This is a genomic window from Salinivibrio sp. AR640 (genome assembly GCF_001995405.1).
GTDB classification, from domain to species: Bacteria; Pseudomonadota; Gammaproteobacteria; order Enterobacterales; family Vibrionaceae; genus Salinivibrio; species Salinivibrio costicola.
The window spans coordinates 1-57,671 of sequence record NZ_MUFD01000023.1; the positions used below are offsets into that span (position 1 = coordinate 1).

The 57,671-nt window shown below is 49.8% G+C and carries 47 protein-coding genes, 4 tRNA genes and 1 other annotated feature (1 of these 52 running past the window's edge); of the genes, 40 read left to right on the forward strand and 11 right to left on the reverse strand.

The features are described 5' to 3' along the window. Window positions 1-34 precede the first annotated feature (34 nt). The 4 genes from BZG75_RS11560 to BZG75_RS11585 all read left to right on the forward strand — a co-directional run bounded on the left by BZG75_RS11560 (window position 35) and on the right by BZG75_RS11585 (window position 4,176). Window positions 35-110: transfer RNA gene (locus BZG75_RS11560), tRNA-Ala, on the forward strand. Between the two features lie 12 nt (window positions 111-122). Then, window positions 123-198: transfer RNA gene (locus tag BZG75_RS11565), tRNA-Val, on the forward strand. 28 nt (window positions 199-226) lie between these two features. After that, window positions 227-302, forward strand: a tRNA-Ala gene (locus BZG75_RS11570). 437 nt (window positions 303-739) lie between these two features. Further along, window positions 740-3,897: a sequence feature (most likely nonfunctional fraction of RNA operon), on the forward strand. Window positions 3,898-4,099: 202 nt separating this feature from the next. Then, a tRNA-Asp gene (locus tag BZG75_RS11585) sits at window positions 4,100-4,176 on the forward strand. Window positions 4,177-4,404: 228 nt separating this feature from the next. Here BZG75_RS11585 and BZG75_RS11590 read toward each other — a convergent pair. From BZG75_RS11590 to rdgC, 3 genes are all read right to left on the reverse strand, one after another. Beyond that, window positions 4,405-4,659, reverse strand: coding sequence for a YfhL family 4Fe-4S dicluster ferredoxin (locus BZG75_RS11590; RefSeq protein WP_021022889.1), 255 nt, complete (start codon window positions 4,657-4,659; stop codon window positions 4,405-4,407). Between the two features lies 1 nt (window position 4,660). Beyond that, a complete protein-coding gene (trhP, locus tag BZG75_RS11595) occupies window positions 4,661-6,007 on the reverse strand; it encodes a prephenate-dependent tRNA uridine(34) hydroxylase TrhP (protein WP_021022890.1) in 1,347 nt (448 codons plus the stop codon). Between the two features lie 135 nt (window positions 6,008-6,142). Next, window positions 6,143-7,051, reverse strand: coding sequence for a recombination-associated protein RdgC (gene rdgC / locus BZG75_RS11600; RefSeq protein ID WP_025744607.1), 909 nt, complete (start codon window positions 7,049-7,051; stop codon window positions 6,143-6,145). A 40-nt stretch (window positions 7,052-7,091) separates the two neighbouring features. On the opposite strand from rdgC, the gene BZG75_RS11605 reads away from it, so the two are divergent. The 5 genes from BZG75_RS11605 (at window position 7,092) to BZG75_RS11625 (ending at window position 15,296) form a co-directional block, all read left to right on the forward strand. Further along, window positions 7,092-8,447: an exonuclease SbcCD subunit D C-terminal domain-containing protein gene (locus tag BZG75_RS11605; protein WP_241824045.1), complete on the forward strand. Its 1,356-nt coding sequence runs from the start codon at window positions 7,092-7,094 to the stop codon at window positions 8,445-8,447. A gap of 3 nt (window positions 8,448-8,450) precedes the next feature. Further along, window positions 8,451-12,218, forward strand: coding sequence for an AAA family ATPase (locus BZG75_RS11610; RefSeq protein ID WP_077460250.1), 3,768 nt, complete (start codon window positions 8,451-8,453; stop codon window positions 12,216-12,218). A 107-nt stretch (window positions 12,219-12,325) separates the two neighbouring features. Further along, window positions 12,326-13,015: a phosphate regulon transcriptional regulator PhoB gene (gene phoB / locus BZG75_RS11615; protein ID WP_021022894.1), complete on the forward strand. Its 690-nt coding sequence runs from the start codon at window positions 12,326-12,328 to the stop codon at window positions 13,013-13,015. Window positions 13,016-13,053: 38 nt separating this feature from the next. Continuing rightward, window positions 13,054-14,349, forward strand: coding sequence for a phosphate regulon sensor histidine kinase PhoR (phoR, locus tag BZG75_RS11620; RefSeq protein WP_021022895.1), 1,296 nt, complete (start codon window positions 13,054-13,056; stop codon window positions 14,347-14,349). Continuing rightward, complete coding sequence (locus tag BZG75_RS11625; protein WP_021022896.1) at window positions 14,343-15,296, forward strand: PstS family phosphate ABC transporter substrate-binding protein; 954 nt, start codon at window positions 14,343-14,345, stop codon at window positions 15,294-15,296. The genes phoR and BZG75_RS11625 overlap by 7 nt, the downstream gene beginning before the upstream one ends. On the opposite strand, the gene ppx is transcribed toward BZG75_RS11625, so the two are convergent. Together ppx and ppk1 are read right to left on the reverse strand one after the other, a co-directional pair. Continuing rightward, window positions 15,293-16,804, reverse strand: a complete 1,512-nt coding sequence (gene ppx / locus BZG75_RS11630; RefSeq protein WP_077460252.1) for an exopolyphosphatase — start codon at window positions 16,802-16,804, stop codon at window positions 15,293-15,295. The genes BZG75_RS11625 and ppx overlap by 4 nt on opposite strands. Continuing rightward, window positions 16,779-18,893, reverse strand: coding sequence for a polyphosphate kinase 1 (ppk1, locus tag BZG75_RS11635; RefSeq protein WP_077460253.1), 2,115 nt, complete (start codon window positions 18,891-18,893; stop codon window positions 16,779-16,781). Before ppk1 ends, ppx begins: the two co-directional genes overlap by 26 nt. 469 nt (window positions 18,894-19,362) lie before the next feature. Between ppk1 and BZG75_RS11640 the strand changes: the two genes are divergently transcribed. Genes BZG75_RS11640 through phoU form a run of 4 tightly spaced genes read left to right on the forward strand, consistent with a single transcriptional unit; the run spans window position 19,363 to window position 24,849 of the window. Beyond that, window positions 19,363-21,630, forward strand: a complete 2,268-nt coding sequence (locus BZG75_RS11640) for an ABC transporter permease subunit (RefSeq protein WP_077577085.1) — start codon at window positions 19,363-19,365, stop codon at window positions 21,628-21,630. 17 nt (window positions 21,631-21,647) lie between these two features. Next, on the forward strand, window positions 21,648-23,294 hold the full coding sequence (pstA, locus tag BZG75_RS11645) for a phosphate ABC transporter permease PstA (RefSeq protein WP_077460255.1): 1,647 nt from the start codon (window positions 21,648-21,650) through the stop codon (window positions 23,292-23,294). A gap of 18 nt (window positions 23,295-23,312) precedes the next feature. Continuing rightward, window positions 23,313-24,131, forward strand: coding sequence for a phosphate ABC transporter ATP-binding protein PstB (gene pstB / locus BZG75_RS11650; protein WP_021022901.1), 819 nt, complete (start codon window positions 23,313-23,315; stop codon window positions 24,129-24,131). Window positions 24,132-24,141: 10 nt separating this feature from the next. Beyond that, window positions 24,142-24,849 carry a phosphate signaling complex protein PhoU gene (gene phoU / locus BZG75_RS11655; RefSeq protein ID WP_021022902.1) on the forward strand — a complete coding sequence of 236 codons (708 nt, stop codon included), beginning with the start codon at window positions 24,142-24,144 and terminating at the stop codon, window positions 24,847-24,849. A 4-nt stretch (window positions 24,850-24,853) separates the two neighbouring features. Here phoU and ppk2 read toward each other — a convergent pair whose 3' ends face one another. The 3 genes from ppk2 to BZG75_RS11670 form a co-directional block, all read right to left on the reverse strand. Beyond that, window positions 24,854-25,666, reverse strand: a complete 813-nt coding sequence (ppk2, locus tag BZG75_RS11660) for a polyphosphate kinase 2 (RefSeq protein WP_077460256.1) — start codon at window positions 25,664-25,666, stop codon at window positions 24,854-24,856. Between the two features lie 143 nt (window positions 25,667-25,809). Further along, window positions 25,810-26,553 carry a copper homeostasis protein CutC gene (locus tag BZG75_RS11665; protein ID WP_077460257.1) on the reverse strand — a complete coding sequence of 248 codons (744 nt, stop codon included), beginning with the start codon at window positions 26,551-26,553 and terminating at the stop codon, window positions 25,810-25,812. 187 nt (window positions 26,554-26,740) lie between these two features. After that, the gene (locus BZG75_RS11670) at window positions 26,741-27,343 is read right to left on the reverse strand and encodes a peroxiredoxin C (RefSeq protein WP_077577087.1); all 603 of its coding nucleotides are present in this window, start codon (window positions 27,341-27,343) and stop codon (window positions 26,741-26,743) included. Window positions 27,344-27,485: 142 nt separating this feature from the next. On the opposite strand from BZG75_RS11670, the gene BZG75_RS11675 reads away from it, so the two are divergent. The 3 genes from BZG75_RS11675 (at window position 27,486) to aceA (ending at window position 31,904) form a co-directional block, all read left to right on the forward strand. Beyond that, a complete protein-coding gene (locus BZG75_RS11675; RefSeq protein ID WP_077460258.1) occupies window positions 27,486-28,418 on the forward strand; it encodes a hydrogen peroxide-inducible genes activator in 933 nt (310 codons plus the stop codon). A 496-nt stretch (window positions 28,419-28,914) separates the two neighbouring features. Next, on the forward strand, window positions 28,915-30,522 hold the full coding sequence (gene aceB, locus BZG75_RS11680; RefSeq protein ID WP_077460259.1) for a malate synthase A: 1,608 nt from the start codon (window positions 28,915-28,917) through the stop codon (window positions 30,520-30,522). A 77-nt stretch (window positions 30,523-30,599) separates the two neighbouring features. Further along, window positions 30,600-31,904, forward strand: coding sequence for an isocitrate lyase (aceA, locus tag BZG75_RS11685; protein ID WP_021022908.1), 1,305 nt, complete (start codon window positions 30,600-30,602; stop codon window positions 31,902-31,904). A 57-nt stretch (window positions 31,905-31,961) separates the two neighbouring features. Here aceA and BZG75_RS11690 read toward each other — a convergent pair whose 3' ends face one another. Further along, window positions 31,962-32,402, reverse strand: coding sequence for a CBS domain-containing protein (locus BZG75_RS11690; protein ID WP_077460260.1), 441 nt, complete (start codon window positions 32,400-32,402; stop codon window positions 31,962-31,964). A gap of 314 nt (window positions 32,403-32,716) precedes the next feature. On the opposite strand from BZG75_RS11690, the gene queA reads away from it, so the two are divergent. The 5 genes from queA (at window position 32,717) to secF (ending at window position 38,211) form a co-directional block, all read left to right on the forward strand. Then, on the forward strand, window positions 32,717-33,775 hold the full coding sequence (gene queA, locus BZG75_RS11695; RefSeq protein ID WP_021022910.1) for a tRNA preQ1(34) S-adenosylmethionine ribosyltransferase-isomerase QueA: 1,059 nt from the start codon (window positions 32,717-32,719) through the stop codon (window positions 33,773-33,775). A gap of 107 nt (window positions 33,776-33,882) precedes the next feature. Then, window positions 33,883-35,004: a tRNA guanosine(34) transglycosylase Tgt gene (gene tgt / locus BZG75_RS11700; protein ID WP_077460261.1), complete on the forward strand. Its 1,122-nt coding sequence runs from the start codon at window positions 33,883-33,885 to the stop codon at window positions 35,002-35,004. 36 nt (window positions 35,005-35,040) lie between these two features. Beyond that, entirely contained in the window at window positions 35,041-35,370 is a 330-nt protein-coding gene (yajC, locus tag BZG75_RS11705) for a preprotein translocase subunit YajC (RefSeq protein WP_021022912.1), read from the forward strand. A gap of 27 nt (window positions 35,371-35,397) precedes the next feature. Then, entirely contained in the window at window positions 35,398-37,251 is a 1,854-nt protein-coding gene (gene secD / locus BZG75_RS11710) for a protein translocase subunit SecD (RefSeq protein ID WP_077460262.1), read from the forward strand. 12 nt (window positions 37,252-37,263) lie between these two features. Further along, entirely contained in the window at window positions 37,264-38,211 is a 948-nt protein-coding gene (secF, locus tag BZG75_RS11715) for a protein translocase subunit SecF (protein WP_021022914.1), read from the forward strand. 135 nt (window positions 38,212-38,346) lie between these two features. Here secF and suhB read toward each other — a convergent pair whose 3' ends face one another. Continuing rightward, window positions 38,347-39,150, reverse strand: a complete 804-nt coding sequence (gene suhB, locus BZG75_RS11720) for an inositol-1-monophosphatase (RefSeq protein WP_077460263.1) — start codon at window positions 39,148-39,150, stop codon at window positions 38,347-38,349. Window positions 39,151-39,387: 237 nt separating this feature from the next. Between suhB and trmJ the strand changes: the two genes are divergently transcribed. The 19 genes from trmJ (at window position 39,388) to der (ending at window position 56,872) form a co-directional block, all read left to right on the forward strand. Then, entirely contained in the window at window positions 39,388-40,152 is a 765-nt protein-coding gene (trmJ, locus tag BZG75_RS11725; RefSeq protein ID WP_021022916.1) for a tRNA (cytosine(32)/uridine(32)-2'-O)-methyltransferase TrmJ, read from the forward strand. A gap of 122 nt (window positions 40,153-40,274) precedes the next feature. Beyond that, on the forward strand, window positions 40,275-40,796 hold the full coding sequence (iscR, locus tag BZG75_RS11730) for a Fe-S cluster assembly transcriptional regulator IscR (RefSeq protein ID WP_021022917.1): 522 nt from the start codon (window positions 40,275-40,277) through the stop codon (window positions 40,794-40,796). Window positions 40,797-40,826: 30 nt separating this feature from the next. Continuing rightward, complete coding sequence (locus BZG75_RS11735) at window positions 40,827-42,041, forward strand: IscS subfamily cysteine desulfurase (protein ID WP_077460264.1); 1,215 nt, start codon at window positions 40,827-40,829, stop codon at window positions 42,039-42,041. A 53-nt stretch (window positions 42,042-42,094) separates the two neighbouring features. Further along, the gene (iscU, locus tag BZG75_RS11740; RefSeq protein WP_025744586.1) at window positions 42,095-42,478 is read left to right on the forward strand and encodes a Fe-S cluster assembly scaffold IscU; all 384 of its coding nucleotides are present in this window, start codon (window positions 42,095-42,097) and stop codon (window positions 42,476-42,478) included. A gap of 21 nt (window positions 42,479-42,499) precedes the next feature. Next, window positions 42,500-42,823 (forward strand): iron-sulfur cluster assembly protein IscA, encoded by a 324-nt coding sequence (gene iscA, locus BZG75_RS11745; RefSeq protein ID WP_021022920.1) that lies wholly within the window; start codon window positions 42,500-42,502, stop codon window positions 42,821-42,823. Between the two features lie 13 nt (window positions 42,824-42,836). After that, a complete protein-coding gene (hscB, locus tag BZG75_RS11750) occupies window positions 42,837-43,349 on the forward strand; it encodes a co-chaperone HscB (RefSeq protein WP_077460265.1) in 513 nt (170 codons plus the stop codon). 45 nt (window positions 43,350-43,394) lie between these two features. Next, window positions 43,395-45,245 (forward strand): Fe-S protein assembly chaperone HscA, encoded by a 1,851-nt coding sequence (gene hscA, locus BZG75_RS11755; RefSeq protein WP_077577089.1) that lies wholly within the window; start codon window positions 43,395-43,397, stop codon window positions 45,243-45,245. Between the two features lie 2 nt (window positions 45,246-45,247). Further along, entirely contained in the window at window positions 45,248-45,586 is a 339-nt protein-coding gene (fdx, locus tag BZG75_RS11760) for an ISC system 2Fe-2S type ferredoxin (RefSeq protein ID WP_077460267.1), read from the forward strand. A gap of 29 nt (window positions 45,587-45,615) precedes the next feature. Continuing rightward, complete coding sequence (iscX, locus tag BZG75_RS11765) at window positions 45,616-45,816, forward strand: Fe-S cluster assembly protein IscX (RefSeq protein WP_077460268.1); 201 nt, start codon at window positions 45,616-45,618, stop codon at window positions 45,814-45,816. Window positions 45,817-46,020: 204 nt separating this feature from the next. Further along, window positions 46,021-47,322, forward strand: coding sequence for an aminopeptidase PepB (gene pepB / locus BZG75_RS11770; RefSeq protein ID WP_077460269.1), 1,302 nt, complete (start codon window positions 46,021-46,023; stop codon window positions 47,320-47,322). Window positions 47,323-47,472: 150 nt separating this feature from the next. Further along, on the forward strand, window positions 47,473-47,901 hold the full coding sequence (gene ndk / locus BZG75_RS11775; RefSeq protein ID WP_021022926.1) for a nucleoside-diphosphate kinase: 429 nt from the start codon (window positions 47,473-47,475) through the stop codon (window positions 47,899-47,901). 246 nt (window positions 47,902-48,147) lie between these two features. Further along, window positions 48,148-49,269, forward strand: coding sequence for a bifunctional tRNA (adenosine(37)-C2)-methyltransferase TrmG/ribosomal RNA large subunit methyltransferase RlmN (locus BZG75_RS11780; RefSeq protein WP_021022927.1), 1,122 nt, complete (start codon window positions 48,148-48,150; stop codon window positions 49,267-49,269). 27 nt (window positions 49,270-49,296) lie between these two features. Continuing rightward, complete coding sequence (pilW, locus tag BZG75_RS11785) at window positions 49,297-50,052, forward strand: type IV pilus biogenesis/stability protein PilW (RefSeq protein WP_021022928.1); 756 nt, start codon at window positions 49,297-49,299, stop codon at window positions 50,050-50,052. Beyond that, window positions 50,042-51,034: a cytoskeleton protein RodZ gene (rodZ, locus tag BZG75_RS11790; protein WP_077460270.1), complete on the forward strand. Its 993-nt coding sequence runs from the start codon at window positions 50,042-50,044 to the stop codon at window positions 51,032-51,034. The genes pilW and rodZ overlap by 11 nt, the downstream gene beginning before the upstream one ends. 15 nt (window positions 51,035-51,049) lie before the next feature. Next, window positions 51,050-52,177 (forward strand): flavodoxin-dependent (E)-4-hydroxy-3-methylbut-2-enyl-diphosphate synthase, encoded by a 1,128-nt coding sequence (ispG, locus tag BZG75_RS11795; RefSeq protein ID WP_077460271.1) that lies wholly within the window; start codon window positions 51,050-51,052, stop codon window positions 52,175-52,177. Window positions 52,178-52,231: 54 nt separating this feature from the next. Further along, a complete protein-coding gene (gene hisS, locus BZG75_RS11800) occupies window positions 52,232-53,500 on the forward strand; it encodes a histidine--tRNA ligase (RefSeq protein ID WP_077460272.1) in 1,269 nt (422 codons plus the stop codon). A gap of 12 nt (window positions 53,501-53,512) precedes the next feature. After that, window positions 53,513-54,106, forward strand: coding sequence for a YfgM family protein (locus BZG75_RS11805; protein WP_077460273.1), 594 nt, complete (start codon window positions 53,513-53,515; stop codon window positions 54,104-54,106). A gap of 9 nt (window positions 54,107-54,115) precedes the next feature. After that, a complete protein-coding gene (gene bamB, locus BZG75_RS11810; RefSeq protein ID WP_077460274.1) occupies window positions 54,116-55,273 on the forward strand; it encodes an outer membrane protein assembly factor BamB in 1,158 nt (385 codons plus the stop codon). A 93-nt stretch (window positions 55,274-55,366) separates the two neighbouring features. Next, complete coding sequence (der, locus tag BZG75_RS11815) at window positions 55,367-56,872, forward strand: ribosome biogenesis GTPase Der (protein WP_077460275.1); 1,506 nt, start codon at window positions 55,367-55,369, stop codon at window positions 56,870-56,872. A 400-nt stretch (window positions 56,873-57,272) separates the two neighbouring features. Here der and xseA read toward each other — a convergent pair whose 3' ends face one another. Beyond that, window positions 57,273-57,671, reverse strand: partial view of an exodeoxyribonuclease VII large subunit gene (gene xseA / locus BZG75_RS11820; protein WP_108742917.1) — the end only. Its footprint extends 990 nt past the window's final position; the window shows 399 of its 1,389 coding nt (coding positions 991-1,389); its start codon lies off the right edge, out of view; it ends in the stop codon at window positions 57,273-57,275.

The following is a 57,671-nucleotide window of genomic DNA, read 5'->3' on the forward strand; positions in this document are numbered from 1 at the left end:
TCGAATCCTGTACAACCCACCATTTCTCAGACGCGGGGCTATAGCTCAGCTGGGAGAGCGCTTGCATGGCATGCAAGAGGTCGGCGGTTCGATCCCGCCTAGCTCCACCAAGTCTGAAAGATGGGCGATTAGCTCAGTTGGGAGAGCACCTCCCTTACAAGGAGGGGGTCACTGGTTCGAGCCCGGTATCGCCCACCATTTTCTCAATAGAGAAAAAGCCATTATTGGGGCTATAGCTCAGCTGGGAGAGCGCCTGCCTTGCACGCAGGAGGTCAGCAGTTCGATCCTGCTTAGCTCCACCATTTCATTATACGTTTTTAGACAGCAGTTATCCCCTGTTGCGACGACGAGTGTCTGAAAGCGAATAATAAAGTGGTTTATCGCTATGATAAATACACATGCTCTTTAACAATCTGGAAAGCTGACAAGTCATTCTTTAAGAATGACAGTAAAGTTCTCAATCAGTGACATGTCATGTCACTCACACAATCAAGTGTGCTTGGACTTTGTCTTATTGAATCAATAACGACAAAGCTTCTATTTGAGTCCGGCAAAAACAAAACCTTAATTGGTTGATGATTCAACACTCAGTGGTTTTGCGACGTAGATTTCTTTTTTAGGCAACGCGCGCGAGACTTTTGTCGCCGGGAGCGTAACGTGTTACGTGACCAAGCAAAAGTTAAGCAAGAGGCAGCATAAAAGAGAAAGATCGAGCAAAAAAGACCTCTTGGGGTTGTATGGTTAAGTAATTAAGCGTAGACGGTGGATGCCTTGGCAGTCAGAGGCGATGAAGGACGTATTAACTTGCGAAAAGCCCAGATAAGGCAGTAAAAGCCATTTGAATCTGGGATATCCGAATGGGGAAACCCACCTGCATAAGYAGGTATCTTAGCGTGAATACATAGCGCTAAGAGGCGAACTCGGGGAACTGAAACATCTAAGTACCCGAAGGAAAAGAAATCAATTGAGATTCCGGCAGTAGCGGCGAGCGACCCCGGATTAGCCCTTAAGCAGACTTGGCGTTAGGTGAACAGGTTGGAAAACCTGGCAATAAAGGGTGATAGCCCCGTAACCGACGGCGCCATATTTGTGAAAACGAGTAGGACGGGACACGTGATATCTTGTCTGAACATGGGGGGACCATCCTCCAAGGCTAAATACTCCTGACTGACCGATAGTGAACCAGTACCGTGAGGGAAAGGCGAAAAGAACCCCTGTGAGGGGAGTGAAATAGAACCTGAAACCGTCTACGTACAAGCAGTGGGAGCCTCCTTTGTGGGGTGACCGGACGGGACACGTGATATCTTGTCTGAACATGGGGGGACCATCCTCCAAGGCTAAATACTCCTGACTGACCGATAGTGAACCAGTACCGTGAGGGAAAGGCGAAAAGAACCCCTGTGAGGGGAGTGAAATAGAACCTGAAACCGTCTACGTACAAGCAGTGGGAGCCTCCTTTGTGGGGTGACCGCGTACCTTTTGTATAATGGGTCAGCGACTTAATGTTAGTAGCAAGGTTAACCGCATAGGGGAGCCGTAGGGAAACCGAGTCTTAACTGGGCGTRTAGTTGCTAGCATTAGACCCGAAACCGAGTGATCTAGCCATGGGCAGGTTGAAGGTTGAGTAACATCAACTGGAGGACCGAACTCACTAACGTTGAAAAGTTAGGAGATGACCTGTGGCTAGGGGTGAAAGGCCAATCAAACTCGGAGATAGCTGGTTCTCCCCGAAAGCTATTTAGGTAGCGCCTCGGACGAACACTACTGGGGGTAGAGCACTGTTAAGGCTAGGGGGTCATCCCGACTTACCAACCCTTTGCAAACTCCGAATACCAGTAAGTGCTATCCGGGAGACACACGGCGGGTGCTAACGTCCGTCGTGGAGAGGGAAACAACCCAGACCGCCAGCTAAGGTCCCAAAGTTATCGCTAAGTGGGAAACGATGTGGGAAGGCTCAGACAGCCAGGATGTTGGCTTAGAAGCAGCCATCATTTAAAGAAAGCGTAATAGCTCACTGGTCGAGTCGGCCTGCGCGGAAGATGTAACGGGGCTAAGCGATACACCGAAGCTGCGGCAATGCGATTTATCGTATTGGGTAGGGGAGCGTTGTGTAAGCYGTTGAAGGTGTGCTGAGAGGCATGCTGGAGGTATCACAAGTGCGAATGCTGACATGAGTAACGATAAWGGGGGTGAAAAACCTCCWCGCCGGAAGACCAAGGGTTCCTGTCCAACGTTAATCGGGGCAGGGTAAGTCGGCCCCTAAGGCGAGGCCGAAAGGCGTAGTCGATGGGAAACGGGTTAATATTCCCGTACTGCTACTTACTGCGATGGGGGGACGGAGAAGGCTAGGTGGGCCTGGCGATGGTTGTCCAGGTTCAAGGGTGTAGGCTGTAATCTTAGGCAAATCCGGGATTACRYACGGTCGAGACCCGATGTCGAGCCACCAAGGTGGTGAAGTCATTGATGCCATGCTTCCGGGAAAAGCCTCTAAGCTTCAGGTAAGTAGGAACCGTACTCCAAACCGACACAGGTGGTCGGGTAGAGAATACCAAGGCGCTTGAGAGAACTCGGGTGAAGGAACTAGGCAAAATGGTACCGTAACTTCGGGAGAAGGTACGCTGCCCACGGTGAAGTCCCTTGCGGATGGAGCTATGGGCAGTCGCAGATACCAGGTGGCTGCAACTGTTTATTAAAAACACAGCACTGTGCAAAATCGAAAGATGACGTATACGGTGTGACGCCTGCCCGGTGCCGGAAGGTTAATTGATGTGGTTATCGCAAGAGAAGCCATTGATCGAAGCCCCGGTAAACGGCGGCCGTAACTATAACGGTCCTAAGGTAGCGAAATTCCTTGTCGGGTAAGTTCCGACCTGCACGAATGGCGTAATGATGGCCACGCTGTCTCCACCCGAGACTCAGTGAAATTGAAATCGCAGTGAAGATGCTGTGTACCCGCGGCTAGACGGAAAGACCCCGTGAACCTTTACTACAGCTTGGCACTGAACATTGAGCCTACATGTGTAGGATAGGTGGGAGGCTTTGAAACGGCGACGCCAGTTGTCGTGGAGCCATCCTTGAAATACCACCCTTGTATGTTTGATGTTCTAACTTAGCCCCSTTATCSGGGGTGAGGACAGTGCCTGGTGGGTAGTTTGACTGGGGCGGTCTCCTCCCAAAGYGTAACGGAGGAGCACGAAGGTGGGCTAATCACGGTCGGACATCGTGAGGTTAGTGCAATGGCATAAGCCCGCTTAACTGCGAGAGTGACGGCTCGAGCAGGTACGAAAGTAGGTCATAGTGATCCGGTGGTTCTGAATGGAAGGGCCATCGCTCAACGGATAAAAGGTACTCCGGGGATAACAGGCTGATACCGCCCAAGAGTTCATATCGACGGCGGTGTTTGGCACCTCGATGTCGGCTCATCACATCCTGGGGCTGAAGTCGGTCCCAAGGGTATGGCTGTTCGCCATTTAAAGTGGTACGCGAGCTGGGTTTAGAACGTCGTGAGACAGTTCGGTCCCTATCTGCCGTGGGCGTTGGATGATTGAGGGGAGCTGCTCCTAGTACGAGAGGACCGGAGTGGACGAACCGCTGGTGTTCGGGTTGTGTCGCCAGACGCATTGCCCGGTAGCTAAGTTCGGCACAGATAAGCGCTGAAAGCATCTAAGCGCGAAGCTGGCCCCGAGATGAGTCATCCCTAGAGCTTCGAGCTCTCTAAAGGGTTGTGAACAGCTTTCTAGATACGTGTTTTGACTGAAAAGTGAAGACACACCAAATTTTGCTTGGCGACCATAGCGCTTTGGACCCACCTGACTCCATGCCGAACTCAGTAGTGAAACGAAGCAGCGCCGATGGTAGTGTGGGGTCTCCCCATGTGAGAGTAGGACATCGCTAGGCTCTCATTGCTTATCTTGTTGATAGCTCGATGCTTTTGATATCTGAGATGCTCATGTATTGGCATACACTGCGCGTCTCGATTCAAAATCCTCATCGCATCAAACAAGATAATCTAATTAGAGCTTAATATTGGGCTTTAGTTAGCAAATATTTAAGCATCAAAGCAATTAAGTGTAAGACTTTGATGAAAAAGAATTGGTGCGGAGTGGTAGTTCAGTTGGTTAGAATACCGGCCTGTCACGCCGGGGGTCGCGGGTTCGAGTCCCGTCCACTCCGCCACTACTTAGAAGCCCTAGCTGAAAAGCTGGGGTTTTTTGCGTTTAAGCCCTGAGTAAATAGCTGCTTATGTTAACCCCTAGGGTACCAATTGCGACATGTGCGAGCCTGAGTGCCTGAACGCAACCCCTTCATATTAGACTGTCATCTATTACTGTTAAGCACTTAGCGTTAGCTAATCGTTGTAGATGATGCAGACATAAAAAAGCGCCTTGCGGCGCTTTTAATGGTTTATGCCATGCCTTGGATGACCACAAACTTTTCTAGGAGCTGATCCTCGGTCTCGACATTATCGGGATCGGTGATAATGCACTTGGAGATCGGGCAAACCGACTGGCACGTCGGTTTGTCGTAATGGCCTTTACACTCGGTGCATAAATCGGGCTCGATCTCAAAGATCTCGGAACCCATCGAGATGGCCCCGTTGGGACACTCGGGCTCACACATATCGCAGTTTATGCATTTATCGGTGATGAGTAGTGCCATATTACTTACCCGATGGGTTACGCGTATCTTGGCCTGATTGTAGGTTACGCATCAGTAGCGCGTACTCTAGATCCATATCAGCGGGCACGGGAATAAACACGAAATGGCCGCTGCCTTTGGCATCGTCGATCGCTTCTGATTTGCGGTTTTCCATCGCCTCTAAGGTGAAATGCACATTGCCGCGTGGCGTCATTAGCTCCATGCTGTCACCGAGCATAAATTTATTCTTCACTTCCACTTCGGCCAGATCGCCTCGACGCTTGCCAGTGAATTCGCCGACAAATTGCTGCTGCTCAGAAATCGAGTAACCATAGTCGTAGTTTTGATAGCTATCGTGGGTATGACGGCGCAAAAAGCCTTCGGTGTAGCCTCGGTGTGCAAGGTTCTCGAGGGTATTCATCAGGCTCTCATCGAATGGTTTACCGGCCACGGCATCATCAATGGCTTGGCGATACACCTGTGCTGTGCGTGCGCAGTAATAGAACGACTTAGTACGGCCTTCGATTTTGAGCGAATGAACGCCCATTTGCGTAAGCCGTTCAACGTGCTGAATGGCGCGCAAGTCTTTTGAGTTCATGATGTAGGTGCCGTGCTCATCTTCGTATGCCGCCATTAACTCACCGGGACGTCCACCTTCTTCGAGCAATACTACGTCATCAACCGGCTCGCCTTTACCAAGTGTGGGAGTCACTTCTTGAACTTGTACCACCTGGCCAGCATCGTCTTCTTTGCCTTGATGGACTTTGTAATCCCAGCGGCAAGCATTGGTGCAGGTACCTTGGTTTGGATCGCGCTTATTAATATAGCCTGATAGCAAACAACGACCAGAATACGCCATACAGAGCGCACCGTGAACAAACACCTCAAGCTCCATTTCAGGGCAGTGTTGGCGGATGTCTTCGATCTCTTCCAGTGATAATTCACGCGATAAGATCACACGCTCAATGCCTTGTTGTTGCCAAAACTTAACCGTGGCCCAGTTAATCGCATTAGCTTGCACGGAAAGATGAATCGGCATATCAGGAAAATGTTCGCGGACCATCATGATAAGGCCAGGATCCGACATGATCAGCGCATCAGGACCCATATCAATGATAGGTTTAAGATCACGAATAAAGGTTTTAAGCTTTGCGTTGTGCGGCTGAATGTTGCAAACCACGTAGAATCTTTTTCCCTGCGCATGGGCTTCGTCGATCCCAATTTTTAGGTTGTCGTGGTTAAATTCATTGTTGCGCACACGCAGGCTATAGCGTGGTTGACCGGCGTAAACAGCGTCAGCCCCGTAGGCAAACGCGTAGCGCATGTTCTTTAGGCTACCGGCGGGAGAGAGTAATTCTGGCGTCAACATAATTCCAAGCTTGAGTCTGAGTGTAAGTCAGGCACCTTCACGTTGAAGGTGAGTGTGGGCGCCATTTTACTGTGACATTGCCCACACTACCAGCCGAATTTACCTAATCTTTGTAAGGGTTAATGCGGTAAAGGATTAGTCGGTTTTCAGTCCGCCTAGCGCGGTAAATATGCCATCGAGCAAGGTGTCGAGCTCACCACACATGAGTGATAAATCTGCATCAAGGCGAGCAGCGACATCTTCGCGGTCAATATCGGCGTTTTGATCGCGGATTTCCTCTGAGAATTTGAGCCGCTTTAGGCTAAGATCGTCGCCAAGAACGAAGTGAACTTGCTCTTGCCAATCCATCGATAACTTAGTGACTTGTTTGTCTGCCTCAAGGTGCGCTTGGATCTCATCACTGGTGAGATCTTGCTGCTTACATTTGATCACCCCACCTTCTTCGAGTAGCGCTTTAAGCTCGGCCTCATCACCGAGGTGGAAGCCTTGTGGGGCTTGGCCTTGCTTGACCCATTCTGTCATCGCTTGCTCGGTTGGTGTTTCCGTTTCAACCGGCACCACGGGCAAACTGCCAATCGATTTACGTAATAGGGCGAGCAGCTCTTCCCCTTTTTTAATGCTTGCCGCATCAACGAGGATCAAGCCTTTATCGGCCATAATCAGCGCACACATCTGGCTTTGGCGAGTAAACGCGCGTGGTAATAGCTCCATGACCACATCGTCTTTTAAGCTGTCTTTCTCGCGCTTTTTCAAGCGTTGACCCTGCGCTTGCTCCATGGCGTCCACTTTTTCTTCCAAGGCATCTTTAATGACCGAGGCAGGTAAGAGCTTTTCTTCTTTGCGAGCGCGGATCAGAATATTGTTACCGCTGATATGGGTGAGCATATCGCCGTGTTTACCCAACGCATGATCCCAGCCAAATTTTTGCATGTCTTGGCTGCCACACGGGGTAAAATCGAATTCTTTCAGCTGGCTTTCCAACTGAGCGGGATCGAGAGGAATATCACGGGTGAGACGATAGACGAGTAAATTCTTAAACCAAATCATGGCGAGGCTTTATCCATCCTGTTGTGAGAAAGGCAACATGGTATTGCATTCACTCTCGAATGTCGCTGCAATTAGCGTAGAATTTAACCCTACTCGCGTGTTGTGCGAGATGCACTTGCCGAACGCTCAAATAAAATGGATTACCCCAGCTGTGTTAAAAATCATTCATACCTCCGACTGGCACCTTGGTCATCAGCTTCACGGTTACGATCGTCAATATGAACATCAAGTCTTTCTCGATTGGCTCAAGCAATGTCTCATTGATGAGCAAGCCGATGCATTGTTAGTGGCCGGTGATGTGTTTGATACGGCGAATCCACCGGCAAGCGCATGGCGGATGCTGTATCGCTTTTTAGCCGACATAGCAAAAGCATTGCCCCATTTAAATGTGGTGATCACCGGGGGAAATCATGATTCACCTAGCAAACTCGACGCCCCACATGAGCTTCTAAAAGCCTTTGATTTACACTTAATTGGTGCCATTGCCCGCGATAATGATGGGCGTTTAGACACCGAACGCATGATGGTACCGATCATTGATAACAGTGGCGAGACGGCAGCATGGATACTCGCGGTGCCTTTTTTACGCAGTGGTGATTTGCGTACTGAAGGGTTGGGAGAAGAGGATGATCGTCTCATCGAAGGGGTTCGACAGGTTTATCAGCAAACCGAACAAGCGGCGCGCGCTAAGTGCAAAGGGATGCAAGCATTGATCGCGATGGGGCATGTGTATATGGCCAGTGGTGAATTATCAGAGATGTCAGAGCGGCGTATTCTAGGTGGTAACCAGCATGCGCTGCCCGCTGATATTTTCAGTGACGATGTGGCCTATGTCGCGCTTGGGCATTTGCATTTAGCTCAGCAAGTCGCCAAACAAACACGGATTCGTTATTGCGGCTCACCGCTTCCCCTATCACTGTCAGAGCGCCATTATCGGCATCAAGTGTTGGCCGTTACATTAGAAGGTAACCAACTGCAGAGTGTGACGCCTCACATTGTCCCGCGTGCCGTGGATCTCTGGCGGGTGCCAGAAAAAGCTTCGCCACTTGACACTGTGTTAGCGAGCTTGGCAGCGTTGGCGCCGCAAGATTTGCCGCTCGCTCAGCAACCCTTACTCGATGTGCCTGTGCTGTTAGATAAACCACAGCCGATGTTACGCGAGAAGATTTTAGCCGTGCTTGAGGACAAACCTGTGCGTCTGGCAAAGATTACGCCGCATTATCGCGAGACATCCCAAGATACGGGCTTTCGCCAGCAACACCTTTCCGACGTAGAACCGTTTCAGGTATTACGTCATGGCTGGCAACAAAAATATCAAGGTGAGCCGGATGAGGCGTTATCGGCGACGTTTTCTCACTTATTGGAGCAATTGGAACAGGACGAGGACCAATAAATCATGAAAATTCTGGCATTGCGTGGCGAGAATTTAGCCAGTATCCAATACCCGTTTGCGTTGGACTTCTCCCAAGGCCCACTCGGTGATAGCGGTTTGTTTGCCATCACGGGGAAAACGGGCGCAGGAAAATCGACGCTTTTGGATGCGATTTGTTTGGCGCTATACGATAAGATCCCGCGTTTTCAATCCAATAAAAAACACGATGCCGATATTGGTTTGGGCGACCCGGCAACCCGAGTTAAAGCCAATGACGTTCGGAGTATTTTGTCTCGAGGCAAAGGCGAAGGTTATGCCGAAGTCGACTTTCTTGCTCATGATGGCAGCCGCTGGCGTGCACATTGGTCGGTGCGTCGTGCGCGAGGAAAAGCAGACGGTCGGATCCAAGCCAGTGAGCACTGGTTACAAAACCTGACCACAGACCAGCGTATTGCGGGCAAAAAACAAGAAGTGCTGAGCGAGATAGAGCGTCTAGTGGGGCTCAGTTATGAGCAATTCCGCCGTGCGGTAATGTTACCGCAGGGGGATTTTGCTGCGTTTCTAAAAGCCTCGGCAGATGACAGAGCGGCGTTGCTTGAACGTATGACAGGCACGGAAATCTACAGCCGTTTGTCGCAAATGGCGCATGAGCGTGCGCGTGAAGAAAAAAACGCGCTGGATCAGCTCACCCAACAGCTTGGGGATATTAACATACTCAGTGATGACGAAGAGCAACAACTGCACCAAGCGCAACAAACGTGTCAGCAGCAGATTCAAACGCAGCAACGGCAATTAAAAAAACTGAATGATTATCGCCAGCAGCACACGCATTTGGCGCAGGCGGAACAAGGGCTCGCCGCTGCCCAAAAAGCCTTGGATGAAGCCAGTGACGCGCGAAAAGGGGTGGCGGCGCGGCGGCAAAAACTGGATGACATTGCGCGCGTGCAAGTGGCCAGAGACGATTGGCAGGCTGTGCAAACGCGTCAATGGCAGCAGCAGGCATTAACGCAGGATCTTATTCACTTGGCGCGCGAAGAGCGAGCGATAGCCGACGATTATGAGGTGCAAGCCGCGCACTGGCAAGACGCTAACCGAGGGGTCACGGAAGCGGAGCAAGCTTGGGCTGATATCGAACCTAAAATACGTGAGGCGCAGCAGCTAGATACGCAGTTGGCAGGATTAGACAGCCAAATGCATGAGCAAAATATGGCGCTGAATGCACAACAGCAAAAGTACCGGCATGCCCAGCAAACACTCACGCAAACGCGTGAAAAATCTCAACAACAGGCGCAGCGAGCGCACGCATTAGAGCAGGAGATTGCGCGTTACGGGGACTTTTCACATATTGCTGAGCATTATCAGCCAGTATTCGACAATCTTCGCCAATACTTAGACTGCCAAGACACCCTGACCGCGTTACAAGAAGAATATCAAACGCGTTACCGCCAACGTCAGCAGTGGGCACCACAACGAGAGAAAATCGACCAAGATATTGCGCAGGTCGATGACAGCAGCGTGCAATTGAAAACCAAGCGTCAGGCGGCAAACCCTGAATCCTTGTTCGCGGCACAAGAAGCCGACCAAGCACGTTATGCCAAGCTTCAGCAGCAAAAACGGCAACAAGAGTCACTGCTCCATGAGGCGCAAAATTGGCAATATTGGCAAGAACGCTGCCAGCATAACCATGTAGAGTTTGAAAAGCATGAAGCGATTTATCGCGACAGCCAAACGCATTTAGACCGACTTAAAGAGACGCTGACCCGTGAACAGGCCCAGGTTGATGAAGCGCAACATAGCTTGCAACAAGCAATGGCTGTTGTCGAGTTAGACGATCTTCGTCAAGCGCTGAAAGAGGGCGATCCGTGTCCGTTATGTGGGGCAACTGAGCATCCTTACTTGCATCACGCACCGGCAATTGAAGGCATGATCGCGCAGCAACAGTCGCGTGTCGATGCGTTGCAAGCCTCTTATAATCAACACAACGCCGAATACTATTACTGGCAAAAACAGCATCAACACAGCCAGCATGTCTGTGCCGAACTACGGGAGCAGGGCTTAGAGTGGCAGGCTGAGCGTCAGCAGTATGAGAACGGGCTACGCGACGCAATGGTAGAGCTTGGGTGGCAGTTGGCGCCTGAACAACCCCTCGATGAGACGTTGAGCGAGATAGAAGCGCACGCAAAACAAACCGACAGCGACTATCACGCTTGTTATCAGGCGATCACTGCACGTCAACACCAGTTAGCGCAAATTCAGCAAATGGATGCCGCGTTGAGTGATTTACAACACGCACGAGAACAGCTTGTTGCGCGCCGACATCAACTGGATCAGTCATTGACCGAGTGTGAGACGCGGCTGAGCGCCATTGATGAGCAGTGGCAGCAACAACACGAACAGCTGACGCGCGTGAGCCAAGCGCTTGATCAGCAACTCGGTGCAGGACAGTGGCTCACAAGCCTGCAACAGGTGGGCGCCGCACGTTATATTCGCCAGATGGAGCAAAAAATTCAGGGCTATCGTGCGCTGCAGGACGAAAAAACATCGCTTGCCACGCAAAAACAACAGATAGAGACCGAGCTAGCGTCATTAACCCAGCAGTGTCAGAGCCTGTCAGAGGACACGCAGGCACGGCAAGCGCAATTAGTGAATCTGGCGCAAGCGCATCAACAGCGCAGCGCGGCGCGTCAGGCGTTGATCCCCGATTCAGACTTGGCGGCGCTTGAACAGGCGTATAAATCAGCAATCGAGGCGCAAAAGACTAAGCGTGCGCAGGCTGAGCAAGCCTATAGCCAAGCCAGTGAAAAGCGGGCAGGGGTACAGGCACGTCAGCAAACCTTGCGCCAACAACAGCAAGAGGCTGCGCAACAGTATCGCGCCAGTGTTCGACGTTGGGTCCAATGGCAGCCGACACTAGCCATGCATCAATACGACATCCTCCAAGCTTTATCTTACTCTGAAACCTGGCGAGCCAGTGAGCGGGAAGCGATCAGTGAAGTAGAAGCGGCTTACCAAGAAGCTAACACGCGCTTAGACGAACGTCAGCAACAATTAAGCCATTGCCAGCAGGCGATGGCCGCGGCGCAAGTGTGGTTTGATGAGCAGCAGCTACCGGATGATGATGCCGCGTTGACCGCCCAGCACGATGCCTGGCAACACGCGTTAGAAGACGCCGAGCAGCAGCTGTTTACCTTGCGTCACCAATTAACCGAATCAGAGAAGGCCAAACAGCAGGCCGGATCGCTGACCGAGAAAATTGACGCGCAGCGTAGCCAAACGGAACAGTGGTTAAAACTGGCCGATTTAATTGGCTCGGCCAGCGGAGCTAAATTCCGTAATCTCGCACAATCGCTGACGCTGGCGCAGCTGGTCGAGATTGCCAATGAGCATTTGGCCTCATTATCACCTCGTTATGCGTTACAAACCGTGCCCGATAGCTTACTGGCGTTGCAAGTCGTTGATCATGATATGGGCGATGAAGTACGCAGTGTTGAGTCCTTATCTGGCGGTGAAAGCTTTCTGGTCTCTTTGTCACTGGCGCTTGCGCTGGCATCATTAGCGGCGGATACACGGCAACTTGGCTCCTTATTCATAGACGAGGGCTTTGGCACACTGGATCCGGAAAGCCTGGAAATGGCGTTGGCCTGTTTAGACACCTTGCAAGCCGACGGGCGGCAAATTGGGGTCATTTCCCATGTAGGCACACTGGTTGAGCGCATTGGTGCGCAAGTGCGCGTCGATAGTCAAGGTGGGGGCGCTAGCCGCGTCCTGGTCACACAGCAAGGTGTTGGCTAGGTCACAGCCTGTTCACACAACGCGAAATTTGCTCGCGCCGGGTCACAAAAATGTCATAATAAATGCACATAATGGCGCCAGTTAAATGATAACACTAGGTAATTATCATGGTTAGACGGATTCTCGTTGTTGAAGACGAAGCCCCCATTCGCGAGATGCTTTGTTTTGTCTTAGAGCAAAAAGGCTATCAAACGGTTGAGGCAGAAGACTACGACTCAGCGCTGGCGCAAATATGCGAGCCTTACCCAGAAATGATCCTCATGGATTGGATGTTACCTGGTGGATCTGGACTCAACTTGATTAAACATTTGAAGCGTGAAGAGCTTACGCGTCAAATCCCAGTGGTGATGCTGACCGCTCGGGGCGAAGAAGAAGATAAAGTTCGAGGCCTTGAAGTGGGTGCCGATGATTACATCACCAAGCCTTTCTCACCGAAAGAGTTAATCGCACGACTGAAAGCGGTCATGCGGCGTGTCTCACCGACCACGTTGGAAGATGTGATTGAAGTGCAAGGTTTAAAACTCGACCCGGTTTCACACCGTGTTACAGCGAATGATGATCCCCTTGATATGGGGCCAACCGAGTTCAAACTTCTACATTTTTTTATGACTCACCAAGAGCGTGTCTATAGCCGTGAACAGCTGCTTAACAATGTTTGGGGCACCAATGTTTACGTTGAAGATAGAACGGTTGATGTGCATATTCGTCGCCTGAGAAAGGTGTTAGAGGCGGGTGGACATGCTAAGTTAGTACAAACCGTACGTGGGGCGGGGTATCGCTTCTCAACACGTAGCTAGAACATCCCTTTAAAGGGGTGAGGCGATATGGAGATATAATGGTCGAACGACTGTCTTGGAAGAAGCTAGCCTGGGAGCTGGCTTTTTTTTATTTACCTTGGCTCGTAGTAGGTGGATTGTTTGGCGGCCTACCTTGGTTATTACTCGGCGCCACCGTAGCGATGCTATTGTGGCACTTGCACCAGCAAATAAAGCTGTCTGACTGGTTATGGAAAGACAAAAGCTTAACGCCCCCATCCGGTACGGGATCGTGGGAGCCTTTATTTAATGGTATTTATCGCTTACAAAAGCGTAACCGTCGGCGTCGTAAAGAGCTTGCTAACTTAATTCGCCGTTTTCGTAACGGCGCGGAGTCTTTGCCCGATGCGGTGGTGGTATTTGAGCGCGATGGCGCCATTGTTTGGTGTAACAAACTCGCTCAGGAGCTACTTGGCTTGCGCATGCCGGATGATAACGGCCAGCATATTAGTAACTTGATCCGCGCACCGGAATTTGTCAGTTATATCGCCAATGCCAATTACGATACGGCGCTGGAAATGCGTTCTCATCTGAATAGCGCTCGCACACTCGAATTTCGGACCATGCCCTACGCGGAAGGCGAATATTTGATGGTGGTGCGTGACATCACACAGTTAAAGCAACTGGAAGGTATGCGACGTAATTTTTTCGCCAACGTTTCGCACGAGCTGCGCACACCAATGACGGTATTGCGTGGGTACTTAGAAATGACTGAAGATCCGGATATGGTTGTTGGACCCATGTGGCCAAAAGCACATGGTGTGATGACAGAGCAATTATCTCGGATGGAATCCTTGGTTGAGCAACTGCTTACGCTGTCTAAAATTGAAGCTGCAGCCAAGCCCGATCTCGATCATCATGTTGATGTTCCCGCGATGCTCGATGTGCTGCAAAAAGAGGCTCAGGCATTAAGTGGTAACAGTGAGCATGTACTTACCTTTGACGTCGACACGGCGTTGAAAGTCCGCGGCAATGATGATCAGCTGCGCAGTGCGATCTCAAACCTTGTTTATAATGCGGTGAAACACACCCCCGCCCAGGCAGAGATCCAGGTGCGTTGGTATCGTTCTAAAAAAGGCCCGCGCTTAGAGGTTATCGACAGTGGTGAGGGCATTCCGCCACAACATTTAGACCGATTGACTGAGCGATTTTATCGTGTCGACAAAGCGCGATCGCGAGAAACCGGTGGCAGTGGGCTAGGGCTTGCGATAGTTAAACACGCGCTAAGCCACCATGATGCTGAACTGGATATTAAAAGCGAAGTCGGGATAGGTAGCACGTTTGCATTCACGTTGCCGGAGCGGCTCGCATGTTAAAACGCGTTATCTTGTTTGTTTGTCTCGTATGGAGTCTGGATGCGTTAAGCCAAACCCATCCTTTACCGGATTACCAACGTACCAGCGGCATATCCGGCAACTTAAGCTCTGTGGGCTCTGATACACTCGGTAATCTTATGGCGGCGTGGACAGGCGGATTTAAGCGCTTGCATCCGGGCGTCAATGTGCAGTTGCAGACCCCTGGCTCGGCATCGGCGGCGCCCGCGCTGGTGGAGGGCACTGCGCAACTTGGGCCAATGAGCCGCGCGATGCGTGTCAGTGAGGAAAACGCCTTTCAAGCGCGGTTCGGTTACCCCCCAACCGCAGTCCCAGTTGCGATTGACGCGATGGCCGTCTATGTCCATCAAGACAATCCACTTCGTACTATCAGTTTTCAACAGCTTGACGCGCTCTTTTCCAGAACGCTGTGGTGCGGTGCGAGTGACCCTATTACAACCTGGGGGCAGCTGGGCTTAACCGGCCGCTGGCAGCATCGTGATTTACAGTTGTTTGGCCGAAATTCGGTCTCTGGCACCTATGGTTATTTTAAGCAATCAGCCCTGTGTCGCGGCGATTTTCGAGCCGATGTGAATGAGCAGCCCGGTTCGGCGTCGGTGGTACAGTCGGTGGCTTCCTCACTCCATGCTATCGGTTATGCAGGGATCGGTCATCAAGCCTCGGGCGCCCGTATGCTTGCGATTTCTCGTCATGGCGACAAAGCCGTTATCCCTAGTGACAGGGCGATTCGAGAAGGTAAGTACCCACTTACTCGACATCTCTATTTATATATCAACAAAGCGCCGCATCAACCGCTTGCGCCTTTAGATGCCGCATTTATGCGATATATTCTCTCTAAGCAAGGACAAAAAGCCGTCAGCCAGCAAGGATATATTCCATTGCCGGCAGAAACGGTACACGCACAGCGACAGGCGCTGGGATTGGATTAGTCGTTACAGGTCAACGCCCAGTTTACGGATTGCCAGTATTGTTTTTCGGCTTCAAGATCGGCTGCTAATAAGCGGTTATCTTGGAGCCACCTTGCAGGGAAACCGAGCTGCCATGTTCCTTTTTTATCCACATTCAGTGCGATATCAGGTAGTGGCTGGTCGTTACGTTGGGAGTGCAACACACAGGCTAACCGTAATGCGCAAATGAGGGTTTCAATCAGTTTCGGCTTAAACAAAGTAAACTTGGGCATCTCATTGAGCTTTAGCGCCTTTCGATGAAAGCGTGCCAATGTCGCGAGCACCGTCTGCTGCTCTTGATTAAAACCCGGCAAATTGGTGTGGTGTAAAATATAGGCTGAATGTTTGTGATACCCCGGATAGCCAATGCTCAGGCCAACTTCATGGAGCAGTGCTGCCCAGTTGAGCAATCCGGCGAGCTCGGACTTTTTACTGCCTTTATCCGGTTCTGCTTGCGCATAAAAGTGTGCCGCCGTTTGCTGTACACGTCGAGCATGACTCAGATCGATATTGTAGCGAGCCGCCATGTCATCTGTGGTGCGGCCGCGGATATCCGTACGCTGAAAACGATCTTCCATCTCATAGAGTAAACCTTCACGCAGTGCCCCGTCGGAAAAGCGCAGTGACTCGATGGCTAACGCATCAAATATCCCCGACAAGATAGCCACACCCGCAGCAAACACAGGTTGCCTATCGGCTGATAAGCCTGGCAAATTGATGCTCTCACTGGTTTTAAATGTCAGTAGCGTTTCAATCAAACTATCCAGGCGTTTGCGGGTGATTATGCCATCGTCGTCACCCAAGCCGATGATGACCTCACGAATCGCTTTCACCGTTCCTGAAGCCCCTAAAGCCACTTGCCAGCCTGCTTGGCGGTATTGGCTTGCGAGACTCTCTAGTTTTTGCCGAGTGGCGAGCTGAGCGGCCGCAAATTGCTTTGAGCTAATGGCCCCTTTGGGGAAAAACCGTTCATTATAGCTCACACAGCCCATGCGTTTGCTATTAACCAGCAGGGGGTCAAAGTTATCACCAATGACTAATTCTGTGCTGCCGCCACCAATATCGATGACGAGTTTGCGGCCGATATTTTGTTGGGTGTGTGACACGCCCATGTAAATCAAACGCGCTTCTTCCTCACCCGAAATAACTTCTATTGGGTAAGGGAAAACTTGATTCGCTCGCTGGATAAACGTCTCGATATTACGAGATTGGCGTAACGTGTGGGTCGCGGCAATGCGGATGTTATCCACGTCAATACCGTTGAGGCGCTCAGCGAACATGGCTAAACATTCCACGCCTCGATCAATCGCTTCATCGCTAAGACAATGGTGGCTGTCTAGCCCCGCAGCGAGACGAACGCGCTGTTTATGGCGGCTGACGATTTGAAGCCCTTCACCGACGACGCGTGCGACGACCATGTGGAAACTGTTGGAGCCGAGATCAACCGCAGCAATCTCGCGCGGTTTATCCTTTGACTGGGGGTGTGTCATGTTGCAACTTTTCCGCGTGTTTGAGTGCTTGGCGTTCTATGTGTTTGAGGTAATCATAGATCTCGACTTGTGAGCGGATCTTTTTCTTGTTACCGCGTTTAACATAGGCGTTAGACATGGCTTTGTCGATGACTCGTGCTTTGGCGCGATCGGCAAATTGAATTTCCAAGATTGCCATGATGCGATCTTTGAGTCTTGGATCGCGAATGGGTGCCCCCACTTCAATACGATTATCAATATTTCGGGTCATCCAATCGGCAGATGAAATATAGATATCACGTTCACCGCCATTTTCAAAGGCAAACACACGTGGATGCTCGAGAAAGCGGTCCACAATACTGATCGCCTTGATGTTTTGACTCACTCCTTTTACACCCGGCACGAGCGAGCACATGCCGCGGACGATAATTCGAATTTTGACCCCTTCATTGCTGGCTTTGTATAAGAGATTAACTAAGCCTCTATCAACGAGGTTATTGACTTTAAGCGTAATGCCAGCTTTGCGTTTGGCGCGCGCATGTTCAATCTCGCGCTCGATCAATTTACACATTCGGCGGCGTGAGTTACGCGGCGACACAATCAGGTGGTTAAACTTTACTGGGCGATAAGGGTTCTCGATAAAGTCGAAAACTTTTCGGATCTCTGAGGTGAGTTGTTGATCGGCAGTAAAAAGCGCAAAGTCAGTATAGATTCGTGCCGTTTTTTCATGAAAATTGCCGGTACCAATATGGCCATAATCGCGAAGTTCGCCATCTTCGCGGCGAGATATCAAGCACAGCTTGGAGTGAATTTTTAGCCCTGGCGTGCCGAATACCACTTTGACTCCTGCGTCGGTCAGTACCCGTGACCACTCGATATTGGCCTCTTCATCAAATCGTGCCTGAAGTTCAACCACCACAGTGACGCGCTTACCGTTATTGGCAGCATCAATCATTGAATTGATAATCCGCGAGTTCTTTGCCACGCGATACACGTTGATCCGAATGCTACGCACTTTAGGGTCAAACGATGCTTGTCGCACCAGCTCGGTCATATGCCGAAAGGTATGATAGGGGTAGTACAACAGTATGTCGCGTTCACGTATGGCCCGAAACGCATTGTTTTGCAATTGAAAATCGGCACTCTCGAAAGGCGGCAGCGGTGCGTTTTCTAGATACTGGCGTCCCACATTGGGAAAGCCGATAAAATCACGAAAGTTATGATAGCGCGCCCCGGGTAGCACACTGTCATAATCAGAAATCTTTAAAACTTGGATGAGTTTGTTCACCATTTCAGGTGGCATATCACGCTGATACACAAACCGAACAGGCAGGGCGGTTAAGCGTTGGTCCAAGCTTTCTGACATATTTTCGAGCAGGCTATGTTCGACTTCGTTGGTCAAATCGTATTCGGCGTCACGCGTCATTTTCATCGCATAAGCGTCGACGGTATCGTAATCGAACAAACCACTGAAAATCTGATCAACACAGAGTCGAATAATATTGTCCAATAAGATAATGGTTTTGCGCTGCCGCTTTCCTTTAGGCTCAGGCACTTTGACGAACCGGTCCAGATCGTCGGTTGGGATCTCAATTAAGGCATATTTTGGCTCTTCACCGGCTTTTTTTAGCTCGACTGCTAAATAGGAATAAGCGTCTTTTAAAAAGCTTAAAACATCGACATCTTTATTGAGCATGATCGGTGTAATGTAAGGCAAGATATTGCTACGAAAATAGCGTTTGAGCCATTGGGCTTGATGCTCCGACAGTTGTCGTTCATTCACCAAAAAGATATTGCGGCGTGCCATTTCAAGCAAAATATCATTATATAGATGATCGAAATCTTGATTGAGCTTGACCACTTTCGCTTGAATTTTACTGAGTAACTCCTTGGCGTGACTATCCACTCCGCGCTCTTCATCAATAATGATACGGCGTTTCACATCGGCAAATCGTACTTGATAAAATTCATCAAGATTGGATGAAAAAATACCTAAAAAGCGAACCCGTTCGATAATCGGCACGCTTTTGTCCGCAGCTTCCTGCAGTACGCGCTCGTTAAAGGAGAGCCAGCTCAGTTCTTTGTCGACATGATGGGAGTCTAAAGTCATAGCGTGTGAGAAAATCCTGTTCTACTGAATAAGATGGCTGTCAGCAAGACCGCTAAAGCGTCAGACAGCCTTTCAAGGGCTTTGTACAATACGCTGATGTTGGCTGCACTTTGTAGGAACGTATCCAGTGTGTTGATACGTGAAAACAAAATGCATCATGCGTGATCCTTAAGACGATTGTTTAAACAATTATTGAGGTCGTTCAAGGTGTTGTCTATGCTTCACGGCAGTAAACTCACGAAAGTGTGCCCAATATCAACTTGGGCCAGCCTAAAGTCCGTTTGTTGCATATTTATTGCGTACCGCTCAGCAACGCACCGTCCCAGTGTCGAGGCGTTAGCCCGCAAGCGGCAGTATGATTAGCCATCATCCACTTTTTTTATATGGATAATCATAGCGGGCCGATTTGTCACAAAATTGTCATTGTAATGAAATACAATCAAGAGCTTGATTAAAATAAGAGGCGCAAATGACCCACTCCTCACCATCACTTTCTGACACCAAACGTGCGCGACGTTTAAAAGATAAACTGACGCGTCAAACAGTGCGCTTTGGTGGTGTGATGGTATTAGTGACCTTGTTGCTGCTGTTTTTTTATCTTTTAACTGTCGTGATTCCGCTGTTTCATCAAGCCAGTGTGACGTTAAGTGAACGCTTTTCTGTCTCTTCACCTGGAGCGCCACGGTTTGTTGGCGCTGATAATCGTAATCAACTCGTTTATAGCTTGGATGAGACAGGCGTCTTGACGGTAGCGCGTCGTCCTCGTCAGTCATCGATGCCTCAACAGCCTCAACAGCCTCAACAGCCTCAACAGCCTCAAGAGAAGACAACTTTCCCGCAGGCTGAAACTGTCTTACAACGCGCGCTATCGACCCTCAGTGATCCTGCGATGAGTTGGGCTCAAGCAACGGCGCCTTTTATCGCAGTGGAAAATGCTCCCGGTGAAGTGGGCGTTTGGCAATTACGCTTTGGCAACGATGACCAAGCCGGTGATGCGGTGATCCCGCAGTTATCGCGTATATCTGCGTTTGGTGGACCCGTAACGGTGGATGCGAATAGACAGCCGCTGGATAAGATTGCCCTGGCGATACCGGATAGCTTGCATGGCCAGCCGATAGCGCCTGTGTTGGCGGCTGTGACTGCCGATAATCAATTGATGATCTACCGCGGCCAGCATAAAACATCATTCCCTTTGAGCGCGCCAGTCAATCAGTTGGCATTGTCGGGCGATGGACAACGGTTATTTATCCGTCAGCATCATACTTTATCGGTTTGGCAGGTTAATAATGACATGCCCATTAAGCGCGAACGCCTAGATCTCACTCATGTGAACGATAGCTCGGTGGTTAATATGACGCTGCTAGCGGGGGGACGCTCGTTAATATTGCAGCATCAAAATGGTGACTTGACGCAATGGTTTGATGTCCTCAAGAGCGGTGAGCCGTCATTGACCAACGTGCGTACGTTTTCGCCCGGTGCTGGGGCAAAAATAATAGCGCCAGAGTTACATCGTAAAAGCGTGGCCACCGTGGATGATACTGGGCAGCTGAGCTTGGTACATGTGACCAGTGAAAAACAGCGGCATTTTGATAAACGGTTTACCTCGGTCCCGGAGGCGCTGGCATTTGCTCCTCGCGCCAACGCCTTGATGGCGGTGACACAAAATCAGTGGCAGTGGTTGGCGGTGGATAATCCTCATCCTGAAGTCAGTCTCCATTCTTTATGGCAAAAAGTGTGGTACGAGGGATACTCATCGCCGCAATATGTGTGGCAGTCGACATCGGCCGACGATAGCTTTGAAGCAAAGTTGAGTGTGGTGCCGGTGATCTTTGGCACACTAAAAGTGGCCGTGGTTGCCTTACTGTTCGCGGTGCCAATGGCCATTGGTGCGGCTATTTATACGGCTTACTTTATGTCATCAGGGTTGAGGCGATGGGTCAAACCGACGGTTGAGACGATTGAAGCATTACCTACGGTGATCATTGGCTTTTTAGCCGGCTTATGGCTTGCCCCTTGGGTTGAAGCACATATTGCTAGCGTCTTTATGTTGTTGATCCTGGTCCCGTTTGTGTTGCTGGGGTTGAGCGCCTGTTGGCGAATGATCCCCCGCTATGCTCGCCGTCGCTTGCCGGATAATGCCCAAATACTGGTGATTATCCCGGTGTTGCTGTTAGTGGGGACAATGGCCGTGTCTTTAGGGCCTTGGATTGAGCAGATTTGGCTGGGAGGCGATGCTCGTCAATTCATTACCCACGAGCTAGGCATTGGTTATGATCAACGTAATGCCTTAGTGGTTGGGATCGCGATGGGCTTTGCTGTGGTTCCCACCATATTTTCGATTGCTGAAGATGCGATTTTTTCGGTTCCGCCACATCTAAAGCAAGGTGCGTTAGCACTGGGGGCAACGCATTGGCAAACATTGATGCGGGTTGTGTTGCTCACCGCTAGCCCAGGGATATTCTCGGCGGTGATGATGGGATTAGGTCGCGCGGTGGGTGAAACCATGATTGTGTTGATGGCCACAGGGAATACACCGATTATGGATTGGAACCTGCTCGAAGGGCTTCGGACCTTGTCGGCCAATATTGCGATCGAAATGCCAGAGTCCGAAGTGGGGAGCTCGCATTATCGTGTGTTGTTTTTAACCGCGTTTATTTTGTTTGTTTTCACCTTTGTCTTTAATACGTTGGCTGAACTTGTTCGTCAGCGTTTACGCGACAAATACAGTCACCTTTAATTGAGATGAGAGTGCGCATGCGTCCATGGATAAAATCTGGCACGCCTTGGGTCTGGATGACGGCAGGGATGGTTAGCGTCAGTCTTATTGCCATTCTCGGTGTCTTACTCTTGCTCGGTGTTCGTGGCTTAGGCTATTTTTGGCCCACACCGGTGACCAGTTTTGAGTTACAGACGGAACAGGGCGTAGAAACTGTCGTTGGCCAGATTTATCGAACCGATGAGGTTGATGCGACTCAGCTTATCGACGCCGGTGTTCGCTTACCCGCATACCGGCAATCCGCGTATCAGCGCTTGGTGGTTAAAATTGGCAACCGTGAACGAGAAGGGCTCGACTTTCGTCAGTTACTTGCGTTTCAGATAAAAAGCCAACACACGCCGATTGAGATGGCGATGATTGAGCGCAGCGAGAACGGTGTCTTTTATGGCAAGCCAACAGCGTATATTGATCAAAGCGGTACACGTCATGGATTAGTGATTTCTGCGCTGCGTCAGCAACTGGCGGATTTGGCGGCACGTCGTGATGCAATCAATAAAATTGAACAAGTCCATCTGTCAGGGGTGAATTATCAGCTCGAACAGTTGCGATTAGAGGAAAAATCTCGCGAACTTGAGGGGACGTTGGACAAGCGCGCCCAATCGCAGATTGCATCCCGCCGCACGCAGTTGCTCACTCAGTATCAACAACTGGAGCAAAAGCTCGCACAGTTGCGGGATAAACAGAAAACAGGGCAACTGGTTGTCGAAGATAGCCATGGTGATGAGGTCGCATTGCCGCTCGAGAATGTGCTAAATATTTGGTACCCCAACGCGATGAGCGGCGTCGATAAGCTGACATTTTGGGGGCACCAAGTGGCGGCTTTTCTATCTGAATCACCGCGTGACAGTAATGCCGCAGGTGGGGTTTTTCCGGCGATTTTTGGCACCGTTTTTCTGGTCTTATTAATGGCAGTAATTGTTACCCCTTTGGGCGTGGTCGCGGCGATTTATCTGCATGAATATGCGCCTAAAACGGCGTTCACTCGGTTGATTCGGATTGCGGTAGTTAACCTCGCTGGGGTGCCATCCATTGTTTATGGTGTGTTTGGTTTAGGCTTTTTTGTCTACTTCATTGGTGGCACCATTGACGATATCTTTTATCAAGCGGCGCAACCCGCGCCGGTGTTTGGTACGCCAGGTATTCTGTGGTCAGCGTTAACGTTGGCGATCTTAACCTTACCGGTCGTGATAGTCTCAACAGAAGAAGGGCTAGCGCGTATTCCTACAAGCGTCCGTCATGGTGCCTTTGCCTTGGGCGCGACCCAATCTGAAATGCTATGGCGAGTCGTCTTACCGATGGCAAGCCCGGCGATGATGACGGGGTTAATTTTAGCGGTTGCCCGTGCCGCCGGTGAAGTGGCGCCTTTAATGTTGGTTGGGGTGGTGAAAGTGGCGCCTTCTCTGCCGGTTGATGGCAACTTTCCTTTCTTACACTTAGAACGGAAGTTTATGCATCTCGGCTACCATATTTATGATGTGGGCTTTCAAAGTGCGCATATCGAGACTGCGCGACCTTTGGTGTATGCGACGTCGTTTTTACTCGTGTCTGTGATCGTGGCACTGAACTTATCCGCGATCGGTATCCGTCATTATTTGCGTGAAAAATATCGCGCATTAGAACTGTAACGATAAGGATCCTGCTCGATGTTTTCGATAAACCCGCCTATAGGTGCCACGCCGAGCTTAGATTTGGGAAACTTACCGAACGAGCAAACGGCGTTAGCTATTCGGGATTTGAATCTTTATTACGGGGCGACTCAAGCACTGTTTGATATCAGTATGCGTATCCCGAAGGGCAAGGTCACAGCGTTTATTGGCCCTTCTGGGTGTGGGAAGTCGACCTTACTGCGTTGCATTAACCGCATGAATGATTTGGTGGATGGGTGTCGCGTGCGGGGCGAAGTCACCTTACATGGGCAAAACATCTATCACCGCGAAGTTGATGTGCCTGCGTTACGTCGTCAAGTCGGTATGGTATTTCAGCGTCCTAATCCGTTTCCGAAATCCGTTTATGAAAATGTCGTTTTTGGATTGCGGCTGCAAGGCATTCATGATCCCCGAACCTTAGATGATGCGGTGGAGCGTTCACTGCGAGGTGCGGCGCTGTGGGGAGAGGTAAAAGATCGTCTTAACGATAATGCGTTTGGTCTTTCAAGTGGACAGCAGCAGCGGTTGGTGATCGCCCGAGCAATCGCGATTGAGCCAGAAGTGTTATTGCTGGATGAGCCCTCTTCGGCGCTGGATCCTATCTCAACACTGACGATTGAAGAGTTGATCAACGATCTTAAAAAACAATACACAGTGGTGATTGTTACCCATAATATGCAGCAGGCGGCACGGGTGTCAGACCAAACTGCCTTTATTAATATGGGCCGCTTGGTAGAGTACGCGGATACTGACACCTTGTTTACCACACCAAAAAATAAACAGACGGAAGATTACATCACCGGTCGCTACGGATAAGGAGCAGGCCTTGGATAATTACAATATTAGCCGCCATATTTCTGGCCAATTTAATGCTGAGTTAGAAGCGATTCGCACTCACGTCCTAGCGATGGGGGGGCTGGTGGAGCGTCAGCTCACCGATGCTCTTCGTGCCATGCACAATCAAGATGAAGAGCTAGCGCGCCATGTGATTCGTGAAGATCACAAAGTCAATGGCATGGAAGTCGCCATTGACGAGGCCTGCACACGGATTATTGCTAAGCGCCAACCGACGGCAAGCGATCTGCGCCTGGTGATGGCAATCATTAAAACCATCACGGATCTAGAGCGTATTGGCGATGTGGCTGATAGCATCGCGAAAATGGCATTGGACAATGCCAGTCATTCTCAGCAACCTTTTTTGGTTTCTCTAGAGGCATTGGGTCAGCGTGCTGCCAAAATGCTGCATGACGTACTGGATGCGTTTGCGCGGATGGATATTGATGCGGCCATGAAAGTCTACCGTAAAGACGATTCTCTCGATCGTGAGTATGAGGGAATTTTGCGTCAGTTGATGACCTATATGATGGAAGATCCTCGTTCTATCCCTAATGTGCTAAAAGTGATGTGGTCAGCGCGTGCGATCGAGCGCGTGGGCGATCGCTGCCAGAATATTTGTGAGTACATCATCTACTTTGTAAAAGGGAAAGATGTTCGTCACATTCAAAAAGAGGAGCTCGAAAAGCTCCTCAAATAGGCGTTTAGTCGTTATCGATCCACTCACTGACCTTATCAGGGACAAAACTTTGGTCATGAAGCGGCATGCGCACATAGCCCTCTTTGCTGATCTCGGGAAGAATAACGTCTGGGTATTCAATCTCTTGATAGGGGATCTGGGAGAGAAGATGCGCGATACAATTAAGTCGCGCATGCTTTTTATTATCAGCTTCCACTACCCACCATGGACTTTCCTTGGTGTCGGTATAAGCAAACATGCGATCTTTCGCCTCACTGTATTGCACCCAGCGGCTGCGTGATTCCAAATCCATGGGACTAAATTTCCAGCGTTTTATTGGCGTGTTTATTCGCTCGGCAAAACGCTTTTCTTGTTCTTCGTCGGAGACGGAAAACCAGTATTTGAGCAAAATAATCCCCGAGCGGATCAGCATTCGCTCAAATTCAGGGCAAGTGCGGAAAAACTCTTCATATTCTTCCTCGGTACAAAACCCCATGACACGTTCTACACCGGCTCGGTTGTACCAACTGCGGTCGAATAAAACTATCTCTCCGCTCGCTGGAAGGTGTTCGATATAGCGTTGAAAATACCACTGTGTGCGCTCGCGTTCCGTCGGTTTATCTAGTGCAACCACACGGCACACGCGTGGGTTGAGTTTTTCGGTAATCCGTTTTATCACCCCACCTTTACCGGCAGCATCTCGCCCTTCAAAGATCACCACGACTTTCAGCTGTTTGTGTTTTACCCACTCTTGTAATTTGACTAGCTCGGCTTGCAACTCAAGCAATTTTTTTTCGTAGTGTTTTTTACTGATTTTAGGGGGCTTTTTATCCGACAAAGCAGCACTCCTTTTGTGAAGACCATCATTTCAAGTTAGGAAACTCAACGGTGAGATGCAATATCCTTATCTCTAGGACACAAGCTTCTCGACAAAAAGGTTTGGTCAATCACAGTATGATGAGAGCGGCTGGCGTATTGCATTTAACTGAATCGAGCGACTGCCTGCTTTACCGCCCTGACTTGCATGGGATCAGTGATGGGGTAACCGATCTTTTCACCTTCACCCATCGTCGCCATCGCATGAGTGTGGGCGGCGCTTGCTTGTGTGGTACGCGCGGACAGGTGGATATCTCGTGCGCCGGTATGAGCGATGATTTCTGCGGCATTATGCGCTGTGATCCCGGCACCTGGCATGATCCGAAGCGGCGTATGACGGACGTAATCGACCCAGGCTTTTAGTGTTTCTTTGCCTTGCTCGGCATGGTTGGCACCACCTGAGGTCAGAATACGTTCCACGGCAGGTCGCGCGATGAGGGCGTCTAACGCTGCCATTGGCTCGGTGCAATGATCAAACGCCCGATGGAACGTCACCCCCATACCTCGGGCTTCGGCCAGCATGGCATCGAGTAACGTTAAGTCTACTGTCCCATCTGGGCGTAAGGCGCCAATCACCACGCCATGACAGCCAGTTTTGCGGGCAGTGGCAATATCTTTAAGCATCACTTCAGCTTCATCATGGCTATAAACAAAGTCCCCTTCTCGTGGACGTATAATCGCGTAAATAGGCACGCGAGCTTGTTGCATCGCTTGATTCAGGGTGCCCATACTTGGCGTGAGGCCACCGAGCTTGAGTGAAGCACAAAGCTCGATACGGTCTGCGCCCGCTTGCTGAGCAATCGATAAAGATTGGATACTATCAATACATACTTCGACGGTGACGGTCATAGGTGCTCCTTGTTTGAACGGTCTAGCATAACCGTGACCAGAGCAAGCGTCATGAACAAATCAGACAAGGTGTGACATGTAGAGAAACGGGAGGGAAGGAAGGCGTTGAGAGACAATAAAAAAAGGGCCCGGTTTAACCGGGCCTCATTATACTGTTACATTGCTCAGTGCGGGGCACGTAACCTTATTACAGGTCGTCAGTGTGCTCAGACAGATACGCGGCAACACCTTCAGGTGACTCAGCCATACCTGCTTTACCTTCTTCCCACTGTGCAGGACAAACTTCGCCATTTTTCTGGTGGAAGTTCAATGCATCAACCATACGTAGCATCTCGTCAATGTTACGGCCTAGTGGCAGGTCGTTAACGACTTGATGGCGAACAACACCGTCTTCGTCGATCAAGAATGAACCACGGAATGCAACGCCCGCTTCTGGGTGTTCAACATCGTATGCTTTACAAATTTCGTGCTTCACATCAGCAACCAGTGGATATTTTACTGCGCCGATACCGCCATCATCGATAGCTGTCTTACGCCATGCGTTGTGTGAGAACTGAGAGTCGATAGACACACCGATTACCTCAACACCTTTAGCTTGGAAATCGCTCAGGCGCTTATCGAATGCGATCAGCTCTGATGGGCACACGAAAGTGAAGTCGAGTGGGTAGAAAAAGACAACTGCTTTTTTGCCTTTGGTGAACTCTTTCAGGTTGAAGTTATCAACGATTTCGCCAWTACCTAGTACGGCAGCGGCAGTAAAATCTGGTGCTTGACGACCTACGAGTACCATATCTCAGCTCCTATTTAATTGTTGTCCTGATAATCAGGTTCCTATATAAGCGAGACAAACTATAGCTAACTTGTTAGATTGAAAAAAGTGGAATTAATAGATTGTTATAATCGGAAAATACGATTGTTTAAAATATGACGTTATGAACAAATATCCTTCATTAAAGCAGCTACACTATCTGGTTACCCTGTCAGAAACGCGTCACTTTGGTGAGGCGGCGAAATTATGCTTTGTCAGCCAGTCGACACTGAGCGCAGGGATTCAAAATCTAGAAGAGTTGATTGGAGCACAGCTGATTGAGCGTGACAATAAAACCTTAGTCCTCACCGGCATGGGTGAAGAGGTGGTACGCCGAAGCCGGGAGATTCTCGCCCGTAGCCAAGATCTTATGGAGCTAACGCAAGTTAAGTCTGATCCTATGCATGGTAAGGTGCGTTTAGGGTGTATTCCGACCATTGCACCTTTTTTACTCTGTGATGTGGTCAAGCAAGTCAATCAACACTATCCAAATTTAGATTTACTGCTGCGCGAGGATACTACCGCCAATTTACTCACGGCGCTTAAACATGGCGAAATGGACATATTGATCCTTGCACTCCCCATGGATATTGGCACCATGACGCGTCGAATTGTTGGCCGCGATCCCTTTAAAATGGTCATGAGCGGCAAACAAGCAGCACAGCTTACATTGCCCGTTGATTATGAATCCCTCCCCGATGAGTCTGTCTTTTTATTAGAGCGTGAACACTGTCTCACCGACCATGCTGTCTCTGCCTGTCAGATGACTGCCTCGCAGAAGATTAATCCTTTTATGGCGACCAGTTTACATACCTTGGTGCAAATGGTGGCCAACGGCAATGGTGTGACCTTTATACCGCAAATGGCGATTGATCATGGTTTAATTGCTAATTTAGATGTGCATCTAGAAACCCCACCAGGAAAAGCAGCCTATCGTGATATCGGCATGGTATGGCGGCCATCTTCCAGTCGATTAGAGACCTTTAATAATCTCGCTGATCTGGTGACAGGACTGCTTTCCCCAACAGGTAAAGACACATTGACCGAAAATCAGTGATAAATTCTACATTAAAGGTAAAAAATTAGTTTTATATTCTGTTTGAGTGTCATAAAAACCGCGATGCCGACGTTGGATTATTATCACGAAAAAAAGCAGCACGCCTGAGTGCTGCTTTTATTTTTACAGCTAATATTATGATTTTAAATAAAAAAACAACTTTTTTGTTCAGTTGCTAGTGGCTTGTCTTGTAACTTAATTACGTAAGTGGTTACACTTAAGTGACAAAAATATGATCTTGGTAGCAGTGTTACATCATTCTGCTAATCCATTCAAAAAAGCATATTCGAGCTTATACTCTAAACTATTTAAATGTCTGATTTTAAGTGTTTATTGCTGGTTTTTGATTGATAGGTGTGAGGTGTTAGGTTGATTTTTATCCGAGGTTGAGTCAACGTAAGATAACTAGCGTGGCGTTGAGTGAGTGAGATGCCACTTGATGTCCGTAAACAACTTTTGTTGTGATTGGATTACAAATGACAGCCAGGGAGGCGATATGACAGAAGCATGCTCAACCTTACGCGAATCACTGGTAATTAACGAGACCGTTACCCCAGCGCAGGCAGAAATCCTAACCGATGATGCCTTGTGTTTTTTAGCCAGTTTGGCTAATCGATTTGCGGATCGTATACCTGGGCTTCTGGCCACTCGCGAGCAGCGCCAACAGCGTATTGATGCGGGAGAGCTGCCCGATTTCCTTCCTGAGACGCGATCGATTCGCCACGATGATTGGACCATTCGAGGCATCCCCAAAGACTTACAAGATCGACGGCTAGAAATTACTGGCCCAGTGGATCGGAAAATGGTGATCAACGCCCTGAACGCCAATGTGAAAGTGTTTATGGCGGACTTTGAAGACTCGTTCGCACCAGCTTGGCCACAAGTGGTCGAGGGGCAGCGCAACTTGCGCGATGCTATTAACGGCACCATCAGTTACGAACAACCAGAGACAGGAAAGCGTTATCAACTTAACGATGATCCCGCGCGCCTGATCTGCCGGGTTAGGGGCCTTCATCTGACAGAAAAACATGTCATGTGGCAAGGTAAACCGCTGCCTGGGGCTTTATTTGATTTCGCGCTCTACTTTTTCCATAACTATCGTCGGTTGCTTGAGACAGGATCCGGTCCTTACTTCTACTTGCCCAAACTACAAGCCTATCAAGAAGCGGCGTGGTGGAGCGATGTGTTCTCATTTACAGAAGATGAATTTGGGCTAAGCCGAGGCACGATCAAAGCAACCGTATTGATCGAAACCCTACCGGCCGTGTTTGAAATGGATGAGATTTTATATCACTTACGCGATCACATCGTCGCGCTGAACTGCGGTCGCTGGGATTATATTTTCAGTTATATCAAAACACTTCGTAATCATCCTGATCGGGTGCTACCTGACCGTCAGGTGGTCACCATGGACAAACCTTTTCTCAATGCTTACTCGCGACTGTTGGTGAGAACCTGTCATAAGCGCGGTGCATTGGCCATGGGAGGGATGGCGGCATTTATCCCGAGCAAAGACCCAACCGAAAACCAACAAGTGCTCGAGAAAATCGAAAAAGATAAAACGCTAGAGGCAAATAATGGCCATGATGGAACCTGGATTGCCCACCCCGGATTAGCAGACACGGCGAAAGCCATTTTTGATAAAGCGCTCGGCGATAAGCCGAATCAGCTAACGGTTTCTCGTGAGCAAGATGCGCCAATTACCGCGGCGGATTTGCTTGCGCCTTGCGATGGAGAACGCACCGAAGCGGGCATGCGCCACAATATCCGGGTTGCGGTCCAATATATCGAGGCATGGATTTCGGGTAATGGCTGTGTGCCGATTTACGGCTTGATGGAAGATGCGGCGACCGCCGAAATTTCGCGTGCGTCGATCTGGCAATGGATCAAGCATCAAAAGCCGCTCAGCAATGGCAACGTGGTAACCAAAGAGCTATTTACGCAGTACCTCGAAGAAGAAATGGCTGTGCTTGAAAACGAACTGGGCACTGAACGTTTTGCTCAAGGGCGATACCGCCAAGCGGCAACGTTAATGGCCGAGCTGACAACCAGTGATGAGCTAGTTAACTTCTTAACCCTGCCAGGGTACGAGTATTTGCCTTAATGGGCATGGAAGCAAAACAACAACATGGAATGAAAGCGAAGGGCTGACAAGGCTCTGCTAACAAAGAGGAATGGAACATGACTTTGACTCGCCAACAACAAATCGCGCAACTGGAAAAGGATTGGGCTGAAAATCCACGCTGGAAAAACGTAAAGCGAACGTACACCGCTGAAGAAGTGGTCAGTATGCGCGGCTCTTTTGTCCCCGAGAATACCATTGCTAAACGCGGCGCAGCTAAGCTGTGGGACCTTGTTAACGGCAGTGCGAAAAAAGGCTATGTTAACTGCTTGGGCGCGTTAACGGGTGGCCAAGCTGTGCAGCAAGCAAAAGCCGGCATTGAAGCTATTTACTTGTCAGGCTGGCAAGTGGCAGCCGACAATAACACAGCGTCCAGTATGTATCCGGACCAGTCACTGTATCCAGTTGACTCAGTCCCCTCGGTTGTTAAACGTATCAACAATGCTTTTCGCCGCGCGGATCAAATACAGTGGTCAAAAGGTGGAACCCCAGAAGAGGGGACTGATTATTTTCTCCCTATTGTTGCCGATGCCGAAGCTGGCTTTGGTGGTGTACTCAACGCCTATGAGTTGATGCGCAATATGATTGAGGCAGGCGCAGCAGGCGTCCACTTTGAAGATCAATTGGCGTCAGTGAAAAAGTGTGGTCACATGGGTGGAAAGGTATTGGTGCCAACCCAAGAAGCCGTGCAAAAGCTGGTTGCAGCGCGTTTGGCGGCGGATGTTGCAGGGACTGACACGCTCGTGATTGCCCGTACCGATGCTAATGCGGCTGATCTGCTTACCTCAGACTGCGACCCTTATGATAAAGACTTTATTGCAGGTGAGCGCACCGCAGAAGGTTTTTATCGCGTGCGTCCAGGGATTGAACAAGCGATTTCCCGTGGTCTCGCTTATGCACCGTATGCTGATTTGATTTGGTGTGAAACCGCGACACCGGATCTGGAAGAAGCACGTCAATTTGCCGAGGCGATTCATGCGCAATATCCGGATCAATTATTGGCATATAACTGCTCGCCATCCTTTAACTGGGAAAAGAACTTGGATGCCGACACCATCGCTCGTTTCCAGCAAGCGCTGTCCGACATGGGTTACAAGTATCAGTTCATCACCTTAGCGGGCATTCACAACATGTGGTACAACATGTTCGATCTTGCCCACGCTTATGCGCAAGGTGAGGGAATGCGCCACTATGTAGAGAAGGTACAGCGACCTGAATTTTCTGCGGCGGAGCGTGGTTACACGTTTGTGGCTCACCAGCAGGAGGTCGGCACTGGCTATTTTGACCAGATGACTAATATTATCCAAGGCGGTCAATCTTCGGTAACCGCACTGACGGGCTCAACGGAAGAAGATCAGTTTTAATTAAAACCGTTATCATGGAAATGAAGCCAGAAAGGGAGTGGAAACACTCCCTTTTATTTATTCACCGTCTTCCATCGGCTCGCTTTCTTCTTGAATTTCGAGCAAGGTCGACGCAATGGCGACAAAGTCACTATCAGTAATGATCCCAACAAGGCGTTGATTTCTAATCACGGGTAAACACCCTATTTTACGCGCTAACATTGATAATGCTGCGGCACGTAACGACGCCTCTGGCGCGACGGTGACAAGTTGCTTATCGGTAAATTGTGCGAGTGGAGTATGGATTTGATGATCGCCATTGGTTGCTCTTCCTAAAGACGATGCCTGGGCTGAAAGCACATCGCGCTGGGTAACTAGCCCAAGCAAGCGTTCATTATCATCGACGATGGGTAAGTGACGGAAGCGTTCCGCGCGCATTAAGCGGTGGGCATCATCAAGCGTATGATCCGGACTCAGTGTATGTGGATGGCGAGTCATCATATCATCAACGGTAAACATGGCACCTCCTTGTTATCAGTGCACAGGATTAATTTAACTGTAGTGCACTTGGCACGGGGTGGACGTGATACACATCAATTATCTGCGCGAGGCTATTATCCGCAAAAGGCTATTATTCGCAAAAGGCAATGATCTGCAAAAGGACATCATCCACGAAAGTTAATCATCCGCCAAAGTTAATCATCCGGCAAAGGCTTCAAACGTAAATATCGCCATGCTATTAATGCGCACTGAAACGATTGCCTGCTTCGCTCGCTTGATATTCACGGTGGGCTACCTATACTAGCGGCCTGCTTTTTATCTAGGCAAACGTCATGCAATTATCCGATTTTCACTTTGAACTCCCTGATGAGTTGATTGCGCGCTATCCACAGCCGGATCGCAGTGCAAGTCGCTTATTGTCCCTTGATGGCACCAGCGGTGAGGTAGCGCATCGTCAGTTTAAAGATATCCTCGAACTGGTTGAACCTGGGGATTTGATGGTGTTCAACAACACACGTGTGATCCCTGCACGCGTGTATGGCCGCAAAGCCTCGGGTGGAAAAATAGAGGTGCTGGTGGAGCGTGTGCTCGACGAACGTCGTTTCCTTGCCCACGTGCGCGCGTCTAAAGCGCCAAAACCCGGTGCTGAATTATTCCTCGGTGATGACGGACAGATCCCGGCAGAAATGGTGGCACGCCATGACGCCCTGTTCGAAATCCAGCTAAACAGCGATAAAGGCGTAGTGGATACACTCAACGACATCGGCCATATGCCGTTGCCGCCGTATATCGACCGTCCTGATGAAGAAAGCGATAAAGAGCGTTATCAAACCGTGTATAACCAAAAACCTGGGGCGGTGGCTGCACCAACGGCGGGATTACACTTTGATGATGCCATTATGGCAACGCTCAAAGAAAAAGGCGTCAATATTGCCTTTGTTACTTTGCATGTGGGCGCCGGAACATTCCAACCGGTTCGGGTCGACAACATTGAAGAGCACATCATGCATGCCGAGTATGCTGAAGTGCCTCAAGAGGTGGTCGATGCGGTCAATCAAACGCGTGCACAAGGTAAACGCGTGATTGCGGTGGGGACCACGTCAGTACGGTCATTGGAAAGTGCAGCACAAGCGGCGAAGCAAAAAGGTGAACCACTGGCGCCATTTTTTAATGACACCCAGATTTTTATCTATCCCGGTTACCAGTGGCAGCTAGTGGATGTGCTTGTCACCAATTTCCACTTGCCGGAATCAACCTTGATCATGCTGGTGAGTTCTTTTGCCGGCTACGAACATACCATGGCCGCTTATCGCGCGGCAGTTGAAGAACGCTATCGCTTTTTCAGCTATGGCGATGCCATGTTTATAACCCGTCAGCAACAACCTGATTAATTAAGTTCACGCGAAGCCTGGCTTCGTGTGATCTAAGCTTGCGGCAGGGTAAACCTTGTTAGCATAAGACACACGCCAGACTGTTTCTCTGGCACTGAGGAGGATTCGTGGAATACGAACTAAAGAAAACCGATGGACGCGCCCGCCGTGGCCGTTTGATTTTTGAGCGCGGCACGGTCGAAACCCCGGCATTTATGCCCGTGGGGACCTATGGCACCGTAAAAGGCATGACCCCTGAAGAAGTGAAAGGCACCGGGGCTGAGATCTTACTCGGTAATACCTTTCACCTATGGTTACGTCCGGGGCAAGAAGTTATGCGACTGCATGGGGACTTGCATGACTTTATGCAGTGGCATGGCCCTATTTTAACCGACTCTGGTGGCTTCCAAGTTTTCAGCTTAGGAGATATCCGTAAAATCACTGAAGAAGGGGTGCATTTTCGTAACCCGGTTAACGGTGATCGGATTTTTATGGATGCGGAAAAATCCATGGAGATCCAATACGACCTTGGCTCAGACATCGTGATGATCTTTGATGAGTGCACCCCGTATCCTGCGACGCACGCTGAAGCGAAAAAGTCGATGGAGATGTCACTGCGCTGGGCCAAGCGTAGCCGCAATCATTTTGACAAACTTGGTAACAAAAATGCGCTGTTCGGCATTGTGCAAGGTGGTGTATACGAAGACTTACGCGATGTGTCGATAGAAGGCCTAACTGAGATTGGCTTTGATGGTTACGCCGTTGGCGGGCTTGCCGTCGGTGAGCCAAAAGAAGATATGCATCGCATTTTGGAGCATACCTGCCCGCAGTTGCCGGAAGACAAACCCCGTTATCTAATGGGAGTGGGTAAACCGGAAGACCTCGTGGAAGGGGTGCGTCGTGGCGTTGATATGTTCGATTGCGTGATGCCGACCCGAAATGCCCGAAATGGTCACCTATTTATTACCGGCGGTGTGATCAAGATCCGTAATGCGAAACATAAAAGTGATACCTCGCCTTTGGATCCAGAGTGTGACTGTTACACTTGCCGCCATTATAGCCGTGCCTATCTTTACCACTTAGACCGTTGTAATGAAATCCTCGGTGCGCGACTCAATACTATCCATAACTTGCGTTATTATCAGCGCGTCATGGAAGGTTTGCGTAACGCGATTGACGAAGGTAGATTAGATGCCTTTGTAGCGGATTTCTACGCGCGTCGTGGCAAGGAAGTGCCACCGCTCGATTGATTTCGAATTCAACAACTAAAACGAGGACGTGATTGAATGTTTATCTCACAAGCTCACGCAGCGGCTGAAGCCGGCCCACAAGGTGGCGGTATGCAGCTTTTTATTATGCTTGGTCTCTTTGCGGTTATTTTCTATTTTATGATTTATCGCCCGCAATCTAAGCGTGTTAAAGAGCATAAAAACCTAATGGCATCCATGAGCAAAGGAGACGAAGTACTGACCGGTGGTGGTTTGGTGGGTAAAATCACCCAAATTGCTGAAGACAATGACTTTATTGTTATTGCTCTTAACGACAATAACGAAGTGACCATTAAAAAAGACTTCGTGACGGCAGTACTGCCCAAAGGTACTATCCAGTCTCTCTAATTCTCGCAACCATAAAGGATGCATGCTGTGCTAAACCGTTATCCTTTGTGGAAGTACATCATGGTGCTAATAGCCTTGGTTATTGGCATCGTGTATGCGCTTCCCAATTTATACGGTGAAGATCCAGCAGTACAAATTTCCGGGGCGCGTGGCGCCTCGGTAGATATGACTGCGCTGGACTCCATCAAACAAACCCTCGAATCCAACGATCTCTCCTACCAATCCATTGCACTTGAAGACGGCACTGTCTTGGCTCGCTTTAAAGACACTGAATCGCAAATCAGTGCTCGTGATGCGTTGATGTCTCGCTTTGATAGCAATAACTATGTGGTCGCATTAAACCTGGCGCCAGCGACCCCTTCTTGGTTGGACGCCCTTGGCGCAACACCAATGAAATTGGGACTCGATTTACGTGGCGGGGTACACTTCTTAATGGAAGTGGACATGGACGCTGCGCTAGAAAAGTTGATTACCCAGCAAGAAGACAGCTTTCGTACCGATTTACGTGAAGCGCGCATTCGCTATCGTGGTTTACGTGTCGAAGATAACACGCGCGTAATGGTTAACTTGCGTAACGCAGAAGACACCAATAAAGCGCTCGAGCTACTGTCGAACAATTATCGGGATATGAACTTCTCGATTGATGAAGACGACGGTACCTTAACCGCGGTGTACAAAGAAGAGCGATTAAAAGAAATCCGTAACTACGCGGTGGCGCAAAACATCACTATTTTGCGTAATCGTGTCAATGAGCTCGGGGTCGCAGAGCCTTTGGTCCAACGTCAAGGTGCGAGTCGCATCGTGGTTGAGTTGCCAGGTGTGCAAGATACGGCCCGAGCAAAAGAAATTCTTGGCGCGACCGCGACCTTGGAATTTCGTGAAGTCGACCAAGATGCCGATTTATCTGCAGCGATGGCAGGGCGTGTTCCGCCCGGTAGTGAGCTAATGAGCTCGCGTGACGGGCGTCCTGCAGTATTGAAAAAGCGGGTCATCTTAACCGGTTCACACATCACAGACGCCAGTTCATCACGTGATGAGTACAGTCGCCCACAGGTAAATATCTCGCTCGACAGCGAGGGCGGTGACAAAATGTCTGACTTCAGTAAGCGTAACATTGGCGAGCTGATGGCAACGGTGTTTGCTGAATACAAAGACAGTGGTGAGCGTGACGAAAATGGCAAAGTGATCTTGGAAAAACACGAAGAAGTGATTAACCAAGCGACCATTCAATCGGCATTAGGCCGTGACTTCCGAATTACCGGGATCGACTCAGCAGCTGAAGCTCACAACCTTGCGTTATTGCTACGTGCCGGTGCGTTGATTGCGCCCATTTCGATTGTTGAAGAACGCACCATAGGTCCATCCATGGGGCAGCAAAACATCAATATGGGTATACAAGCCTGTTTATGGGGCCTCGTTGCAGTCATGCTGTTTACACTGGTGTATTACCGCCGCTTCGGCTTGTTTGCTAACTGTGCTTTGTTCGCGAATATCATCTTGATTATTGGGATTATGTCGCTTATTCCAGGCGCCACCATGACGCTACCGGGCATTGCCGGTATTGTCTTAACCGTGGGGATGGCGGTGGATGCTAACGTGCTTATTTTTGAACGTATTCGAGAAGAGCTGCACGAAGGGCGTAGTCCACAACATGCGATTGATCGGGGTTATTCCAACGCCTTTAGTACCATTGCCGATGCTAACATTACCACGCTGATTACGGCGATCATCTTGTTTGCTGTGGGTACTGGCGCAATTAAAGGTTTCGCGGTGACACTATCGATTGGTATTTTGACCTCCATGTTTACCGCTATCGTGGGAACGCGTGCACTGGTAAATCTTGTGTATGGCGGCAAGCGCGTCGAAAAACTGTCGATTTAAGGGAGCCCAAGCATGTTTCAAATATTTAAACCGGACATGTCGATCAACTTTATGCGTTGGTCTAAAGTGGCCTTCGTGTTCTCGATCTTCATGATTGCGGCGTCTGTGGTCACCTTATCAACCAAATGGTTGAATTGGGGGCTCGATTTTACCGGCGGTACCTTGATTGAAGTCGGTTTTGAACAACCGGCTGATCTTGCCCTAATCCGTGATTCGTTATCCGCTGAAGGCTTTGGCGATGCGGTGGTGCAAAACTTTGGTAGCGCCACGGACGTGATGGTTCGGCTGCGCCCACGTGATGACATGGAAGGTGAAAACCTCGGTAATGAGGTACTGAATGCCATCAAAGCCGGTACCGGTGATAACGTCGAGATGCGCCGCATCGAATTTGTCGGCCCCAATGTCGGGGACGAGCTGACCGAAGCGGGTGGCTTGGCAATCATCATTGCATTGGTTTGTATCCTGATCTATGTCTCGTTCCGTTTCGAATGGCGTCTAGCTTCCGGTGCCGTCATGGCGCTGGCTCACGATGTGATTATTACGCTGGGGATTTTCTCTCTGTTCGACGTGGAGGTGGATCTCACTATCGTCGCTGCTTTGCTGACAGTCGTGGGCTACTCGCTTAACGATACCATTGTGGTGTTTGACCGTATTCGTGAGAATTTCCGCAAGCTTCGTAAAGGCGAGTCAGACGAAATCATCAATGCGTCTGTTTCACAAACCCTAAGTCGGACAACCATTACTTCAGGCACTACCTTGTTTGTGGTGATTTCGCTCTTTACCTTGGGTGGGTCGATGATCCATGGGTTTGCCATGGCACTGTTGATTGGTATTACCGTCGGGACATACTCATCGATTTATGTCGCTTCGGCGCTGGCCTTGAAACTCGGTATTGCGCGCGAGCACCTCTTGATCCCTGAAGTGGAAAAAGAAGGGGAAGAGTTCGACGCGATGCCTTAACCACGCTTGCCCTGCGCTTAGAGTGGGGCTATGCAGTGACCAAGTGGCGAATTGTTTACAAGCCGTCATCTTCTTCAGGCACAAAAAAGCGGCGCTCATTGAGCGCCGCTTTTTATTAATATCTTATCGGTGTCTTTATTTTTTCATCGACTCAGGCGCGTGTTCGCGAACTTTGGCGAGCATACCTTTCACCACACGTGCGCCACCGCTGACAATATTGCCAGAGCGCATGTAGTCGGTACCGCCGTTAAAGTCAGTGCAAATGGCACCCGCTTCGCGCGCAATTAACTCACCCGCAGCCAGATCCCAAGGCTTAAGGCCCAGCTCAAAGAAACCGTCAACACGGCCCGCGGCAACGTAGCAAAGATCGAGCGCTGCCGATCCAGTACGACGGAAGTCAGCACAATCGACAAACAACGCCCCAACAACGGCGATAAAGCCTTCAGCGTGCTGTTTAGCTTTAAACGGGAAGCCGGTCGCTAAGAGGGTGCCGTCAAGCTCTTTGGCGCTGCCAGTACGGATACGTTTGTTATTGAGTTGTGCGCCAGAACCACGTTGAGCGGTAAATAGCTCATTGCGGATAGGATCGTAAACGCAACCAATTTCTGTACGGCCTTTAATGCGTACAGCAATGGAAACGCAGAAATGCGGGAAGTCGTTAATGAAGTTAGTGGTGCCATCCAGTGGGTCGATGATCCATTGATAATCGCTATCTTTGCCTTCCGCCACGCCTGACTCTTCGCCAACGATGGTGTGGTCCGGATATGACTTTTTAATAATATCGATAATGATTTGTTCCGCCGCTTTGTCGACATTAGTGACGAAGTCATTACTGCCTTTTTGTGCGGTTTCGATGTTGTCTTTGTTTTCTGCAGATTTAGCGATAAAATCGCCAGCCTTCCGTGCAGCACGGACGGCGATGTTTAGCATCGGATGCATACGGTTTTCCCAACGGATGTTAAAGAACGAAAGCGGGGCGGAGTATAACAGAGCCAGAGCAAAAGGAAAGTGGGTATTTTTTAACCGTCAATAAGCGCGTGTTCTCTGCTAAATATGACGCCAGCCGCAGGCTTAGCTGAGAAGTATTATCGATTGCACTGTGATAAACTGCGCAGATCTGACAGACCGCTGCCCATCCCATCCAAGATGGACAGAGCAAGAGACGAAAACAACATCATGCTAGATCAAATTCGCGTTGTATTAGTAGGCACGTCCCACTCCGGAAACATTGGCTCAGCCGCCCGAGCGATGAAAGTCATGGGACTGACCAACATGACATTAGTGGCGCCTGGCTGTGAAGTAGACGGTCAAGCCATTGCCTTAGCCGCAGGGGCCAGTGATATTGCCAATAACGCGAGAGTGGTGAATACGCTTGAAGAAGCGGTGGCCGATTGTGGCCTAGTGATAGGCACCAGCGCAAGAAGCCGAACATTAGAATGGCCGATGCTGGATGCGCGAGCGTGCGGCCAAAAAGCCATTCAAGAAGCCGCAACACATCCGGTTGCCATCGTTTTTGGCCGAGAGCGAACTGGCTTAACCAATGAAGAGCTGCAAACATGTCACTATCATGTTTCGATTCCATCCAATCCAGACTACAGCTCTTTGAATTTGGCCATGGCTGTGCAAACGCTGTGTTATGAAATGCGTGTCGCCTGGTTGGACAGTCAAGCCTATCAAGGCCCAACCCTTGAACAAGACTATCCGCTGAACCAAGATTTGGCGCGTTTTTATACGCACCTCGAAACGGTTCTTACTAAAACAGGGTTTATCCGTACTCAGCACCCTGGCATGGTCATGACAAAACTACGTCGCTTATTTAATCGCGCGCGCTTAGAGAGTCAGGAACTCAATATTTTACGAGGCGTGCTGTCTTCGGTGGAAAAGGTGACCAAACAGGCGGCATCGAGCGAGCAAAATACCGATAATCACTCCCCACGTTGATCCTTTCAAATGAGGCGTCGTACACCTTGGTGAAAACTTGACAAAAATACTCAGGTAAATACTTGACCAAAACACTCGGGTATGTAACCATTTGAGCATCTATTCACCACAGGTAGCGTGTTATGAGATTGACTTCGAAAGGCCGTTATGCGGTTACCGCCATGCTCGACGTGGCGCTTCATGCCGAGCAGGGCCCTGTGCCCCTGGCGGACATCTCTGAGCGTCAAGGCATTTCCTTGTCTTATCTTGAGCAACTTTTTTCACGGCTCCGTAAGTCGGGACTGGTCAGCAGTGTTCGTGGTCCAGGCGGTGGTTATCGTCTCGGGATAGCAGCCAACGAGATTGCCGTTGGCGCGGTGATTGCCGCGGTTGACGAATCGGTGGATGCGACAAAATGCCAAGGTAAAGCAGATTGCCAAGGCGGAACCCGTTGTTTGACACACACCTTGTGGCACGACTTAAGTGCCCGTATTAGCGGTTTTCTAAACGACATCACGCTCGGTGAGCTGATGCATGATAACGAAGTGAAGCAAGTAGCAGATCGTCAGGATGCTAAACTGGACGCCTCATTGGCGCCAAGAAACACGTTTAGCTCGAAGGTCAAACAAGATAGCGCCACCATAGGCGTGAACGTTCGCTCCTGATGACCAATGTCGGTGTAATTGGAGAAAAACATGAAATTGCCCATATATTTTGATTATTCAGCCACGTGTCCGGTTGATCCGCGCGTTGCTGAAAAAATGAGTCAGCATCTGACCATGGACGGGGTCTTCGGTAACCCAGCCTCTCGCTCGCACCGTTTTGGTTGGCAAGCAGAAGAAGCCGTTGATACCGCACGCGAAAACATTGCCGACTATTGCAATGCCGATCCGCGTGAGATCGTGTTCACCTCTGGCGCGACGGAATCAGACAACTTAGCCATTAAAGGCATTGCCAATTTCTACTCGAAAAAAGGCAAGCACATCATTACCTGCAAGACCGAGCACAAAGCGGTACTTGATCCATGCCGGCAGCTAGAGCGAGAAGGCTTTGAAGTCACCTACCTCGACCTAGAAGAAAACGGCTTAGTTGATCTGAAAAAGCTAGAAGCGGCGATGCGTGATGACACCATTTTGGTTTCTATCATGCACGTGAATAACGAAATCGGCGTGATTCAAGACGTTTCGGCTATCGGCGAATTATGCCGCGAGCGCAAAATTATGTTCCATGTGGATGCTGCACAATCTGTGGGCAAAGTGCCTTTAGATGTGAAAGAAATGAAAATTGATCTGATTTCTTTCAGCGCGCACAAAGCTTACGGACCAAAAGGCATCGGCGCTTTGTATGTTCGCCGTAAGCCACGGGTGCGTATTGAGGCGCAAATGCACGGTGGTGGTCACGAGCGTGGTATGCGCTCAGGCACCTTACCGACCCACCAAATTGTGGGTATGGGTGAAGCCTTCCGTATCGCTAAAGAAGAGCGTGAAAAAGATTTTGAACATGCACTTGCGTTACGTAATCGCTTTTATGACGGCGTCAAAGATTTAGAAGAAGTTTACGTTAATGGTGATTTGGAGCAGCGCGTTCCACACAACTTGAACGTGAGCTTTGCCTTTGTTGAAGGTGAGTCTTTGTTGATGGCGCTAAAAGATCTGGCGGTATCGTCTGGGTCGGCGTGTACATCAGCAAGCCTTGAGCCTTCTTATGTTCTTCGTGCGCTAGGACGCGACGATGAGCTAGCACACAGCTCACTACGTTTTTCATTTGGTCGTTTTACTACTGAAGAAGAAGTGGATTACGCGATTGAAAAAGTCCGTGAGGCCGTGAACAAGCTGCGAGAAATGTCACCACTTTGGGACATGTACAAAGACGGTATTGATTTAAGTACCGTTGAATGGGCGCACCACTAATACGAAAAACGCGCCAACTGGCAACAGTGAGCAATCATATTGAGGAAACAATTATGGCTTACAGCGAAAAAGTAATTGACCACTACGAAAACCCACGTAACGTTGGCTCGTTTGAAAAAGGCGATCCATCCGTCGGTAACGGCATGGTCGGTGCCCCTGCATGTGGCGACGTCATGAAGCTACAAATCAAGGTGAATGACGAAGGCATCATCGAAGACGCTAAATTTAAAACCTATGGCTGCGGGTCAGCGATCGCATCGAGCTCGTTGGTCACCGAATGGGTAAAAGGCCGTTCGATTGACGATGCCGCTGCAATCAAAAACTCTGAGATTGCGGAAGAGCTTGAGCTGCCACCGGTTAAAGTCCACTGCTCTATCTTAGCGGAAGACGCCATTAAAGCAGCAGTTAGCGACTACAAGAAAAAACACCAGCAGTAAAACGAAGGGGTTGTTGATACTATGGCTATTACCATGACACAAGCGGCATCAGATCGCGTAAGAGCGTTTCTAGACAACCGTGGAAAGGGCATTGGCTTGCGTCTTGGCGTACGGACGTCAGGATGTTCTGGCATGGCCTATGTCATTGAATTTGCTGATGAGCTTCAAGAAGGTGATCAGGTATTCGAATACGATGACGTCAAGGTAATCGTCGATGGCAAGAGCTTGCTCTATCTCGAAGGGACAGAGTTAGATTTTGTCAAAGAAGGCCTAAATGAAGGTTTTCAGTTCAACAACCCTAACGTCAGTAGCGAATGTGGTTGTGGCGAAAGCTTCAACGTGTAATACGTGAGAGCACATGAATCATTTTGAACTCTTCGGGCTACCGTATCAGTTTGAGCTGGACGGTAGCTCGCTTTCTTCAACGTTTCGGGAACTGCAACGCCAGTATCACCCAGATAACGTTGCTAGCCAAGACGATAAAACGCGTCTTCAGGCGGTGCAGAAAGCCTCGCAAATTAACGATGCGTTTCAGACGTTGAAAGATCCCGTTCGACGCGCTGAATATATGCTGACGTTACAAAGCATTGATATAAAAGACGAACAGCAAACGATGCAGGATCCTGAGTTCTTAATGCAGCAAATGACACTGCGTGAAGAACTGGAGTCGATCACTGATAGCCAAGACGATGCTGCGTTATTTGATTTTGGCGCAAAAGCACAAGCGCTTTATGATGCCTTGATCAAAGAGGTTAAGCAGGCACTCGCTGCTTCTCAATGGCAAGAGGCGGCAGTGATTGTGCGCAAGCTTAAGTTTGCAGAGAAGCTTTGCTCCGAAGTGGAGCGCGTCGAAGATCAGCTGATGAGCTGATCGGCACTATTCGCCTGTCAACGCAGTAAAGTTTAAGGATTAGACATGGCACTGTTACAGATTTCAGAGCCCGGTCAAAGTGCCGCGCCGCATGAACACAAGCATGCAGTCGGCATCGATTTGGGTACGACCAACACTTTGGTTGCCACGGTACGAAGCGGTGTCGCAACCACCTTGAACGATGAACACGATCGATCACTGATCCCGTCGGTGGTCCACTATGGTGGTGATGCCATTTCAGTGGGTTATGATGCCCTTCCTCATGTGCAAACGGATAGTGCCAACACCTTGGTATCGGTCAAGCGCATGATGGGACGCTCTTTGGATGACGTCCAGACACGTTATCCGCAACTTCCTTATCGGTTTTCACAAACTGAAAATGGCCTGCCACAAGTCGAGACACGACGTGGTGCCATCAACCCAGTTCAAGGCTCGTCCGATATTTTGCGGGCGGTACGTGAACGTGCAGAAGTCAGCTTGGGTGATGCGCTTGAAGGCGTGGTGATCACTGTTCCAGCTTATTTTGATGATGCGCAGCGAGCAGGCACCAAAGATGCCGCGACACTCGCGGGCCTGAATGTACTCCGTTTACTCAATGAGCCAACCGCAGCGGCCATTGCTTATGGGCTCGACTCGGGCCAAGAGGGCGTGATTGCTGTGTATGATCTCGGGGGCGGGACCTTCGATATATCGATTCTCCGTCTCTCCCAAGGCGTGTTTGAAGTCATGGCCACCGGGGGCGATTCAGCACTAGGTGGGGATGATTTTGACCACCTGCTCGAGCAATGGATCTGTGATCAAGCCGGGTTTGAAACCCTCAGTGGTGATGAGCGCCGTACGGTGCTCCACGCAGCGACACAGGCTAAAATCGCATTGTCTTCCTCCGCCACTACCGACATTGACGTACTCGGTTGGCAGGGTACGCTGACACGTGACACCTTTGATGCCTTGGTCGCCCCTTTGGTTAAAAAGACCTTGATGTCGTGCCGTCGTGCGCTTAAAGACGCCGGCGTCAGTGCCGATGAAATCCTAGAAGTCGTGATGGTCGGCGGGTCAACCCGGGTACCGGCCGTTCGCCATCAAGTCGGCGACTTCTTTGGTCGTGAACCGTTAACCAGTATCGACCCAGATAAAGTGGTCGCGATAGGTGCCGCAACACAAGCGGATATTTTGGTCGGCAATAAGCCCGACTCTGACATGTTGTTGCTGGATGTGATCCCGCTTTCGCTCGGTATTGAAACCATGGGCGGCCTGGTAGAAAAAATCATTCCACGCAATACCACCATTCCTGTGGCGAAAGCCCAAGAGTTCACCACGTTTAAAGACGGTCAAACCGGCATGAAAGTGCACGTGGTACAAGGTGAACGTGAAATGGTGGATGATTGCCGCTCGTTGGCGCGTTTCTCCTTAAAAGGCATTCCACCGATGACCGCGGGGGCAGCCCATGTCCGCGTGACCTACCAAGTGGATGCCGACGGTTTGCTGTCTGTGTCGGCCATGGAAAAGTCGACTGGTGTGGCCTCGTCGATCCAGGTTAAACCGTCTTACGGGCTCAATGATGACGAAATCGCCAACATGATCAAATCATCATTTACCCATGCGGAAGAAGACAAAGATGCCCGCTATTTGGCGGAGCAACGCGTTGAAGCCGATCGGGTGATCGAAGGCCTACTGGTCGCCATGCAACAAGACGGTGACACCTTGCTCGATCATAATGAGCAACAAGCGCTCGTGAACGAAATTGAAACATTGATCGCGCTGCGTAACGGCGATGATGGCGCTGCCATTGAAGCGGGAATCAAAGCACTAGATAAAGCCAGCCAGACCTTTGCGGCACGTCGTATGGACAAATCGATTCGTAATGCGTTGGCCGGTCAATCCATTGATGAGGTGTAATCATGCCTAAGATTATTGTTCTGCCGCACCACGAGTTATGCCCAGAAGGTGCGGAACTGGAAGGGAAAGAAGGGGAGACCGTCCTCGATGTGGCGCTAAAAAATGGCATTGGCATCGAGCACGCGTGTGAAAAGTCTTGCGCGTGTACTACCTGTCACATTGTGGTTCGCGAAGGCTTTGACTCGCTCGACGAAAGTGATGAGCTTGAAGATGACATGCTCGATAAAGCATGGGGACTTGAGCCAGAGTCCCGCTTGGGCTGTCAGGCGAAAATTACCGATGAAGATCTGGTGGTCGAAATTCCACGCTACACCCTAAACCATGCAGCGGAAAATCATTAATCTAATGCTGTAACGGACGGAGAAGCAAAATGAGTTTAAAATGGACGGATTCACTCGATATTGCGATTGAGCTGTGTGACGCTTACCCAGATGTCGATCCTAAAACAGTACGTTTTACCGACTTGCATCAATGGATCACTGAACTGGATGACTTTGACGATGATCCTGAGCGCTCGAATGAACGGATTTTGGAAGCGATCATTATGTGCTGGATGGATGAGCAAGACTGAGGGCTAGCTCTCGTGAGTGATTGATAATACTTGTGTTATTGTCACCGGCTCGGCACAGTATCGACGGCCAAATAGATTTATTACCAAAAGCGGGCCCATCGGTTCGCTTTTTTTTATTCCACTGGGTGCCATGTACTCAACGTACGCTGCCCAGTCAAACACGCTGTACAGTAAAAAACAGCGCGACAGTACAAGGAGTACAAAATGTCAGAAACATTAAAAGTAACCCTGTCGCATCAGCCGGCAGCCGCGCAATGGGGCGATAATGCGCTGGTCTCTTTTGACGCCGATAAAGCGCTTATCCATGCACCGAGCGACACCAATCAACGAGATAAGGTGCAACAAGCCGCGCGTAAACTCGAGGGACAAGGTGTCCCTGCACTGACGCTGACCGGCGAGCATTGGGATCTTGAATTAGTGTGGGCCTTTTACCAAGGGCTTCGCGGTCCTAAAAATAAAGTGGCTTTTGCGCAAGCGGTCTTAAATGACACAGACACCAAGGAGTTCGAACTTCGGCAAACTGTTGGTGACTGGGTGCGCGATATTATCAACCAACCGGCAGAAGAAGTCGGTCCGCATCAGTTGGTGGCCCGCGCAGGGGAATTTGTAAAATCGATGGCACCGGAGCCGGAGCATGTCACTTACAAGATTATTTCAGGCACGGATCTGTTAGAAAAAGGCTGGCACGGCATCTATACCGTTGGACGAGGCTCTGCCCGTAAACCGACCATGTTGCAATTGGACTACAACCCGACCGGCGATCCGGATGCACCGGTTTATGCATGCTTAGTCGGAAAAGGGATCACCTTTGATTCGGGCGGCTATAGCATCAAAGGCTCAGATTTTATGACCACCATGAAAGCCGATATGGGTGGCTCGGCAACCGCGACAGGCGCATTGGCGATGGCAGTGGCGAAGGGCCTAAATAAGCGCGTGAAATTAGTGCTTTGCTGTGCAGAGAACATGATCTCAAGCAGTGCCTACAAGCTAGGTGATATTATCACTTACAAAAACGGCGTGACGGTTGAAGTATTGAATACCGACGCCGAAGGACGCTTGGTGCTCGCGGATGGTTTAATGTATGCCAGTGAGCAAAAGCCTGAACTCTTAATTGATTGCGCCACCCTGACGGGCTCAGCAAAAGCCGCATTGGGTAACGATTATCACGCATTGTTTAGCTTTGATGATAAGCTCGCCCATCGTACCCTTGAGGCGGCACAGCAAGAGGGTGAAGGAATGTGGTCTCTCCCTGTGGCTGAATTCCATCGTAAGTTACTGCCTTCTTCATTTGCTGATATTGCCAACGTATCGACAGGCGCGTACATGCCAGGTGCGAGCACGGCCGCCGCGTTTTTATCGTATTTTGTCGAAGATTACCAAAAAGGCTGGATGCACATCGACTGTTCGGGGACTTATCGTAAAGCCGCCAGTGACAAATGGGCGGTCGGTGCCACCGGGATGGGCGTGAAAACCTTGGCGCGTGTGTTATTGGATGAAGCCAAATAACCTCATCAATGAATCGGTGAGGTGTTAACGAATTTTTTGTGTGAGTTAACGCTTCACCGCATTGGTGATAGGGGCAGACAATAAAGTTTGCTAGGGTAAGCGCGTTGTTGCTCCTAGTGAGCCTGATTTAGACAGTAAAAGGACAAGCGAATGACCATTGAACGCACTTTTTCTATCGTCAAACCTGATGCCGTAGAGCGTAACTTGATTGGTACGCTTTATCAGCGTATCGAAAGTGCTGGCTTACGCATCGTGGCAGCGAAAATGTTACACCTTAGCAAAGAACAGGCTGAGGGGTTTTATGCTGAGCACCAAGGTAAACCTTTCTTTGCGTCCTTAGTCGAGTTTATGACCTCTGGACCGATTATGGTGCAGGTGTTGGAAGGTGAGGGTGCCATTAACCGTTATCGTGAGTTGATGGGCAAAACTAACCCTGAAGAAGCGGCTTGCGGGACATTGCGCGCTGACTACGCGGAAAGTATGCAATATAACTCCGTACATGGCTCGGATAGCCCAGGCTCGGCTGAACGTGAAATTGCGTATTTTTTCACCGCGGATGAGATTCATCCTCGTTGTTAACGCAAAGACGGATATAAAAGGTTTATAAAGAGGCGCGAGCCTCTTTTTTGTTTTGTTCTTCTCCTGCCTCTTACCTGAATAACCACGCTCATAGAGAGTGGAAAGTGTGATCTAAAGCCTGTACAATTTCGCGCCTTAAGCGCGTTCCGAACAGGGATCTTGACTAGATTCAAGGTGTATTCACTCGAGAACGCCAGGCCAATACCCGTGTCTTACCATATAGCTAGTTTTTACGAGGCAACCCCAATGACGACAGAGAAAGTTAATCTGCTTGATTTTGACAGGCAAGGATTGCGTGCCTATTTCGCCGATGAACTCGGTGAAAAAGCCTTCCGCGCTGACCAAGTCATGAAGTGGATGTATCATTTTGGTTGCGATGACTTCGATGAAATGAACAACATCAACAAGAAGTTACGTGAAAAACTCAAGCTTGTCGCCGAGGTTAAAGCCCCTGAGGTGAGTGAAGCGCATTACTCAAAAGATGGCACCATTAAATGGGCGATGCGAGTGGGCGGTCAAGATGTGGAAACCGTGTATATCCCTGAAGATGACCGGGCGACATTGTGTGTTTCCTCTCAGGTTGGTTGTGCGCTCGACTGCAAATTTTGCTCGACCGGTGCGCAGGGTTTTAACCGTAATTTGCGGGTTTCTGAAATTATTGGCCAGGTTTGGCGTGCCGCAAAAGAAATTGGTATCGAAAAAGAAACCGGACGCCGTCCTATTACCAATGTGGTGATGATGGGGATGGGCGAGCCGTTGCTGAACATGAAAAACCTGCTGCCATCACTCAACTTGATGCTCGATGATAATGCCTATGGCTTGTCGAAGCGTCGTGTCACGGTATCGACTTCCGGTGTGGTGTCTGGCTTGGAGCAGATGATTGGTAAAATTGATGTTGCGCTAGCGATTTCACTGCACGCGCCGAATGATGAACTGCGTAGCCAAATTATGCCGATTAACGATCGCTGGGATATCGACGCTTTCTTAGATGTGGTACATCGTTATATTGAAACCTCGAATGCCAACCGTGGCCGTGTCACGGTTGAATATATTTTGCTCGATCATGTGAATGACTACATGGAGCATGCGCGCCAACTCGCAGAGCTGTTAAAAGATACACCGGCGAAGATTAACCTGATCCCATTTAACCCGTATCCTGGATCGCCATTCAATAAACCAAGTAACTCTCGTATTGATAGGTTTATGAAAACCTTAATGGAATACGATTTTACGGTCACGGTGCGTAAAACGCGCGGCGATGATATTGATGCGGCGTGTGGCCAATTAGCCGGAGACATTGTCGACCGGACAAAACGCGCCGAAAAGCGACTGGGTGCGCAGGAGGTGATCCCTGTTCGACCCGTCTAGCATTATAGGTCTTTATAAGGGAAGAACATGGTAAAAACTGGCTGGGTATGGGTGTTGATTATCACGTTGGCAGGTTGTGCCTCGCCAGTTTCACAGCAAAACGACGCTAAGTTTGATAAGATTCAAGCGGCCGAGGCACGAATTTCGTTGGGGTTAGGTTACTTAAACAGTGATCGCTATCAACAAGCGCAGCAAAACTTGCAGCAAGCACACCAATATGCGCCTAATTACTATCGTACCTCGCTGTCTATGGCGTATTATCAACAACGTGTCGGTGAAACCGACCAAGCGGACCGTTTATATCAAAAAGCGTTATCGCAAGCGTCTAAAAAAGGCGATGTGTATAATAACTACGGTGTGTTTTTGTGCGAACAACAGCGTTTTGCTGAGGCAAAAGAAGCATTTTTGCAAGCCGTCGCACAACCGTATTATCATCGCGTGTCAGACAGTTATGAAAATGCCGCGTTCTGCCAGCTAAAAGCGGGCGAAACCAAGAGCGCGAAGGCCTTGTTGGAAAAAGCGACTGAGCATGACCCGCTGAATGTCCGCGCAGGATTACAACTTGCCAAGTTAGAGATAGAACGAGGGCAAGAGGCAGGTGCCATTACGCGTATCAAACGACTCCATAAACGCGTTGGTGCCCATCCCAGCGGATTATTATTGTTGGTCAAAGCTTATCAGCAACAAGGTAACACGGAGCGAGCTGCCCATGATGCTCAGCGATTGGCGCACCAGTTTCCAGAATCCAAAGAATATCAATTGTACTTAGCGAATGAATACTGAACAGACGGAAGAACACGCGCAAAAAGATACGCAACCTGCGCCCGGGGAAGTATTAAAGCAAGCGCGAGAAAAAATGGGCTGGAGTGTTCGCGATGTGGCTGACCGACTGCGATTGCGCGTCAGTGTCATCGAGGACCTCGAAAGCAATAATCCAGATATGGATCAACTGGCCACGTTTACGCGTGGCTATTTGCGATCCTATGCCAAGTTAATGCAAATCGACGCCGACCAGCTTCTCGGTGACAGCAATATGGAAGCAAGCAGTGCGGCAACGGTCCAGAAGATGCAAAGCTTTTCGCGCAAGACACGACGGCAAAGGAGTGAAAGCCGTTTGATGTGGTTGTCTTGGGTGATCATTGCTATTGCGGTGGGTATTACTGGCGTGTGGTATTGGCAAAATCAACAAGCCATGACATCGTTACCCACGCAGCTGGATAGCGAACAAGCCGATGAGTTAGTGACGACCCCTTCTGACCAAGACAGTGCTGTGATTGCGGCCGAGCCCCAACCGACCACCGATGAACTCGACACTGAGCCTGCTAAAGCTGTCGATGCGCCGCAGCCGGTAGAATCCGCGGCCAAAGCCAGTGACGAGGGGCAATCGAATCCTGTGTCTACCTCTGATGAGGCAACAGCCGCTAAGACACAAATGGAGGCGCAAACGACTGACGCAGCGAGTCGTCAGGAAACAGCACAAGCGCCAGTGACGGATCCGGCAGCAAAAACAACCGCAAGCGCCAACGAAAACCGCCTGGTCATGACCTTTACTGGCGATTGCTGGATTGATGTGCGTGATGCCAATGGCGAACGCTTGGCGACAGGAATAAAAGCTGAAGGTGAGCAAATTACCTTAACTGGCGAAACGCCGTACCAATTGGTACTTGGGGCGCCAAGTGTGGTGAACATTACCTTTAATGGCGACAATATTGATCTTGATGGCTACCCAACCGGGCAAGTGGCTCGGTTGCGCCTTCCGCAGTAATCAGAGAACGTCAATATGCACAACGAAAATCCGATTAAACGTCGTCCGTCCAAACGTATCAATGTGGGCAATGTGCCGATTGGTGATGGTGCGCCCATTGCAGTGCAATCAATGACCAATACGCGCACCACGGATGTTGAGGCGACCGTGGCGCAAATAAAAGCGCTCGAAAATGTGGGTGCAGACATTGTTCGCGTGTCGGTCCCCACTATGGATGCCGCTGAAGCCTTCAAAACAATTAAAGCGCAAACGTCGATCCCGCTAGTGGCAGATATTCATTTTGACTATCGTATCGCGCTTAAAGTCGCTGAATACGGTGTCGATTGTTTGCGGATCAACCCTGGGAATATCGGTAAAGAAGAGCGCATCCGTGCGGTGGTCGATGCTGCTCGCGATAAAAATATCCCGATTCGAATTGGTGTTAACGGTGGCTCGCTAGAACGTGATCTCCAGGAAAAATACGGTGAGCCAACGCCAGACGCGCTGGTAGAATCCGCGATGCGTCATGTTGATATTCTCGATCGACTCAACTTCGACCAATTTAAAGTCAGTGTGAAAGCATCAGACGTTTTTTTAGCGGTGGAATCCTACCGCAAATTAGCACAACAGATTGAGCAACCTCTTCACCTCGGGATCACCGAAGCAGGTGGTGCGCGCGCAGGGGCGGTAAAATCATCGGTTGGGCTAGGCATGTTACTCGCTGAAGGTATTGGCGATACGTTGCGTGTGTCGTTAGCGGCCGATCCTGTTGAAGAAATTAAAGTTGGGTTTGATATTCTTAAATCCCTCCGAATTCGCTCACGCGGGGTGAATTTTATCGCCTGCCCAAGCTGCTCTCGTCAGGAATTTGACGTCATCGGCACCGTGAATGCGCTTGAACAGCGCGTAGAAGATATTCTGACGCCAATGGACGTTTCAATCATTGGTTGCGTTGTCAATGGCCCAGGCGAAGCCGAAGCGTCACATCTTGGCCTTGCTGGTGGCAACAAGCGCAGTGCTTATTATCTCGACGGCAAACGTCAAAAAGAGCGCTTTACCAATGACAACTTGGTGGATGAGTTAGAAGCAAAAATCCGCGCCAAAGCGGCGATGATGGATGATCGCAACCGCATCAAGGTGTCTCAAATCGATCAAGAAGGCTAAGCCATCAGGCTGCCTTTTCCCCTTTTATATATGATATCGGTAACGGAAGTTAACGTGGCTAAAACAATTCAAGCAATCCGAGGCATGAATGACTGCCTCCCTTCTCAATCTCCTTTGTGGCAGAAGCTCGAAAATACGATTAAACAGGTCGTCAGTGCCTATGGCTACAGTGAAGTACGTATGCCTATCGTCGAAGCAACACATCTGTTTAGCCGTGCGATTGGTGAAGTGACCGACGTTGTCGAAAAAGAAATGTACACCTTTGATGATCGAAACGGTGACAGCCTAACTCTACGACCTGAAGGCACGGCGGGTTGTGTCCGCGCAGGGATCGAAAACGGCTTGCTCTATAACCAGGAACACCGTTTGTGGTATACCGGGCCAATGTTCCGTCATGAGCGTCCACAAAAAGGCCGCTATCGTCAATTTCATCAATTTGGAGTGGAAGTGTTTGGCTTGAATGGCCCTGACGTTGATGCCGAATTGATCATGATGACGGCCCGGATGTGGCGTGAGCTGGGAATTGCTGAACACGTACGTTTAGAACTTAACTCCATTGGTTCGCCGCAAGCGCGTGCAGATTATCGCCAAGCTCTGGTCGATTTTCTGATGCAGCACGAATCGGTGTTGGATGAGGACAGTAAACGTCGCATGCAGACCAATCCGCTACGTGTATTAGATACCAAAAACGCGGATATTCAGGCGATTCTTGTTGACGCGCCAAAGCTCAGTGATTATCTGGATGACGAGTCAAAACAACATTTTGCTGGATTGTGTGAACTCTTGGACGCGGCAGGTATCGAATACCAAGTGAATCACCGTCTAGTACGTGGACTTGATTATTACAACCGCACGGTCTTTGAGTGGATTACCGATAGCTTAGGCGCGCAGGGCACGGTGTGTGGCGGCGGCCGCTACGATGGTTTGGTCGAACAACTCGGTGGTAAGGCAACACCGGCGGTCGGGTTTGCAATGGGCCTTGAGCGCTTAGTCTTGATGCTCGAAAACCTGAGCCAAGATGATATCCGCCCAGTGGTGGATGTATACATGGTGACGGCAGGCGAGGGCGCCTTAGCCGCTGGGATGAAACTAGCCGAAAACCTGCGTGAGCAAGTGCCGGGGTTACGCGTTATGTCGCACTTTGGTGGTGGCAGTTTTAAAAAGCAATTTAAACGTGCAGATAAAGTCGGCGCATCCGTCGCATTGGTTTTGGGCGAAGACGAAGTCGCTAATCAAACGGTAGCGCTAAAAGATTTAAAAGGCGGCGAGCAACAAACTCTGAAGCAGGATCAGATCGCTGCGACATTAAAAGCATTGATTTAGAGAGGACAGATCGTGGACGTCTACACCACAGAAGAGCAGCAAGTTGAAGCCATTAAAAAGTGGTGGCGAGATAACGGGAAAGCGGTTGTAATCGGCGCCGTTGTCGGCTTAGGTGCCTTGTACGGCTGGCGTTATTTCCAGTCGCAACAGGTCGAAAGTAAGGAACAAGCCTCTCAACAATACGAACAAACTTTGAACAGCATCGAGCGCGGTGATGGCACGGCACTGAGCCAGCTCGAGGGGCATGAAGGTTATCAAGCGCTGGCGGCACTTAACCTGGCAAAGAAACAGGTTGAACAGGGAGAGCTAGACAGTGCACGTAAACAGCTGCAAACGGCCCAGCAAGCGGTAAATGATGATGCGCTCTATGGGTTAGTAACCACGCGTTTAGCGCGTGTGAACGCGGAGCTGGGTCACTATGACGCGGCACTGAGTGAACTGGATAAAGTGACCGCTTCAAGTTGGACAGCCAAAGTACAGGAAATTCGCGGTGATATTTTGCTTCGCCAAGGGGACAGTGAGGCCGCTCGTGATGCCTATACCGCCTCGCTTGAGGCAGGAGCGAGTCCAACCGTCACGATGAAGCTTGATAACCTCAGTCAATAAGGGCGTGGTATGAAAAAAGGATTATGGCGCATAGCCGCTGTGGCCACGACTTTGGCGATACTGACCGGTTGTGCGGGTGAAGAAGATGTTGTGCAAATGGCACCATTACCCACGGTAACGGATAAAATTGCATCATCACAGATTTGGCAAGCCCAAGTCGGTGATGGTGTCGGGCAATATTATTCGGCCCTTCAACCGACGGTCGCGTACGACAAGGTATTCGCCGCTGACCGCCAGGGAGCAGTGGCTGCGTTTGATCTTGAAAGCGGCGAGCGTATTTGGCAGCAGTCGGTGCAAACTGAGACGCCAGCGTTGTTATCTGGTGGGCTGAGTGCGTCCTACGGTAAGGTGTATGTTGGCGGAGAAACCGGCGAACTGTATGCCTTGGATGCTGAAACAGGCGAGCGCCTTTGGCAGCAAAATGTGAACGGTGAAATCCTGGCCAAGCCTTTGGTCGACGATGGTATGGTGATCGTTAATACCAGCCGCGGTGAGTTGGTTGCGCTTGATGCGGAATCCGGTGAACCTCAGTGGAGTAACGCCAATGATGTCCCTAATCTAAGTTTGCGCGGCGAGAGTGCCCCCGTTACCGTCTCAGGCGGTGTATTCTGGGGGATGGCGAATGGTCGTCTTGGCGCCGCGATGATCGAAACAGGTCGCTCTATTTGGCAAATTCCGATTTCGACACCCAAAGGGGCGACCGAAATTGATCGTCTTGTAGATGTGGATGCGACCCCTGTGATTGATGGCGACCGTTTGTATGCCGTGGGCTATAATGGGCAGTTAGTGTCGATTGATTTACGCTCGGGAAAAGCAGCATGGAAGCGTGATTTTTCATCGGCCAACGATTTTATTGCGGCGGGTAATAGCCTTTATTTAATTGATGATAAAGACAATATTGTCGCATTAGATGCACGTAATGGTTTAGAGAAATGGCGCAACAGTGAGTTAGCGTATCGCATATTAACTGCGCCAGCGGTAAGTGATGGCTATCTTGTGGTTGGAGATAGCCAAGGGTACTTGCATTGGCTCGATCCAGAAACCGGGGATTTTGTTGCCCAGCAATCGCTTGAAGGCGAGGGTATTGCGGTGGCGCCCGTGCAAACCGATAATGGCTATATCGTGATAACACGCGATGGCCAATTGAGAAAGCTGGCTATCGACTAGTATCAGCCACCCAGTTTTATATTTAGGCTCCTGGCTGTATAGACAGTTGGGAGCCTTGTTTATTGATAAGAGAATGAAAATTAAGAGGTCTACATGATTCCTGTTATAGCCCTAGTAGGGCGCCCGAATGTGGGAAAATCGACGCTCTTTAACCGTCTTACCCGCACGCGCGATGCATTAGTAGCGGATTTTCCGGGACTGACCAGGGATCGAAAATACGGCAAGGCATTGCTGGATGAGCACGAATTTATCGTGATCGACACCGGCGGGATTGATGGTACAGAAGAGGGTGTAGAAACCAAAATGGCCGAACAATCGCTTGCTGCGATTGAAGAAGCCGACGTGGTGCTATTTATGGTGGACGGGCGTGCAGGATTAACACCTGCTGATCGGGATATTGCTCAACATATCCGTGTCCGCGAAAAAACCAGCTTTTTGGTCGTCAACAAAGTAGACGGTATTGACCCAGATACCGCAACCGCAGACTTTTGGCAATTAGGCATGGACAACATGTATCAAATTGCTGCCGCACACGGTCGTGGGGTCAGCGGATTGATTAATCGTGCTCTGACGCCCTTTGCCGAACAAGCGCTACAGCAAGCGCAGGAAGAGACAGGTCTGGTTGACCTGACCGATGAGCAAGATGACATCGATGATCAAGACAACCCGACCGCGAACACAGAAGAGCAGGCAGAAAATGAGTACGCCTACCTTCAATCACTGCCGATTAAAATTGGTATTATAGGTCGCCCCAATGTGGGTAAATCGACCTTGACCAATCGCATGCTCGGTGAAGAACGCGTCGTCGTTTACGATATGCCGGGGACCACACGAGACTCCATTTATATCCCGATGGAGCGCGATGGACGCGAGTACGTGATGATTGATACGGCCGGTATACGTCGTCGTAAACATGTCAGTGAAAAAGTTGAAAAGTTTTCTGTTATTCAAACACTTAAGGCTATCGAAGACGCGAACGTCGTGCTGCTAGTGATTGATGCTCGAGAAAATATATCTGATCAAGACTTGAGCTTGTTAGGGTTTGCCTTGAATGCGGGCCGTTCGATCGTGTTGGCGGTCAACAAGTGGGATGGCTTAGATAGCGAGATTAAAACGCGGGTGAAATCCGAGCTGGATCGTCGCCTTGGTTTTGTCGACTTTGCACGCGTTCACTTTATTTCTGCGTTGCATGGTACCGGTGTCGGTCACTTGTTTGAGTCCATTCAAGAAGCCTATCAGTCGGCGACCAAACGTGTCGGCACCGCGATGCTAACCCGTATTTTGAAAATGGCGCAAGATGACCATCAGCCTCCAATGATACGTGGCCGCCGAGTGAAGCTAAAATATGCACACGCCGGTGGATATAACCCACCCATTGTGGTCGTCCATGGTAACTTGGTGAGTGAGTTGCCAGACTCCTATAAGCGCTATCTGATGAATTATTATCGTCGAACCTTAGACATTATGGGCACACCGATAAAGATTCAGTTCCAGAACAGTGAAAACCCGTATGAGGGTAAAAAAGAAAAGCTGACGTTATCTCAGTCACGTCAACGCAAACGCTTGATGGACATGGTTAAAAACCGCAATAAGAAGTAAACGAAAGCCCAGCCTTGATGCTGGGCTTTTTTGATCCCGCCTACTTTTAACGATCCAAACCTGGATCTTGAATTTATCATTGGTGATCATAATCACATTAAAGCCACGTCGTCTGTGATGTCGTGGATCTTAGCTTATCGCGTGACTGCGCAGGTTTTGAGCGGCGATAATTGCATCACCCCTTCACGCTACTCTCATTTCATTTATGCTGGATCTTTAATTTACAACGCTAGTCTTTAGTTTTTTATATCGATAAAAATCCAAATGCAGAACATGTAACTTATGCTTTCGGGAAGTGTATTGATAAATATTCTTTTCAGGGTAGGAAGCTGATCAAGGGGAATTAACCCCAAGATCGCTCGATCGCTTACTGATCGGTTAGATGTGTATTGTACAGAGTTTAATCAGCCGACTGACTTGGATGACGCTGTTGTACCACGCTGGTGATCTCGCCGTTACTGAGCTGGGTGCGCAGGATATCGCCTTCATGCAGTTGATTGATGTTATTAATAATTCGCCCATCACTGTCACGGCTAATCGAATAGCCACGAGAGAGCGTCGCTAATGGACTGACGGCATCCAAGGTCGCCACCAAGGTCAAAAGTCGCTGCTGCGCGTGTGACAATTGTGAGTTCATCGCGTGGACGAGACGTTGATGGTATTGCGCCAATTGAGCCTGATGTTGATGAATACGATGCTCAGGCGTCACGCGTTGTAACCGGCTATCCAGGGCATTAAGCTGGTGGTTATATCGTGAAAGCTGTTTCGTCAGTCCTTGGTGAATGCGCCTTTGCAGCTC

Excerpts from the sequence above, each read along its gene's own strand:
- BZG75_RS11605 (WP_241824045.1), top strand. The coding sequence starts at position 7,092 with ATGGTATTGCATTCACTCTCGAATGTCGCTGCAATTAGCGTAGAATTT.
- hscA (WP_077577089.1), top strand. The coding sequence starts at position 43,395 with ATGGCACTGTTACAGATTTCAGAGCCCGGTCAAAGTGCCGCGCCGCAT.
- aceA (WP_021022908.1), top strand. The coding sequence starts at position 30,600 with ATGACTTTGACTCGCCAACAACAAATCGCGCAACTGGAAAAGGATTGG.
- phoB (WP_021022894.1), top strand. The coding sequence starts at position 12,326 with ATGGTTAGACGGATTCTCGTTGTTGAAGACGAAGCCCCCATTCGCGAG.
- pilW (WP_021022928.1), top strand. The coding sequence starts at position 49,297 with ATGGTAAAAACTGGCTGGGTATGGGTGTTGATTATCACGTTGGCAGGT.
- phoR (WP_021022895.1), top strand. The coding sequence starts at position 13,054 with ATGGTCGAACGACTGTCTTGGAAGAAGCTAGCCTGGGAGCTGGCTTTT.
- ppk1 (WP_077460253.1), bottom strand. The coding sequence starts at position 18,893 with ATGACTTTAGACTCCCATCATGTCGACAAAGAACTGAGCTGGCTCTCC.
- der (WP_077460275.1), top strand. The coding sequence starts at position 55,367 with ATGATTCCTGTTATAGCCCTAGTAGGGCGCCCGAATGTGGGAAAATCG.
- iscA (WP_021022920.1), top strand. The coding sequence starts at position 42,500 with ATGGCTATTACCATGACACAAGCGGCATCAGATCGCGTAAGAGCGTTT.
- pstB (WP_021022901.1), top strand. The coding sequence starts at position 23,313 with ATGTTTTCGATAAACCCGCCTATAGGTGCCACGCCGAGCTTAGATTTG.
- BZG75_RS11665 (WP_077460257.1), bottom strand. The coding sequence starts at position 26,553 with ATGACCGTCACCGTCGAAGTATGTATTGATAGTATCCAATCTTTATCG.
- iscX (WP_077460268.1), top strand. The coding sequence starts at position 45,616 with ATGAGTTTAAAATGGACGGATTCACTCGATATTGCGATTGAGCTGTGT.
- BZG75_RS11690 (WP_077460260.1), bottom strand. The coding sequence starts at position 32,402 with ATGTTTACCGTTGATGATATGATGACTCGCCATCCACATACACTGAGT.
- BZG75_RS11625 (WP_021022896.1), top strand. The coding sequence starts at position 14,343 with ATGTTAAAACGCGTTATCTTGTTTGTTTGTCTCGTATGGAGTCTGGAT.
- rodZ (WP_077460270.1), top strand. The coding sequence starts at position 50,042 with ATGAATACTGAACAGACGGAAGAACACGCGCAAAAAGATACGCAACCT.
- BZG75_RS11610 (WP_077460250.1), top strand. The coding sequence starts at position 8,451 with ATGAAAATTCTGGCATTGCGTGGCGAGAATTTAGCCAGTATCCAATAC.
- trhP (WP_021022890.1), bottom strand. The coding sequence starts at position 6,007 with ATGTTGACGCCAGAATTACTCTCTCCCGCCGGTAGCCTAAAGAACATG.
- bamB (WP_077460274.1), top strand. The coding sequence starts at position 54,116 with ATGAAAAAAGGATTATGGCGCATAGCCGCTGTGGCCACGACTTTGGCG.
- ispG (WP_077460271.1), top strand. The coding sequence starts at position 51,050 with ATGCACAACGAAAATCCGATTAAACGTCGTCCGTCCAAACGTATCAAT.
- pstA (WP_077460255.1), top strand. The coding sequence starts at position 21,648 with ATGCGTCCATGGATAAAATCTGGCACGCCTTGGGTCTGGATGACGGCA.
- secF (WP_021022914.1), top strand. The coding sequence starts at position 37,264 with ATGTTTCAAATATTTAAACCGGACATGTCGATCAACTTTATGCGTTGG.
- aceB (WP_077460259.1), top strand. The coding sequence starts at position 28,915 with ATGACAGAAGCATGCTCAACCTTACGCGAATCACTGGTAATTAACGAG.
- BZG75_RS11735 (WP_077460264.1), top strand. The coding sequence starts at position 40,827 with ATGAAATTGCCCATATATTTTGATTATTCAGCCACGTGTCCGGTTGAT.
- BZG75_RS11640 (WP_077577085.1), top strand. The coding sequence starts at position 19,363 with ATGACCCACTCCTCACCATCACTTTCTGACACCAAACGTGCGCGACGT.
- iscR (WP_021022917.1), top strand. The coding sequence starts at position 40,275 with ATGAGATTGACTTCGAAAGGCCGTTATGCGGTTACCGCCATGCTCGAC.
- ppx (WP_077460252.1), bottom strand. The coding sequence starts at position 16,804 with ATGACACACCCCCAGTCAAAGGATAAACCGCGCGAGATTGCTGCGGTT.
- suhB (WP_077460263.1), bottom strand. The coding sequence starts at position 39,150 with ATGCATCCGATGCTAAACATCGCCGTCCGTGCTGCACGGAAGGCTGGC.
- yajC (WP_021022912.1), top strand. The coding sequence starts at position 35,041 with ATGTTTATCTCACAAGCTCACGCAGCGGCTGAAGCCGGCCCACAAGGT.
- fdx (WP_077460267.1), top strand. The coding sequence starts at position 45,248 with ATGCCTAAGATTATTGTTCTGCCGCACCACGAGTTATGCCCAGAAGGT.
- queA (WP_021022910.1), top strand. The coding sequence starts at position 32,717 with ATGCAATTATCCGATTTTCACTTTGAACTCCCTGATGAGTTGATTGCG.
- ndk (WP_021022926.1), top strand. The coding sequence starts at position 47,473 with ATGACCATTGAACGCACTTTTTCTATCGTCAAACCTGATGCCGTAGAG.
- hscB (WP_077460265.1), top strand. The coding sequence starts at position 42,837 with ATGAATCATTTTGAACTCTTCGGGCTACCGTATCAGTTTGAGCTGGAC.
- pepB (WP_077460269.1), top strand. The coding sequence starts at position 46,021 with ATGTCAGAAACATTAAAAGTAACCCTGTCGCATCAGCCGGCAGCCGCG.
- BZG75_RS11590 (WP_021022889.1), bottom strand. The coding sequence starts at position 4,659 with ATGGCACTACTCATCACCGATAAATGCATAAACTGCGATATGTGTGAG.
- BZG75_RS11780 (WP_021022927.1), top strand. The coding sequence starts at position 48,148 with ATGACGACAGAGAAAGTTAATCTGCTTGATTTTGACAGGCAAGGATTG.
- trmJ (WP_021022916.1), top strand. The coding sequence starts at position 39,388 with ATGCTAGATCAAATTCGCGTTGTATTAGTAGGCACGTCCCACTCCGGA.
- BZG75_RS11675 (WP_077460258.1), top strand. The coding sequence starts at position 27,486 with ATGAACAAATATCCTTCATTAAAGCAGCTACACTATCTGGTTACCCTG.
- iscU (WP_025744586.1), top strand. The coding sequence starts at position 42,095 with ATGGCTTACAGCGAAAAAGTAATTGACCACTACGAAAACCCACGTAAC.